Source organism: Bordetella sp. H567, from assembly GCF_001704295.1.
Lineage (GTDB): Bacteria > Pseudomonadota > Gammaproteobacteria > Burkholderiales > Burkholderiaceae_B > Bordetella_C.
In genome coordinates, this window is the sequence record NZ_CP012334.1 from 1 (window position 1) to 55,954 (window position 55,954).

The following is a 55,954-nucleotide window of genomic DNA, read 5'->3' on the forward strand; positions in this document are numbered from 1 at the left end:
ATGAAAGAATTCTGGCAGACCTGCGTCAGTCGTCTTGAGCAGGAACTCCCCCCTCAACAGATCAGCGCGTGGATCCGTCCACTCGTCCCGCTTGCCTTCGACGAGGCGCAGGCGGTGCTGCGCATTTCCGCGCCCAACCGCTTCAAGCTGGATTGGGTACGCAAGAACTTTGCCCACCAGATAGAAACGCTGGCCAGCGAGTGGTGGCAGCGGCCCGTCCAGGTGCAGTTCGAGCTTCCCGCGGGCACCGCCGCGCCGCGCATGCCGGTGGCTCCCCGCGCCCCCGTCACGGCGGGCGCCGGCGCCGGCGTTGCCGAAGCCGGTGCGCCGGTGGCCTCGGCGGCGGTGGCCGCCGCTCCCCAGGCGCCCGCGACCACGGCTGCCGCCTCGGCCGCGGTGGCCGCGGCGGTCAACGCCGACGCCGCCAACGTCATCTACGAACGTTCGCGTTTGAACACCGACCTGACGTTCGAAAACTTCGTCACCGGCAAGGCCAACCAGCTTGCCCGCGCGGCGGCGCTGCAGGTCGCGGAAAACCCCGGCGTCTCCTACAACCCGCTGTTCCTGTATGGCGGCGTGGGCCTGGGCAAGACGCACCTGATCCATGCCATCGGCAACGCCATGGTCGCGGCGGGTACCGGCGTACGCGTGCGCTACGTGCATGCCGACCAGTACGTGTCCGACGTCGTGAAGGCCTACCAGCGCAAGGCCTTCGACGATTTCAAGCGCTACTACCATTCGCTGGACCTGCTGCTGATCGACGATATCCAGTTCTTTTCCGGCAAGAACCGCACGCAGGAAGAATTCTTCTATGCGTTCGAGGCCATGGTGGCCCAGCGCAAGCAGATCATCATCACCAGCGACACCTATCCCAAGGAACTCGCCGGCATCGACAGCCGGCTGATTTCCCGTTTCGACTCCGGCCTGACGGTGGCGATCGAGCCGCCGGAGCTGGAAATGCGCGTGGCCATCCTGCTGCGCAAGGCCGAATCCGAAGGCGTGCCCATGCCGGAGGAAGTGGCGTTCTTCATCGCCAAGCATTTGCGCAGCAATGTGCGCGAACTCGAAGGCGCGCTGCGCAAGGTGCTGGCCTATGCGCGCTTCCATGGCCGCGATGTGCTTACCGTCGACGTCTGCAAGGATGCCCTGAAGGACCTGCTGTCCGTGTCCAACGGCCAGATCACGGTCGAGAACATCCAGAAGACGGTGGCGGACTTCTACAAGATCAAGGTCGCCGACATGTATTCGAAACGGCGGCCCGCCAATATCGCCCTGCCTCGCCAAGTGGCCATGTACCTGGCCAAGGAGCTCACCCAGAAAAGCCTGCCTGAAATCGGCGACTTGTTCGGTGGACGCGACCACACCACCGTCCTTCATGCCGTGCGCAAGATTTCGGACGCGCGGGGCAAGCTTGCCGAGCTCAACCATACCCTGCACGTGTTGGAACAAACTCTAAAAGGATGAACATGCAACTCGTACAAACCACACGCGATGCATTGCTGAAACCGCTATCGACTGTGGCGGGCATCGTCGAAAGACGCCATACCCTGCCCATCCTTGCGAACATCCTGATGCGCAAAGAGGCCAACAAGGTATCGTTCATCGCGACGGATCTGGAAGTGCAGATCACGACGCAGGCCGACTTTGGCGTGGGTTCCGATAACGAGTCCATTACCGTGGCCGCGCGCAAGCTGCTGGACATCCTGCGCGCGCTGCCGGACACGGGTGACGTCAAGCTGGCGCTGGCCAGCAACAAGCTGTCGGTGCAGACTGGCAAGAGCCGTTTCGCGCTGCAGACGCTGGCGGCCAGCGAATTCCCCACCGTGGCCCAGCCCGAGCAATGGGACGTGTCGCTGACGCTGACCCAGAAGAACCTGCGACACCTGTTGAACATGGTGTATTTCGCGATGGCGCAGCAGGACATTCGCTATTACCTGAACGGTATGCTGATGGTGTTCGAGCCCGGTCGCCTGCGTGCCGTGGCCACCGATGGCCACCGCCTGGCGCACTGCGCCACCGACGCCGAGGGCATCACCGAACGGCATGAAGTCATCGTGCCGCGCAAGACGGTGCTGGAAATGCAGCGCCTGCTGGAAGACTCCGACGCCCCCGTCTCGGTCGACGTCGCGCCGGGGCAGATCCGTTTCCGCTTCGGCGACGTCGAGCTCGTTTCCAAGCTGGTCGAAGGCAAGTTCCCGGATTTCACCCGCGTGATTCCCACCAGCTACACGCGGCATTTCGTGGTCAATCGCGAAGCCCTGCAGGGCAGCCTGCAGCGCGCCGCCATCCTGACCACCGACAAGTTCAAGGGCGTGCGCCTGCAGCTGGCGCAGAACGTGATGAAGATTTCGTCTTCCAACGCCGAACAGGAAGAGGCGCAGGAAGAACTCGACATCGATTACGGCCACGAGGCCCTCGATGTGGGCTTCAACGTCAGCTATCTGCTGGACGTCCTGAGCAACGTCAAGGTCGAGGAAATCAAATGGTCCGTGATGCCGGACCAGAATGCCTCTGCCCTGATCACCCTTCCCGATGACGACAACTTCAAGTACGTCGTGATGCCGATGCGCATCTGACGCTTATTGCCCGTCATTCCTGGCCCCGGCGCGATCCGCCGCGGCCAGGCCGCAAGCCGGCCGCTTTATTCGTGCAATCACAGAGATTTATGTCCGACACTCCGAACACCACTCCCGAGAACTCCGGCTACGGTGCCGATTCGATCAAGATGCTCAAGGGGCTGGAGGCCGTGCGCAAGCGCCCCGGCATGTACATCGGCGATACATCCGATGGCACGGGGCTGCACCACATGGTGTTCGAAGTCGTCGACAACGCGATCGACGAGGCGCTGGCAGGTTATTGCGACGACATCGTCGTGACCATCCACACCGATAATTCGATATCGGTGACGGACAATGGGCGCGGTATCCCCACCGACATCCACAGGGACGACGAATTCGGCCGCAGCGCGGCGGAAATCGTCATGACCGAGCTGCACGCCGGCGGCAAGTTCGACCAGAATTCGTACAAGGTCTCGGGCGGCCTGCACGGCGTGGGCGTCTCCTGCGTGAACGCCCTGTCCGAATGGCTGCGCCTGACCATCCGGCGCAACGGCGAAGTCCATGAAATGGAATTCCGCCAGGGCCAGCGCGTGAACCCGCTGGCCGTGACCGGCAAGACGGAAAAGCGCGGCACGGAAGTGCGCTTCCTGGCCGATCCGCTCATCTTCAACCACATCGAATACCACTACGACATCCTTTCCAAGCGGCTGCGCGAACTGTCGTTCCTGAACAATGGCGTGAAGATCCGCCTGGTCGACCAGCGGCAGGGCAAGGAAGAAAACTTCGCCTTCTCCGGCGGGGTCAGGGGCTTCGTCGAATACATCAACCGCAGCAAGACGGTGCTGCATCCCAATGTGTTCTCGGTCAGCGCGGAATCCAGCGCCGGCGGCGTGCCCGTCACGGTGGACGTGGCCATGCAGTGGAACGACGGCTATTCCGAGAGCGTGCTTTGTTTCACCAACAACATCCCGCAGCGCGACGGCGGCACGCACATGACGGGCCTGCGCGCGGCGATGACGCGGGTGATCAACAAGTACATCGCGGATAACGAACTGGCCAAGAAGGCCAAGGTCGAGACCACCGGCGACGACATGCGCGAAGGCCTGACCTGCGTGCTGTCGGTCAAGGTGCCCGAACCGAAGTTCAGCAGCCAGACCAAGGACAAGCTGGTGTCCAGCGAAGTGCGGCCGGCCGTGGAAGACGCCGTCGCGCGCACGCTGGAAAGCTGGCTGCTGGAGCATCCGATCGACGCCAAGGCGCTGTGCGGCAAGATCGTCGAAGCGGCGCGCGCGCGTGAAGCCGCACGCAAGGCGCGCGAGATGACTCGCCGCAAGAGCGTGCTGGAAGGCGCCGGCTTGCCCGGCAAGCTGGCGGACTGCCAGGAAAAGGATCCCGCCCTGTGCGAGCTGTACATCGTGGAGGGCGACTCGGCCGGCGGTTCGGCCAAGCAGGGCCGCGATCGCAAGTTCCAGGCGGTGCTGCCGTTGCGCGGCAAGGTGCTGAACGTGGAGAAGGCGCGTTTCGACCGCTTGATCGCCAGCGAGCAGATCGCCACGCTGATCACCGCGCTGGGCACCAGCATCGGGCCGGATTTCAACGTCGACAAGCTGCGCTATCACCGCCTGATCATCATGACCGACGCGGACGTCGACGGCGCGCACATCCGCACGCTGTTGCTGACGCTGCTGTATCGGCAGATGCCGGAACTGGTGGCGCGCGGCTACGTCTACATCGCCCAGCCGCCGCTGTACAAGGTCAAGGTGGGCCGCGACGAGCGCTACCTGAAGGACGACCAGGAAGAAGCCATCTTCATGCTGCAACTGGCCCTGAAGGATGCCGAGCTGATCCCGGCGCAAGGGGCCGAGCCCATTTCCGGTGAAGCGCTGGCCGCGCTGGCGCGCCAGTACACGCTGGCCGACGCCGTCATCGCGCGTGCATCGCGCATGATCGACGAGGCTTCTTTGTCGGCCATGGCCGAAGGCATCGAAATCAACCTGGATACGCCGGAAGCCGCCACGGCCTCCGCGGAACGCCTGGAAAAAGCCTTGTTCGATCCGCTGGCGCCGCATGCCGTCAAGGTCTACGCGGAAGTGGACCCGGCGACGGAAAAGCAGCGCGTGGTGGTGAAGCGCATGCGCCACGGCAATGCCCGCGTCAGCCTGATTGACGCCACCTTCGTGGAAGGCGCGGATTACGGCGTGCTGTCCACGGCGGCCAAGACTTTCCTGGGCCTGATCGGAGCGGGCGCGGTGATCGCGCGTGGCGAAGGCGAGAAGCGCAAGGAAGCCCCTGTGTCCGATTTCCGCGAGGCCATGCGGTGGCTGCGCGCCGAAGCGGAACGCAGCGTGTCCAAGCAGCGTTACAAGGGCTTGGGCGAAATGAACCCCGAGCAGCTGTGGGAAACCACCATGGATCCCAAGGTGCGCCGCCTGCTGCGCGTGCAGATCGAAGACGCCATCGCGGCCGACGAGGTCTTCACCACGCTGATGGGCGACGAGGTCGAACCGCGCCGTGCATTCATCGAAACGCATGCCTTGTCGGCGAGCAATATCGATATCTGATCCTGTCCGGCGACAAAGACGGCGGCCCTGCACCGGCTTGGTGTAGGGCCGTTTTCTTTGGCCGCCACGCCCTGAGCGGCGAGCGAGCACTTCCACGATATGCAGCTGGCGCCCCGCGCGGGGATACCGACGCCTCGCGCCAGCGCGGTGCTGCGTGGGCGATGTTCGTCACAGGCACCTGTCTCGGGGGGCTGGGAAGACCAGGGCTGCAACTGGTTCAGCGGGCTAGTCGGGGCGCTAATAGTCAGCACATACGAACGCAATAGTCGGCGTCTTGGAATAGTTCTGGATTAGTTCTGAAAATGGAAAGATGATTTTCGAATATCCGGGTTTATCCCTAGGTCTTGGCGGCGCAGAATGCGTTTCATCGGGAACAGCAACGGACATCGCGAACTTCCCAACGTTAACGAAATCGCGATGCACGGCCCGAACCACTCAACCAGGACTAGGAGTACTGCCATGAAAGCCAAGACCATCGTTTCCGCTCTGATTCTTTCTTTCGCCGCCATCGGCGCCGCGCAAGCCGCCAATAGCGAACCGAACAACGTGCCCTTCCAAGGCGTCTACGGCCAAGCGGCCAACAGCGTGAGCCGCACCCAAGTGCTGGCCGAGCTGCAGCAAGCGCGCACCGCCGGCCTGACGGGCAACGCCGATATCGACAACGCGCCCTTTACCGCCCAGGTGGACAGCGGCGTGAGCCGCGCGCAGATCGCGCTGGGCTCGGATTTCGGTGACTCGAACAACCAGCCGTTCCAAGGTGCGTAAGCACCCACGGCGATTCCAGCCACGGGTGGCGTGATCGCGCGATCGGACGCAGAGATCGGGTCCGACAGTATCGCGATCCCGCCACCAGGAAGTCCGGCCGTTCATGCCTGTACGGATGAACGGTTTCCCCGGCGAGAGGCGGGGATGCTGTAAGTGGCAGTCCTCTCGGTGCAGTACGTCGGCCCTCCTTGCGGGGCCGATTTTTTTTTGCCGAGGCGCCATGATGGCGGCCCGGACGATATGGCCGCGGGCTCCGCGACCCGGATCGCCTCGGCCATTGGATCGGGACTAGGAGGCGGTACGCCCCGAGGACACTCCACCCGCTTAAGCGTCCCGAAACACGGGCTTAAGCAAATACGACTTCGCGAAAGCGCTCCGCGGGTGCATAGTTCAGGGATACCCACGCGACGGAGACCCAAGCATGCCGGACGCTGCCGCCCCGCTCGAAGACTGGCTGGACAAGACCGAGACGGTCCAGGACCTGATCACCCCCTTCCCCCTGGCCGCGCTGGCGGCGACGCTGGAACGTTCGGATCCGGGCGGCGTGGTGCCGCCGCTGTGGCATTGGCTGTATTTCCTGCCGGTCACTCCCATGGGCGACGTCGGGCCGGACGGGCATGCCAGGCGCGGCGGCTTCCTGCCGCCGGTGCCGCTGCCGCGGCGGATGTGGGCGGGCGGCCGCTTGACCTTTCATGCGCCGCTGCGCGAGGGCGAGCGCGCGGCGCGCACTTCCACGATCGCGCATATCGAGGACAAGACCGGCCGCAGCGGAAGACTGGTTTTCGTGACCGTGCAGCACCGCTACGCCGTCGACGGCGAAACCCGCATCGAAGAAGAACACGACATCGTCTACCGCGACGCGCCGCCGCCCTCGGCCCACGCGCGGGAAGATGGGCAGGGCGCGGGGCGCCAAGGCCTGGCTTCGACAGCGGGGCGGCAGGATGCGGCGGCCGCGCAGCGGCAGGCGCCCGCGCCGCAGGGTGAGGAGTGGTCGCGTACCCTGCATCCCGATCCCGTGCTGCTGTTCCGCTATTCGGCGCTGACCTTCAACAGCCATCGCATTCATTACGATCATCCCTATGTGACGGGTCAAGAGGGCTATCCCGGACTGATCGTGCATGGGCCGCTGATCGCCACGCTGCTGCTGGATCTGCTGCATCGCGAACGGCCCGACGCCAGGCTGCGCGCCTTCGCGTTTCGCGCGATGCGGCCCTGCTTCGCCGGCAACGCGCTGACGGTATGCGGCAAGCCGCAAGCCCATGGCGAGATCGCGCTGTGGAGCAAGGACCACGAAGGCAATCTGGGTATGCAAGCCACCGCCACGGTCGCATGACGCCATCCCCGTGGTGCGGCGCGACGCGTGATGTCGCGGCGCCTTCGTGCGGTAACTCGACGCGATAGCCGGACACGCCGGCGCAGGCCCCGATAAACCGCCAGCGATGGCGCGAGATGAGTGCACGGACATGAACCCACAGGAATCCTTCCAGGACATCCGCGAAGCCGTACGGGATCTTTGCGGGCAGTTTCCGCCGGAATATTTCCGCGAGATCGACGAGGCGCGCGGCTATCCCGAGGCCTTTGTCGATGCGCTGACGCGCGCGGGCTGGCTGGCCGCGCTGATCCCGCAGGAGTACGGCGGCTCCGGCCTGGGCTTGACCGAGGCGTCGGTCATCATGGAAGAGATCAACCGCTCCGGCGGCAATGCCGGCGTGTGCCACGGCCAGATGTACAACATGGGCACGCTGCTGCGCCATGGGTCGGAAGAACAGAAACGCGCGTACCTGCCCCGGATCGCCAGCGGCGAGCTGCGCCTGCAATCGATGGGCGTGACCGAGCCGACCACCGGTACCGACACCACGCGAATCAAGACCACGGCGGAACGCCGCGGCGACCGCTATGTGGTCAACGGGCAGAAGGTCTGGATATCGCGCATACAGCATTCCGACCTGATGATCCTGCTGGCGCGCACGACGCCGCTGGCGGATGTGCGCCGCAAGTCCGAAGGCATGTCCATCTTTTTGGTGGACCTGCGCGAGGCGATCGGCAAGGGGCTGACGGTGCGGCCGATCCGCAATATGGTCAATCACGAGACCAATGAGCTGTTCTTCGAGAACCTCGAGATCCCCGCGGAAAACCGTATCGGCGAGGAAGGCCAGGGCTTCAGGTACATCCTGGACGGCTTGAACGCCGAGCGCACCCTGATCGCGGCGGAATGCATCGGCGACGGGTACTGGTTCGTCGACAAGGTCAGCGCCTATGCGAAGGAGCGCGTGGTGTTCGGCCGGCCCATCGGGCAGAACCAGGGCGTGCAGTTTCCCATCGCGCGGGCCTATATCAATGTGGAAGCGGCCAGCCTGATGCGCTTTGATGCGGCGCGCCGCTTCGATGCGCACGAGCCGTGCGGCGCCCAGGCCAATATGGCCAAGCTGCTGGCGGCGGATGCATCCTGGGAAGCCGCCAATGCCTGCCTGCAGTTTCACGGTGGCTTTGGCTTCGCCAGCGAATACGATGTGGAACGCAAGTTCCGCGAGACCCGGCTGTACCAGGTGGCGCCGATATCGACCAACCTGATTCTTGCGTATGTGGCGGAACATGTGTTGGGACTGCCCCGGTCTTTCTAGGACGCGAACATGAGACCCTTGGATGGCATTACCGTCATCGCGCTGGAACATGCCATAGCGGCGCCCTTCTGTACGCGCCAGCTGGCCGACCAGGGCGCGCGCGTCATCAAGATCGAACGGCCCGGCGTGGGTGACTTCGCACGCCGCTACGACGAACGCGTGCATGGCCAGGCGTCGCATTTCGTGTGGACGAATCGGTCCAAGGAAAGCCTGACACTGGACCTGAAGCAGCCCCAGGCGCAACGCATCCTGGACGCGCTGGTGGCCGACGCCGATGTGCTCGTGCAGAACCTGGCGCCGGGCGCGGCCGACCGCATGGGGCTGGGCTACGACGTCTTGTCCGAGACGCATCCGCGCTTGATCGTCTGCGATATCTCCGGCTACGGCGCGGATGGTCCCTACCGCGACCGCAAGGCCTACGATCTGCTCATACAGAGCGAGTCGGGCTTTCTGTCGGTGACCGGCACACCCGATGAACCCGCCAAGGCCGGCTGCTCGATCGCGGACATCGCCGCGGGGATGTATGCCTACAGCAATATCCTGAACGCGCTGTTGCTGCGCGGACGCACCGGGCGCGGGTGCCGCATCGATGTGTCCATGCTGGAAAGCATGGTCGAGTGGATGGGCTACCCGCTGTACTACGCGATGGAAGGCCAGCCCGCGCCGCCGCGCGCGGGCGCCTCGCACGCCACCATCTACCCCTATGGTCCGTTTCCCACGGGCGACGGCAAGACGGTCATGCTGGGGTTGCAGAACGAGCGCGAATGGAAGCTGTTCTGCGATAACGTGCTGCGCCGCCCCGCGCTGGCCGACGACCCGCGCTTCGCCACGAATTCGGCGCGCTCGGCCGCGCGCGACGACCTGCGCGCCGTGATCGTCGCGGCCTTCGCCGAACTGACGGCCGCGCAGGTGGTGGAACGGCTGGATGCAGCGGGGATCGCGAATGCGCGCATGAACACCCTGCACGAAGTCTGGGCGCATCCCCAACTGCGCGCGCGCGATCGCTGGCGGCAGGTGGATGCGCCCGGCGGCACCATCGCGGCGCTGTTGCCGCCCGGCATGCCGCAGGGGGTGTCGGCGCGCATGGATGCGGTGCCCGTGCTCGGCCAGCATACGGATGCCATATTGGCCGAGCTGCGCCATGATGCCGCCGCGATAGCGGCGCTGCGCGCAGCCGGCGTGGTGTGACAGGCAACACGCAGCGCGTGGGGTGGATGGTGGGCGCGGGTCCGGGTTAGACCGCCGGTGCGAGGCCGCGCAGCCGTGCAGGGCCAAGTGATACGTCGGCGCGGCAGTACATGGCCACGCTGCTTCTTCCAGGAGAGAGATCATGCATACTGGTCAACGCAGTGCCGCCTATCCGGGGGCGCAGCCCGGCGACGGGCCATCCGTAGATGTCCCGTCCGGCCAGAATCATCCCAGCCAGGCGCTGGCCGCCTTCGCCGCCGGCCTACGCTTCGAGATGATCCCCGCGCCGGTGGTCGAGCGCGCCGTCAATCTGTATGTCGACTGGCTGGGCTCTGCCCTGGCGGGCAAGGGCGCGCGTCCTGTCGAAAGCATCGCCCGCTTTGCGCGCGCATCCGGTGGCCGCGAGGGACCGGCCGACATCATCGTCGATCGCGGCCGCGGATCGGCCTACTTCGCCGCCATGGTGAACGGCGCCGCCTCGCATTTCGTCGAGCAGGACGACGTGCACAACGGCTCTGTCCTGCATCCCGGGACGGTGGTCTTCCCGGTAGTGCTGGCGCTGGCGCAGGAGTCGGGTGCTTCCGGGCGGGACCTGATCACGGCCGCGGTGGCAGGCTACGAGGTCGGCATCCGCATCGGCGAATACATGGGGCGTTCGCACTACAAGGTCTTCCACACCACGGGCACCGTGGGGACCGTGGCCGCGGCGGCGGCAGCAGGGCGGCTGCTGGGCCTGGATGCAGAAGGCATGCTGCACGCCTTCGGGTCGGCAGGCACCCAGGCCAGCGGCCTGTGGGAATTTCTGCGCGACGCGGCCGATTCGAAGCAACTGCATACGGCGATGGCGGCGGCCAACGGGCTGATGGCCGCGCGGCTGGCGGCCGACGGCTTTCGCGGCGCGGCGCGGATCCTGGAAGGCGCCCAAGGCATGGCCGCGGGCATGTCCAGCGATGCCGATCCGGCGCGCCTGCTGGACCGCCTGGGCCAGCGCTGGGCCACGATGGAGACTTCGTTCAAGTACCACGCGGCCTGCCGCCACACGCATCCCGCGGCCGACGCGCTGCTGTCGGTCATCGTGCAACACCGGTTGCAGCCCGCGGACATCGCGCGCGTGACCGCCCGTGTGCACCAAGGCGCCATCGACGTGCTGGGCAATGTGGTCGTGCCGCGCAGCGTGCACCAGGCGAAGTTCAACATGGGGACAGTGCTGGGCATCGTCGCGCACCGGGGCTACGCGGGCGTGGACGAGTTCGAGCAGGGCTACGATGCGCCGGAAGTCGCCGCCTTTCGCGATAAGGTCGCCATGGTCCTGGACGATGAGGTGGATCGCGCCTACCCCGCGCGCTGGGTAGGCAAGGTCAGTGTCGAAACGGCGGACGGCCGAGTGCTGCATGGCCGTGTCGATGAACCCAAGGGCGATCCGGGCAATACCTTGTCGCGCGAGGAAATCTCCACCAAGTTCCTACGCCTGGCCGCGTTTTCCGGTGCGGCCGATCCGGAAGAAGCTCGAGCGATATTGGACCGCGCCTGGAATATCGCGGCCTTGCCTGCGGTCGGCAGCGTGTTCGCGATCGCGCAGCCGGCATAGGTCGTCGTGCGACACCCCGGCCCTGCGGTCGGCCGCCGTCCGCGACGGCGCACCGCATCCCGGCATCGATGAGGCCTGGTCCGCTCGGTTACCATGGGACAGTTCCTGTATCCCCAACGCGCGGACATGCACTTCGATTTCGTCGACCTGCGCCTACTCGTCCATCTGGCCGATACCCGCAACCTGGCGCGGGCGGCCGAGCGCTCGCACCTGTCGGCGCCGGCGGCCAGCAATCGTATCCGCAACCTGGAACGCGACCTGGGCTTTCCCTTGCTCTATCGCAGCAGCCAGGGCATGACGCCCACGCCGGCGGGCGAGGCCTTCGTGCATCATGCGCGGCTGGTGCTCGAACAGGTGCAGCACCTGGCCGGCGATATGCAGGAGTACGGCGAGGGCATCAAGGGCCATGTGCGGATCTGGGCCAACACCACCGCGATCAGCGAATTCCTGCCCGCCGCGCTCAGCACCTTCCTGCGCGACTATCCCGACGTCAACATCGACCTGCGGGAAGTCCTGAGCGGCGAGATCGTGAAGGGGGTGGCCGACGGCGCTACCGATATCGGCATCGTCGCGGGCAACGTGCATGCCGGACAGCTGGAACTGCTGCCTTACCTGGACGATCGCCTGGTCCTGGTGACCGCGCAGCATCATCGGCTGGCGCGACAGCAGTCTGTGGATTTCGCACAGACACTGGACGACAACTATGTCAGCCTGCCGACGTCCAGTGCCATCCATATGTTCATCGACAACGCGGCGCAGGCGCTGGGCGGCCGCATCAAGCTGCGCATCCAGGTGGGCAACTTCGAGTCGGCCTGCCGCATGATCGAGGCCGGCGTGGGCATCGGCGTGGTGCCGCAATCCATCGCGCGGCGCCACGCGCGATCCATGTCCATCGCGATCATTCCGCTGAACGACGCGTGGGCCGAGCGCAAACTGAAGATCTGCGTGCGCGCCCTGGCCGAGCTGCCTCCGTTCGCGCGCACGCTGGTGGAAGGGCTGATGGCGGATGCGGCGGCGGCATCGATCCGTCGTCCATGAGCACATTCAGCTCGGGGTGGGGAGATGATGCCGGCTTCCAGGTATTCCAGTAGCCGCTTGCCGGTGCCGATATAGAGATCTGTCGCGTGCTGCTGCATGCAGTTCAGCGGTGCGAGTCTTGCCGGCAACGCATCGCCGGCTTCGGTTCTGGATTTGCTCAGAAATTGGAAAGATGATTTGCGGCTATGCCGGTTTATCCCTAGGTCTTGGCGGCGCAGAATGCGTTTCATCGGGAACAGCAACGGACATCGCGAACTTCCCAACGTTAACGAAATCGCGATGCACGGCCCGGACCACTCAACCAGGACTAGGAGTACTGCCATGAAAGCCAAGACCATCGTTTCCGCTCTGATTCTTTCGTTCGCCGCCATCGGCGCCGCGCAAGCCGCCAACAGCGAACCGAACACCGTGCCCTTCCAAGGCGTGTACGGCCAAGCGGTTGACAGCGTGAGCCGTGTGCAAGTGCTGGCCGAGCTGCAGCAAGCGCACGTCGCCGGCCTGACCGGCAACGCCGATATCGACAACACGCCCTTTACCGCGCAAGCCGATAGCGGCGTGAGCCACGCGCAGATCGCGCTGGGCTCGGATTTCGGTGACTCGAACAACCAGCCGTTCCAAGGTGCGTAAGCACCCACGGCGATTCCAGCCACGAGTGGCGTGATCAAGCGATCTAGTGATCGGATGATCGGCAAAGAGATTGAGTCCGGCCGCTTCGCTGACCACGCCACCAGGAAGTCCGGCCGTTCATGCCTGTACGGATGAACGGTTTCCCCGGCGAGAGGCGGGGATGCTGTAAGTGGCAGTCCTCTCAGCGCAGTACCTCGGCCCTCCTTGCGAGGGCCGATTTCTTTACGGCCGCCGAAACGGGTTTTCTCCTGGAATAGGCAATGGATTGACTAAAAAAACGGAAAGATGATTTGCGGCTACGCGGGTTTATCCCTCGGTCTTGGCGGCGCAGAATGCGTTTCATCGGGAACAGCAACGGACATCGCGAACTTCCCAACGTTAACGAAATCGCGATGCACGGCCCGAACCACTCAACCAGGACTAGGAGTACTGCCATGAAAGCCAAGACCATCGTTTCCGCGCTGATTCTTTCCTTTGCCGCCATCGGCGCCGCGCAAGCCGCCAACAGCGAACCGAACACCGTACCCTTCCAAGGCGTCTACGGCCAGGCCGCCGACAGCGCCAGCCGCACCCAAGTGCTGGGCGAGCTGCAACAAGCGCGCACCGCCGGCCTGACGGGCAACGCCGATATCGACAACACGCCCTTTACCGCGCAAGCCGACAGCGGCGTGAGCCATGCTCAGATCGCCCGGGGCTCGGATTTTGGCGATTCGAACAACCAGCCGTTCCAAGGTGCGTAAGCACCCACGGCGATTCCAGCCACGGGTGGCGTGATCGCGCGATCGGACGCAGAGATCGGGTCCGACAGTATCGCGATCCCGCCACCAGGAAGTCCGGCCGTTCATGCCTGTAAGGATGAACGGTTTCCCCGGCGAGAGGCGGGGATGCTGTAAGTGGCAGTCCTCTCGGCGCAGTACCTCGGCCCTCCTTGCGAGGGCCGATTTCTTTTGCGCGAATGGAAAAGCGGTTTCTTTCTCCCGTGATGCCGATGAATCTTCCAGCGCCATCACACCGTGTTCACCTTCAATCTAGAAGCCCGGGCCTTCCGAAACATTCAGGCAATGAGCCGGGGGCTTACGAACGCATCCTGCGACTTGCAAACCCATGACGGGTATCCCCGAGTAGATGGCGGGATTGAGTAAAAAAACGGAAAGATGATTTGCGGCTATGCCGGTTTATCCCTAGGTCTTGGCGGCGCAGAATGCGTTTCATCGGGAACAGCAACGGACATCGCGAACTTCCCAACGTTAACGAAATCGCGATGCACGGCCCGGACCACTCAACCAGGACTAGGAGTACTGCCATGAAAGCCAAGACCATCGTTTCCGCTCTGATTCTTTCTTTCGCCGCCATTGGCGCCGCGCAAGCCGCCAACAGCGAACCGAACAATGTGCCTTTTCAAGGCGTCTACGGCCAAGCGGTCGACAGCGTGAGCCGCACCCAAGTGCTAGGCGAGCTGCGGCAAGCGCACACCGCCGGCCTGACGGGCAACGCCGATGTCGACAACGCGCCCTTTACCGCCCAAGCCGATAGCGGCGTGAGCCATGCTCAGATCGCCCGGGGCTCGGATTTTGGCGATTCGAACAACCAGCCGTTCCAAGGTGCGTAAGCACCCACGGCGATTCCAGCCACGGGGGGCGTGATCAGGTGATCGGATGATCGGAAAAGATATCGGATCCGACGGCATCACGATCCCGCCACCAGGAAGTCCGGCCGTTCACGCCTGTACGGGTGAACGGTTTCCCCGGCGAGAGGCGGGGATGCTGTAAGTGGCAGTCCTCTCAGCGCAGTACCTCGGCCCTCCTTGCGAGGGCCGATTTCTTTGCCACGGCCGGAACGGGTTCTCGCTTGAAATAGGTAGGGGATTCACTAAAAAAACGGAAAGATGATTTGCGGCTACGCGGGTTTATCCCCCGGTCTCGGCGGCGCAGAATGTGTTTCATCGGGAACAGCAACGGACATCGCGAACTTCCCAACCGACTAATCGCGATGTACGGCCCGAACCACTCAACCAGGACTAGGAGTACTGCCATGAAAGCCAAGACCATCGTTTCCGCTCTGATTCTTTCCTTCGCCGCCATCGGCGCCGCGCAAGCCGCCAACAGCGAACCGAACACCGTGCCCTTCCAAGGCGTGTACGGCCAGGCCGTCGACAGCGTCAGCCGCACCCAAGTGCTGGGCGAGCTGCAGCAAGCGCGCACCGTCGGCCTGACGGGCAACGCCGATATCGACAATGCGCCCTTTACCGCGCAAGCCGATAGCGGCGTGAGCCATGCTCAGATCGCCCGGGGCTCGGATTTCGGCGATTCGAACAACCAGCCGTTCCAAGGTGCGTAAGCACCCACGGCGATTCCAGCCACGGGTGGCGTGATCGCGCGATCGAGTGATCGGACGCAGAGATCGGGTCCGACAGTATCGCGATCCCGCCACCAGGAAGTCCGGCCGTTCATGCCTGTACGGATGAACGGTTTCCCCGGCGAGAGGCGGGGATGCTGTAAGTGGCAGTCCTCTCGGTGCAGTACCTCGGCCCTCCTTGCGAGGGCCGATTTCTTTACGGCCGCCGAAACGGGTTTTCTCCTGGAATAGGCAGTGGATTGACTAAAAAAACGGAAAGATGATTTTCGGCTACGCCGGTTTATCCCCCCGTCTCGGCGGCGCAGAATGCGTTTCATCGGGAACAGCAACGGACATCGCGAAACTTCCCAACCAACCAATCGCGATGTACGGCCCGAATCACTCAACCAGGACTAGGAGTACTGCCATGAAAGCCAAGACCATTGTTTCCGCTCTGATTCTTTCCTTTGCCGCCATCGGCGCTGCGCAAGCCGCCAATAGCGAACCGAACAACGTGCCCTTCCAAGGCGTCTACGGCCAAGCGGCCAACAGCGTGAGCCGCACCCAAGTGCTGGGCGAACTGCAGCAAGCGCGCACCGTCGGCTTGACTGGCAACGCCGATATCGACAACACGCCCTTTACCGCCCAAGCCGACAGCGGCGTGAGCCATGCTCAGATCGCCCGGGGCTCGGATTTCGGTGACTCGAACAACCAGCCGTTCCAAGGTGCGTAAGCACCCACGGCGATTCCAGCCACGGGTGGCGTGATCGCGCGATCGGATGATCGGCAAAGATATCGGATCCGACCGCATCGCGATCCCACCACCAGGAAGTCCGGCCGTTCATGCCTGCACGGGTGAACGGTTTCCCCGGCGAGAGGCGGGGATGCTGTAAGTGGCAGTCCTCTCTGTGCAGTACCCCGGCCCTCCTTGCGAGGGCCGATTTTTTTACAAGGACGCGCATGCCGCGGCGGCCCCGCTTTCACGCGGCGCGCTGGTCCGGGTAACGACCGAAAAGAACCGTTATTGCGGCCCCGACTTCCCCAAGTAGCACTTATCTTCCAGCACCCGCAGGTCGCGAGCGATCCGGCACGCCCCCAATGCACGATCGTGCGACTCAACCAGAATGAGTTGGTGTCCGGCTCTATTGCGCGGCGCCGCGGCTATTGCTTCCACTCCGCGTCCTTGAACCAGCGCCGCAGGTGTTCCACGAAGAGCCGCACCTTGTACGGCAGGTGTCGCTTGCTTTGCACGATGGCGTAGATGTCCAGCCCTTCCGGGCGATATTCCGGCATCACGACCTGCAAGGCGCCCGCGCGCAGGGCGCTCTCCACCATGTAGCGTGGGTGCATGGAAATCCCGTGTCCCAGCGTGGCCAGATGCATGATGGATTCGCCCAGGTTGGAGCTGAATGTGCCCGACACATGCACCACCTGCGTGTTGTTGCGCGGATCGGTGAAGGTCCACATATTCGTCGGCGCCTTCAGGCTGTGGACCAGGCAATTGTGCTGTTCCAGGTCCTTGGGCGTGGCCGGCGTACCGTGCGCCTGCAGGTAGCCGCGCGTGGCGACGATCACCTGTGGCACGACGGTGATCAGGTAGGCGATCTGGTTGGTGTCCTTCAGGCGAGGCGCGATGCGCACCGACAAGTCCAGGTTCTCCGCGATCAGGTCGCTGCGGCCATCGTCCAGCAAGAGCGATAGCTTGATCGCCGGATAGCGGCGCAGGAAGTCCTCGATGGCGGGGGCCAGGTGCACGGCCCCGAAAGAAGGGGGCGTGCCCAGGCGGATGCGGCCGGTGGGCGTGCGTACCGGCCCTTGCACCAGTTCCTTCAGGTTGCGGGTGGCGAGCGACAGCGTATCGGCGTTTTCCAGTAGAAGCCGGCCGCTTTCCGTCAGGCTGACGTGCTTGGTATTGCGATTGAAGAGCTGGACGCCGAAATAGCCTTCCAGCCAGGCTATCTTTTTGGTCACGGACGAACGGCTGGATGACCTGCTTTCGGCGGCCTTCGAAAAGCTGAGGCTCTTGCCCACTTCCTGAAAGACTTCCATGCATTCGATCAGGTCCATGGCCCATTTCCGCTGTCTGTTTCCGTTTTGGAAAAAATGATTTCGTGGCGTGGGCCTTCTGCACGTCCGGCGCGCTCACTACACTGACCGATCGTTTTGGCGAATGCGCCGCGCGCGGCGCGCATCCCGATGATCCCATCCGACTTCGATTACCACCTGTACGGCACCCACGTCCGCTTCGGCGAAGGCGTGGCGCGCGCCGTGGGCGATGAGCTGCGGGCGCTGGGGCTGGAACGACCGGTGGTCCTGACGCAGGACCGCATCGCCGGCACGCCGCGCTACGACGAGCTGCTGCGCTCGCTGGAAGGCATGGCCGTACTGGAGCGCCGCGGCATCCCGCCGCATTCCAGTGTCAGTTTAATCGAAACAATCGCGCCGGAAGTCGCCGGCTTCGGGGCCGACTGCCTGGTGGCTGTCGGCGGGGGCAGCGTCGCGGATTCGGCCAAGGCGCTGGCGCTGCTGCTGGCCGAAGGCGGGCGGCTGGCGGATCACGTCACCGTGTTCCGGCCCCCGGCGACCATCGAGATTCCGCGCCGCACCCGGCCCAAGCTGCCCATCATCGCGGTGCCGACGACGGCGTCGGGCGCGGAGGCCACGTGCTCCTTCGGTGTGCGCGACGTCGACCGGGACAAGCGCATGTTCTGGAACCGCCAGGTGTCCGCGGCGGCCATCCTGATTGATCCGCTGATGAGCCAGGACGTGCCGCTGCATACCATGCGATATACGGCGATGAACGGCATCGCGCATTGCCTGGAAGGCCTGTATTCCAAGGGCCGCTCCATCGTGTCCGACGGCATGGCGGTGCAGGCCGTGGCCCTGTTCCGGCAGGCGTTGGCACAGCCCGTGCCGGAAGAGGCCGCACAGCGCCGGTTGATCCTGGCGGCCGCGCACCTGTCCGGCATGGTGCTGGCCATGGCGCGCAGTTGCCTGCATCACGCGATCTGCCACGTGATCGGCGCCCGCCTGGACCTGCCGCACGGCCTGGTAAACACGGTCATCCTGCCGCATGCGTTGCGGTTCAACGAGCCGGTCGCGGCACCGCTGCTGGCGCCCGCGCTGGAAGAGGTGAATCGATGGTCCACGCGCCGCCAGGACAGCCTGTCGGCCTGGGTGGCCGGAACGGCCGCCGAATTGGGACTGCCGCAGCGCCTGCGCGATATCGGCGTGCCGGAGGATGTCCTGCCCGATATCGCCGCCCACGTCATGACCGAGCGCGGCTTGGCGCTGAATCCCCGGCCTGTCGCGGCCGCGAGCGAGGTGCTCGCGATACTGCGCCAGGCGTTCTAGACACTGCAGGAGACAACATGAATATCGTAGGCAGCGGCGCCACGCTGGGCGCGCGCATCGAGGGCATGGACCTGGCCCAGCCATTGTCGCCCGAGGACTATCGCGCGATCGAGCAGGCGCTGGGTCGCTATGGCGTGGTGTGCTTCCCGCAGCAGCAACTGGACGCCGCGGCGCTGAAGCGGTTCGCGGAGAACTTCGGCACGCTGGAGGTCAACGTGGCGAACCTGTTCTACGAGCCCGGCATTCCGGAGGTCATGATCCTGTCGAACATCGTGGAGAACGGCAAGCCGATCGGCTTGAGCGACGCGGGCCAGGATTGGCATACGGATATGTCGTACAGCCGCACCATCGCCTTCAGCAATGTGCTGTATGGCATACGCATTCCCATGCGCGACGGCAAGTCGCTGGGCAACACCGAGTTCTGCAATATGCATGCGGCCTACGAGGGCCTGCCCCAGGCGCTGAAGGACGAACTGGACGGCATGACCATCACGCACGACTTCAACAAGTTCTGGGAGATGATGCGCCGCGAAAAAGGCAGCACGCGCCCGCCGTTGACCGAAGAGCAGCGGCGCCGCAAGCCGCCGGTATCGCACCCGGTGTTCCTGACGCATCCCATCACGGGCCGCAAGGTGCTGTACGCGAATCCCGGCTATTCCATGCGCATCAATGAAATGACGGAGGCGCGCAGCGCGGAGGTCCTGGAATTCCTGTTCCAGCACCAGCTGCAGGAAAAGTACCGCTACCGCCACAACTGGGCCGAAGGCGACGTGCTGATGTGGGACAACATGGGCACGATCCACAACGCGGTAGCCGATTACCGGCCCGATGAGCCGCGCCTGATCAAGCGCTGCCAGGTCATGGCGGACAAGTACTTCCCCGAGCTGTACCAGGGCCGTTAAAGGCCCTGGCCTCGACGGCGCAAGCGCGGGAAGCGCGGCCCGGCGGCGGTTTGCCGGGCGCGACGATGCAGGACCGGCAGGCAGCCCGCTCGGGCGCCGGCCAGGATGGCGGCCAAGCCGCCCACAACAAGGAGACAGACATGAAGACTCGATATCTGGCCAGCCGGGCACTGGCGCTGGCCCTGGGGAGCGCGCTGGTCATGGCCGCGCCCGCCCGCGCGGACGATTACCCTTCGAGGCCGATACGCATGGTGGTGGGCTATGCGGCCGGCGGCCCGACCGACGTGGTGGCGCGCGTCATGGCCAAGGAAATGTCGGAAACGCTGGGCGCGTCGGTGGTGGTGGAGAACAAGCCCGGCGCCAGCGCATCCATCGCCGCCACCGATGTGATGCGCGCGCCGCCCGACGGCTACAAGCTGCTGGTCACGTCGTTGACGTTGAACGTCAACCCCCTGCTGTATCCCAAGCGCTACGACTACGATCCGGTCAAGGCCTTCGAGCCCATCACCAACTTCGCCAACAACCCGATGTTGCTGGTGACGAACTACAACTCGCCGTACAAGGACCTGAAGTCGTTGATTGCCGATGCCAAGGCGCATCCCGGCAAGCTGACCTTCGGTTCATCGGGCGTGGGCGGATCGGCCCACCTGGCCGCCGAAATGCTGGCCGCCGAGGCCGGCATCAAGATGGTGCACGTGCCCTTCAAGGGCAACGGCCCCGCGCTGCAGGAGATGGTGGCGGGTCGCATCAGCTTCATGTTCTATCCCAGCGTGGGTATCGCCAACTACGTCGCCGCCAGGCAGCTGCGCGTGCTGGCGGTCGGCACCGAGCAGCCGGTGAAGGAGTTCCCCGGCGTGCCCACCATGGACAGCCTGGGCTTCAAGGGGTTCGAGCAGGGCGCACCCTGGATAGGCATGCTGGCGCCGGCCGGTACGCCCAAGGCCATCGTGGACAAGCTGAACAAGGCAGCGGTGACCGCGCTGGCGAAGCCTGCGGTGCGCGAGCAGCTGGCCCAGCTGGGCGCGGTGGTGGTGGCCGACAGCCCCGAGCATTTCCGCCAGTTCCTGATCGAGGACAAGGCGCGCTGGGCCGACGTCATCAAGAAGGGCAATGTGACCGCCGACGACGCCGGTAATTGAGCGGCGCGCGAAGGATGCCCGCACCGTGAGACACACCGCCCTGGACGACTGCTATTCCATCGACCGCCTGCGCGCGGCCGCGCGCGCCCGCCTGCCGGCGCCTGTCTTCGATTTCTTCGAAGGCGGCGCGGAGGACGAGATCACCTTGCGCGACAACGTCGACGCTTTTCGCCGCGTGCGCCTGCTGCCGCGTGTGCTGCGCGATGTATCGCGCGTGGACGCGAGCGCATCGCTGCTGGACCGCGCCGTCCAACTGCCGCTGGCCATCGGCCCGACCGGCGCGGTCGGTTTCGGCTGGCGCGGCGGCGACGTCGCGCTGGCCCGCGCGGCCGCCAGCCTGGACCTGCCTTATGCCCTGTCGACCTCGGCGACCGCCTCGATCGAGGAGATCGCCGACCAGGCGCCGGGGCGGCTGTGGTTCCAGGCCTATATCCTGCAGGACAAGGCCCGCCTGGACGAGTTGATCGGACGCGCGTTGGCGGCAGGCTACGAAGCGCTGATGATTACCGTGGACCTGCCCGTGGGCGGCAAGCGCGAGCGCGACCTGGCCAACGGCCTGGGTTTTCCCATGAAGATCACCCCGCGCAATTTCTGGCAGTTCGCGCGGCGCCCCGCGTGGTCGCTGGATATGCTGATCCGCCGGCCCCCGGTCATGCCCAGCCTGGCGGGCATGAAGAAGGTCGAAAGCGACCGCAAGGCCATGCAGTCGGTGGCGGGCCGCAACTACGATCCGGCCTTCGACCTGGCGGCGCTTGCGCGGATCCGTGACCGCTGGCCGCGCAAGCTGATCGTCAAGGGCGTCGTGCATCCGGAGGATGTGGCGCCCATCGTCGCGCTGGGCGCCGATGCGCTGGTGGTCTCGAACCATGGCGGCCGGCAGCTGGACACTGGCGTCGCCACGCTGGACGCCCTGCCCGGCATCGTCGCGGCGGCGGGCGGCCGCGTGCCGGTGCTGCTGGACGGCGGCGTGCGGCGCGGCAGCGATGTGTTCAAGGCCCTGGCGCTGGGGGCCGCCGGCGTCATGACGGGCCGCGCAACCCTGTACGGCGTGCTGGCTGGAGGCTACGACGGTGTGCAGCGCGCGCTGCACATCCTGCGCGATGAATTGACGCGGACCATGCAGTTGTGCGGCACGCCGACGGTGGCGGAGATCACCGCGGACGTCTTGAGCCTACGCAGCGACGTGACGTGGGCGACGCCCTACGCGCTGCAACGCGCCTGCGTGGACGAGACGTTCGCCCAGCGCGCGCCTACGCACGAGGCCCCTGCGTTTGACGAACGGAATCCAGGCGCGCCCCACCCGACGCGCCGCCATGAAAAGGAGCTGCTATGAACGACACAATCAGCGTGTGCCGCAATCAGGTCATGGGTTTTTTCCGCGACCTGGACGATAACGCTTATGACAGCCTGGTGAGCCGCATGACGGCGGACGGCGTCTGGCACCGCCAGGGCAAGGTCCTGAACGGCCGCGGCGCGGTGCTGCAGGCCTTGAGCGTGCGGTCGAAAACCATGCGCATCCATCATTTGATCAGCAACCTGTTCGCCGACCAGGTGGACGATGACCGCTGCGCCATGCGCGGCTATATGCTGGTGGTGCGCCACGACGCCGGCCGGCCACTGGACGGCCCCGCACCGCTGTCCGGCATCGAGAACATCCGCACCACGCATGTGGAACTGGCGCGCGTGGACGGCGCCTGGCTGATCGCGCGCATGCGCAATGACGATCCCAGCTTCGCCATGAAGACCTAGGCGACGGTCGCGGCATGGCGAGAGGGGCTATCGGCATGCGCGGACAGCGGAATGCACGGACAGCCGCATGAAACCGGAATGACGCCACGGACGGCGATAAGGACGACGCGATGAAATGGATACGCTATACCCAGGCCGGCCGCACCGGCTATGGCATTCTGGAAGGCGACAGGATCACCGCCGTGCGCGGCGATCCTTTCCAGGGGTATGAGAAGACAGGCGGCATCGTCGGCCTGGACGAGGTGCGCATCGAAGTGCCGGTGGTGCCGCCCACCTTCTACTGCGTGGGCCTGAACTACGTGACGCACATCGGCACCGAAGGCCTGAAAATACCGACGCAGCCTGACGTCGGCTATCGCGCCAACAACGCGCTGCTGGCGCATGGCCAGGACGTGATCATGCCGGCGGACGCGACCAAGGTGCATTACGAAGGCGAGCTGGTGGTCGTGATCGGCAAGAAGGCGCGCAACGTCAGCGAGGCGGACGCGCGCGCCTGCGTGCTGGGCTACACCATCGGCAACGACGTCAGCGAGCGGGTATGGCAGGCTTCGGACCGCACCTTCTGGCGCGCGAAGAACAGCGATACCTTCAAGCCCATGGGGCCGTGGATCGAAACCCAGGCCGACGTGGATGCGATGGAAACCGTGGTGCGGCTGAACGGCAAGGAAAGCACGCGCTTCCAGACCAACGACATGCTGTTCGGCATCGACCGCTTCATCAGCACCATGAGCCGGTATCTGACGCTATATCCCGGCGACATACTCTGGATGGGCACGGACGGCCATTCGCCGGACCTGCGGGATGGCGACGTGGTGGACGTTTCCATTACGGGATTGGGGTCGCTGACCAACCGCTTCATGCGCGAACGCTAGGGCCCGCTAACGCTAGAATCGGCGCATTCCCCTTCGGCGCCGTGTCCATCAGGAGGCCATCATGCGCGCAGCCCTGTATTCCCGCAACGGACCCGCACGGGACGTCCTCCAAGTCACCGATCTTCCCACCCCGGAGCCCGGGCCGGGCGAGGTGCGCGTGAAGCTGGCCATGTCAGGCGTGAATCCTTCCGACGTGAAGTCGCGCGCTGGCAGCCGGCCGGTCACGCAGGGATACGTGGTGCCGCACAGCGACGGCGCGGGCGTGATCGACCGCGTGGGCAGCGGGGTGCCCGGCAGCCGCGTCGGCGAGCGCGTATGGATCTGGAACGGCCAGTGGCAGCGCCCCATGGGTACCGCCGCGCAATACATCGCGCTGCCCGCCGAGCAGGCTGTGGCGCTGTCGGACGACACCAGTTTCGAGGCCGGGGCCTGCATGGGAATCCCGGGGCTGACAGCCATGCAGGGTGTCGTCCTGTTGGGCGATGTCGCCGGCAAGACGGTACTGGTGACGGGCGGCGCATCGGGCGTGGGCTACTACGCGGCGCAAATGGCGCGGCTGCGCGGGGCACGGGTGATCACGACCGTGGGGTCCGCCGAGAAGTCGGGGTTCCTGGAACAGGTTGGGGTCACCGACAACATCCTGTACAAGCAGGAGCCTGTCGCGGAACGCCTGCTGGCCATGACGGACGGACGCGGAGTCGATGCGGTCATCGACATGGATTTCTCCACCACGGCGGGCCTGGTGCCGGCGGGCGCGGTGGCGCCGCATGGCGTGATCGCGGTATATGGATCGAACCAGCGCGGCGATATTCCCTTGAACTTCGGCGCGTGGCTGCCCCGGTCCCTTAGCTTGCGCTTCTTCCTGGTCTATGACCTGCTCCCGGCCGAACGCCGGTTGGCGGTGGAGACCCTGAGCACGCTGTTGCGCGACGGCGCCCTGTCCCATCTGATCGCACCGGCGTACGGGCTCGACGACATCGCGGCCGCGCACGAGGCCGTCGAATCGGGCCGCGTGGTGGGGAATGTGGTGGTGGCCTTGCCGGCGTAGCGCCATTCCGTGTTGGGCACAAAGCCGGTGTGCGGCTCTGGTACGCACGCGCGGCGTCGCCCGTTCAATGCTCGCCCGGTCGCATGAGCCGGCCCGCCAGGCCCGACGAGGTGTTCGAGGAGAACTTCGCCATCAGGCGCGACCGGTACATTTCCACAGTCCGTGGACTCAGGTTCAGATGCCGCGCGACCATTTTGCTGGTCTTGCCTTCCGCGATCAGCAGCGCGATCTCGCGCTCGCGGTCGCTGAGGGCGGGGGACACCGGATGCGGCGCGCTCAGGTCTTCGAACGTCCAGATGCAGGATGCCAAGGGCTCGGCGGGTGTGAGGGAGCGCCCGATCAGCCGGCACCAGAACAGTTCTCCGTCCAGCCGCTTCATGATCCGTTCGCAGGCGTAGATGCCGCGGGCGTTCAAGGCCGTGGCCGCCCCCTCGGCACCGCGGGCCACGTCGCGCCCCGTCGGATAGAGGGCGTCGAAGTCGGTGTCGTTCAGCTGGCCGGGGGGATAGCGGAAGATGGACTCCAGCCGCGCATTGGCCTGGGCGATCACCCGCCACTGCGATATGCATAGCCCGGCGGGAGCCAGGGTGAAGACCTGCCTGTAGTCGAGCTGCGGCTGCACGTCCATGCGGCCTCCCGGTATGGCGTCTGGTAACGGCACGTAAGCCGAAATCTACGCCACTAGTCGCCCGTCGTGATATGCGCCTTCCGTATGATCTCCCGGGCAGTATCGATCTCGTGGTCAAGGAATTTGGCGTAGTCGTCCGCACTGCCCCCGGCCACCTCGAACCCCAGGTCGGCGATATGGCGGGCGGCGTCGGGCGCCTTCAGCCGGGCGTCGAAGCCCGCGGCCAGCGTCCGTACCACGTCGTCCGGCACGCCCTTGGGGGCGATCACGCCGTAGGAAATGACGCCCGCGACGGTCGGCAATCCCGCTTCCGCAAAGGTAGGGACGTCCGGCACCGAGGCCAGCCGGTGCGGCCCGGTAACCGCCAGGGCGCGCAGGCGCCCCGATTGGATATGCGGCAGCACGGTGGATGGGGCGGAGAAATTGACCTGGGTCTCGCCGGCCACCACCGCCATTACCGACGGGGCGCCGCCCCGGTAAGGGACGTGGACGAGGCCCGCCCCGGTCACCATGTTGAACTGCTCCCCGGCCAGGTGCAGCGCCGTGCCGTTGCCGGCGGAACTGAAATTCAAGCGGCCGGGATGGGCCTTGGCCAGCGCGACGAGATCGGCCACGCTGTGCGCCGGGACGTCCTTGTTGACGGACAGCACGATGGGCGAGGTGGCCGCCAGGATCACCGCGCGGAAATCCTGGCGCGTGTCGTAGGGCAGTTTGCTGCCCAGCAGTGTCGCGTTGATGGGGAAGGCGCTGTCCACCACGCCCAGCGTGTAGCCGTTGGGCTGGGCGGTCGCGACGATGCTGGTGCCCGCGACCGACGCGCCCCCGGCGCGGTTTTCGACGATGATGCGGTCGCCCAGCCCGCCGCCCGGGGTACTGGCCAGCAGGCGCGCCACCACGTCCGAGGCACCGCCCGGGGCATAGGGCACGATGAGGCGTATCGGCTGCGATGGGAAGCGGTCGGCCGCGTGGCCGGCCGGGGCGAGCGCGCAGCACAGCGCCAGGGCGGCGGCGCGCGTCACGGTGAGCGGGTTCATCGGGTTCTCCTCGGGTTCTCTTGGTGTGGGCGCCGGCGCTTGGCGGCCGGTCGGGATGGGTATCGCGGGGCGGCCATGTGCAGGCCGCGGTCAGCGTGTTCGCCCGGCGTCACCCCTTGGCGGCGTATCTGCGCAGGACCTCGGGATCCGGTTCGAAGCCCAGGCCCGGCACGTCCGGTACGCGCACGATGCCGTTGCAGGGCAAGGTAGCGCCGCCGGAGAGTTCGACGGGCATCTCGCAATAGAAGCGTTCGAGTATCGGCGCTGTTTCGATGGTGGACAGGACATGCAGGGTGGCCAGGAGCCCCGGCCCGAAATAGGCGCTGTGCGGCATCAGCTGGATGTGCCGCTGCGCCGCGTCGCGCGCGACCTCCAGCAGCGCCGTGATGCCGCCGGTCTTGATGACGCTGGGCTGCGCGTAGGCGATGCCGGTGCTGTCCAGGACGCGGCGGAATTCGACGGGATTGCCGACGTTCTCGCCCATCGCCAGGGGCGTGTCGATGCGGCGGGCCAGTTCGGCCATTGCGTCGAAGTCGTCGACCGGGAACAGCGGTTCCTCCAGCCACATGGGGTCGTAGGGCGCCACGTCGTGCGCGAACTGCTCCGCCGCGCGCAGGTCGAAAGGGCAGTTCAAGTCCACCATCAGCCCTACGTCCGGCCCGACCGCGGCACGGGATTCGCGTACCGAGGGCACGTCGCGTTCATGCAGCTTCACGTAGCGGTAGCCCTGCTCCACGGCGCGGGCGGCGAATCGTGCGGCCAGGGCCGGATCGCGATACGGCAGCAGGCTGGCATAGACCGGAACCTCGCGCGTGCGCAGCGGGCCGATCAGGGCGTGGACCGGCAGGCGGGCCGCCTTGGCGGCGATGTCCCACAAGGCGATGTCGATGGCCGAGACGGCATACTGCAGCGGGCCGGCGCGGCCGAAGTGATAAAGCGTGCGGTTCAGCTTGTCGATGATTGCATCGCGCAGCAACGCGTCTTCCCCGATGCACAGTGGCGCGACCAGGCGGTCGATCAGCAAGCGCGTCACCGGCCAGACGCGGACGCCGAAGGCATCGCCCCAGCCGACGATCCCGCTGTCGGTGGTGACCTTGACCAGCAGGCTTTCCATCTCGGTGCGAGGCTTGCCGCCCAGCGGCAGCGGCGCCGCGCCGCTGTCGTATGGCACGGCGATGGGCAGGGTTTCAATGGAGACGATTTTCATGATGCGGGCTCAGGATCGATCACCGTTATTGCCGGCGCGCACGGCTGGCGTCGCGTCGTTGTCGAAGGGCTCGCCGTTCAGCCAGTGCATGAAATTGCGCAAGAAAATGTCGGTGAAGCGCCGGTCATTGCCGGGCGAAGCGCCGGCATTGTGCGGCGATATCCAGGTATGCGGCGCGTCCCACAGCGGCGAATCGGCAGGCAGCGGCTCGGTCGCGAAGACGTCCAGATAGGCCGAGCGCAGGCGGCCTTCGCGCAAGGCGGCCGCCAGCGCGGTCTCGTCCATGAGTTCGCCGCGGCCGATGTTGACGACGCCGGCGCGCGGCGGCAGCAGACCGATGCGTCGCGCATCCAGAAGGCCGCGCGTTTCCGCCGTCAACGGACAGGCCAGGACCAGCCAATCGCAGGCCGGCAGCAGTTCGTCCAGCGCATCCGGACGGCAGGTGCGGTCCAGGCCCGGTATCGCGCCGGCCCCGCGCCGCACGCCGATCGTCGTCAAGCCCACGGCCTTCAGCAGCCGGCCGATCTCGCGGCCGATGGGGCCCAGGCCGACGATGACCGCCGCTTGTTCATGCAGGTCGCGCGCCATCCGCGCGGGCGCCAGCGGCTGCCAGCGCCTGTCGGCCTGCGCGGCCAGCCAATCGGTGAAGCCGCGCGACTGGCACAGGATGGCGCCCACCACGGTCTGCGCGATGGGGACGGCGTTGCCCCCGGACGATGTCGTCAGGCGCACCGCGCGCGCCAGCGTGGGTCGATACAAGGGATTGTCGATGCCGGCCGAACAGACATGCAGCCATTGGGCACGCGGCGCGGCATCGAAGATGTCGAAGAAGGCGCGGCTGGCGCCGCCGGGCGTGTGCTTGCTGCTGCCCTGCATGATGTCGCGAGAAAAAAAGCCCAGCCGTATCGACGCCTGCTCGTCCGCGGGCAAGGGCTGCCCGCGCTGGCTGGGGGCGACGATGAGGCGCAAGGCATGTCCGGCGGCGCGCGCCAGCGCCTGCAACTGATCGCCGAGCCGATCGTGCACGGCTTTGGAGACGAGCAGCCCTGTCTGTTCCGTGTTCATGATGTTCCTTTTTGCCATCGTTGATCGGTGGTGCGCTGCGGAGATTGGATCCTGGAAAGCCACCCCGCGGTGCCGGCGCCGCGGTGGTACGCGCGGGAGGACATGTCCGGTTCATGATGTCACGGCGACATGGCGCCGCAGATACGCACGCAATGCGTGCGGATCCGCATCGATGCCGATGCCCGGCGCACCCGACAGCACGATGCTGCCGTCCGTCGGCGTGGGGAATGCCGGCGCGCCCAGCGTGCGGAGGGGGTTGGGATTGGCGTCCAGTTCCAGTACGCCATCGCCGCCCGCCGCGCACAGCACGTGCGCGGCCAGGGCGGCGCCGATGTGCGAGCCGAACGCGTGGGGGCAATAACGCTTGCCGCGCGCCAGGGCCTCTCGCGCCAGCGGCAGGACCTTGCTGACGCCACCCCATTTGCCCAGGTCCGGCTGCACTACGTCCAGCCACTCGAAGGCGGCGCGGAAAGCGTCCAGCGCCAGCAGGTTCTCGCCGGCCGCCAAGCGGTGTCCGGAGGCGCGCAGCGCCTGCCATTCCGCGGCCGGCCGCTCGGGCCCGATCGGCTCTTCCACCCACTGCAGCGGCAGCGCGCGGATGTGGTCCAGCGCCTGTCGGGCGCTGTCCACGTCCCAGCCGCAGTTGGCGTCTATCATCGCGCTTTCGCCATCCGCCAGCCCGGCCACGGTGCGCGCCAGTTGGTCCAGCGCGCGGGCGTCCTGGAAGCCGGCCTTGAACTTGAAGGCGCGGAAACCCTGGTCGCGCAGCGCGTCCAGCTCGCGTGGCGCGATCGACGGCGATACGCCGCTGGCATAGACCGGCAGGCGGCGCGCCTGGCCGCCCAGCAGGCGGAACAGCGGCAGGCCTTGCGTACGGGCGGCCATGTCCCACAGCGCGCAGTCCAGGCCGGCCAGCACGTGGGCGATGGGGCCGGGCTCGCCGGCCAGCCGCAGCATGGGAAGCATGGCCGATTCGAGTTCGTCCAGGAACGCCGGAATCGCCGCTATCGTCCTGCCCACCGCGCGCGGCGCCACCAGCTGTTCCAGGATGCAGGCCCGGTGGTAGGCACCGAAAGGCGGATGGCCGCTCCAGATCTCCCCCCAACCGTGGTGCCCGGCGCCGTCCTCCACGTTGACCAGGGCCGAGGTGCGCTGGGTCGATGTGCCGAAGGAGGATTTCACCGCGGGCGGTGCGTCGTCCTGGAAGACGTAGACGTGGATGCGCGCGATGTGTACGGCGGTCGGCGGCATGGCGGCGGATGTTGCGGGAGGCATCTGGGATCCTGCGGTTCTATCGCGGCAAGCGGCGGTTCTATGCAAAGGTTCAGGCTTCAAGGCCGGGACTCGTAGCAAAGGTGCCCAGCTTCAAGGGCCTTCAATCCGGCGGCTCAGTGGTTGGTCAGGCCCGGCGAGCGGGCGACCACGTCGGCCCAGAGCTTCGATTGGGCCTGCCATTCCTGCTGGAAGTCGGCGCTGGAACCGCCGCCGGGTTCCAGTCCGCCGCCGCGCAGCACGGCCTGGATGTCTGGCGCGGCCAGGGCGCGGTTCAGGGCGGCGTTCAGCCGGTCCACGCGATCGGCCGGCACGCCGGTCCGCGCGAACATGCCCGCCCACGACGAAATCTCCATGCCCGGCACGCCCGCTTCGGCCATCGTCGGCACGTCGGGGAAAGCCGCCGACCGCGCGTGGCCCGTGGTGGCAAGGCGCCTGACGCGCCCAGAGGCCACGAAGGGCTGCGTTACGGCCTGGGTTTCGATCAGCATGTCGGCGTTGCCGGACGCCACGCCCAAGGCGGCCGCGGGACTGCCGTTGAAGGGCACCTGGTAGATATCGGCGCCGGTGCGTTGTTTCAGGACCTCCGTGGCCAACTGGGCCGCACTGCCAGGCCCGCTGTTGGCGGCGACCAGGGCGCCGGGCTTCTGCCGCGCGCGGGCGATGAGCGCCGCCATCGAATCGATGCCGCTGTCGCCGCGCACGACCAGGAAGAAGTCGGTCGAATAGAGCTTGCCGACCGCTTTCAAATCCTTCAGCACGTCGACGGCCTGGCGCGGATAGACATGCGGATTGATGGCCATGGTGCTGCCGGCGGCCACCAGCACCGTGTAGCCATCGGCGGGGTTTTTCAAAACCTCTTGCGCGGCGATCTGGCCGTTGGCCCCGGGACGGTTTTCCACGACGACGGGCTGCCCTAGCGCCTGCGCCATGGCGGGCGCGATCGCGCGCATGCCGGTATCCGGGGTGGAGCCGGCCGGCGAGGCGATGATGAGCGTGACGGGGTGCGCCGGGAAGCCGGTACCGGCCGCGTGGGCGGTGGCGCATGCCGACAGGCATGCCAGGATCGAGAGCAAGCGGCGCATGGTTGTCTCCTTGCCGGGACGTCGCGTGCTCAGGGAAATGGGCGCGTCGCGTTCCGGTCGACGATGACCGGATGGTAGGCAGATCGCCGGCGATGGTCTAATACCAAAATGGTCCTGCGCGATACGCGGTGCGTTTCACCGCGCGCGGCACGGCATCACAACCGGATCACGGACGGCCCGAACTCGCCATGTCGATACGCGCATCCAACCTGGACCTGCGCATGGTCCAACAATTCTTGGCGGTGGCCGAAACGCTAAGCTTTCGCAAGGCGGCCGAACAGATGCACATGGCGCAACCACCGCTTAGCCAGGCCATCATGCGCCTGGAAGCCCTGGTGCAAGCCAGGCTTTTCGAGCGATCGCCGCGCGGCGTGCGGCTGACGCCGGCTGGCGAGGTTTTTAAGCTGGAGGCCGTGCGGCTGTTGAACCAGGCGAGCCGGGCGCTGGAACGCACGCAGCGCGCCGGGCGCGGGGAATTGGGTACGGTCCACGTTGGCTTCATCGGTCCCGCCATGATCGGGTTGCTACCCAAGGTGATCCTGGCCTTTCGCGAGCGCTTCGCGGGGGTGGAGCTGGCGCTGCATGAAGGCAGCTCCATGCAGGTCGCGGGCATGATCCATTCCGATACCGTGGATATCGGCTTCCTGGTGACGCCGGCGGAGCTGCAGCCGGACGTGTCGACCGAGGTCATCGTGGTCGATACGCTGGTGGCCGCGTTGCCCGCGGGACATCGGCTGAGCGGCGAGCCGCGCATACGCCTGGAAGAGCTGGCCGACGATGCGTTCGTGCTGTTCTCCGCCCAGGGCGTGCCGACGCTCTCCTCGCGTATCGCGGTCTTGTGCCGGCAGGCTGGATTCGAGGCGCGCATCGCGCAGGAAGCGGTGCAGATATCGACGGTGCTAGGGCTGGTGGCGGGAGGCTTGGGGGTTTCTGTCCTGCCGGGATCCATCGTTGCGTTGGCGACTGGCGCGGTGGTGTGCAAACCCATCGTCGCGGATGCCGAGCTGTTGCGGGTGAAGATCTGTGCGGCGTATCGGCGTGATCGGCTCAGCGACGCGGCCCAGGCGTTTTTGATGACGGCCAGGTTGCATGCGAATGGGGGGTAGGTTCCCCCAGCCCTACATGCGCGATATGCCCCGCAGGCCTCAATACCGGCCGAAGAGCGCCCGCAGTACCTCGAGATCCGAGGTTTGCGACAACGCCAGCGCCAACAGAATGCGCGCCTTCTGAGGACTGAGCGAATTCCCCGCGATCCAGCCGTTTTCCCGCAAGGCACGGCGGTTGGCGACGCGGCCGCTGGCGGCGCGGGTGCATTGGACCAGTGCCACCCCATCGCGGCGCGCGCGCTCGTACGCATCGCGTTCGGCCTTGGCCGGCATCCCCGGCGCCAGACCCGCGCAGACGATGCCGCGCGCGCCCGCGGCCACGCAGGCTTGCACCAGCGTGCCATCCGCACCGATGTAGGAATAGAGGATGTCCACGCGCGGCAATACGGCATCATCCGGCACCGCGGTGAACGCGGGCAGCGTGGGATCCACCTCGCGCGCTTCATTGCGGCGGTAGTAGAAGACGCCATCCGGGTCCACCACGCCCAGCGGCCCGAAGTCGGCGGAGCGGAACGTCTGTACGCGCAGCGTGTGCGTCTTCACGACATCGCGCGCCGACGAAATTTCGTCGTTCAGCACCACCAGCACGCCGCGCCCGCGCGATTGCGGCGCCGCCGCCGTGCGCAGGGCCGCGATCACGTTCATGGGGGCGTCCGACCCGACGGCGCTGAGGGGGCGTTGCGCACCCACCAGCACGACCGGCTGTTCCAGCGACAAGGTCAGGTCCAGGAAGAAAGCGGTTTCCTCCAGCGTGGCGGTGCCGTGCAGGATCACAAAGCCGGCCAGGTCTGGCTGTTCCGCCGCCATGCGGCGTATCGTCGTACGCAGCGCGAACCAGTCCTGCATGGTGATCGCCGAACTGCTGACCTCGCGGAAAGGAACCAATACCGCGCGGGCTACGCTGGCGGTCTCGGGGATCGCCCGAAGCACATCCTCCACGCTCAGCTTGGCGCCGAACTCCGGATAGTCCATGGTATCCAGGGGCCCCGTGCCACGCGATGTGATGGTGCCGCCGCAACCGATGATGGCCACGCGAGGAAGGGAAGTGCTGTCGGTCATGAGAACGCTCCTATGGGTCGACGGGCGACACACTAGCCCTGTTGGAGAATTCGCGCAAACGCCTGCGCCGTGGGATTCAGGTTGTCGGGCCTGCGGGCGCAGTACAGGTCCACGTCGAAGGCGTTGGGCAAGCCGGACAGCGGCCGGTACACCACCGAATTGCGCAAGCCGGCGGCGGATTCCGGGACCAGCGCCATGCCCATGCCGCCCTCGACCAGCGCCAGCAGCGTGGGCAGCACGCTTTCGTAGACGATGCGCGGCCGCACGTTATGGTCGCGGAACAGCCGGGTCTGCACGGCATTGAAGTACGAGGAGCCCTCGCGCTGGAAGCCCACCATGGCCTGGCCGTCCAGCCGGGCCATGGGCACCTGGTCCAGGTCGCGGTAGGGATGGTCGGCCGGCATCGCCAGCACCATTTTTTCTCGATGCACGCGCTCGAAGATCAGGTCGTGCTCGATCGCGCGGGGCAGGCGGCGGAAGATGGCGATGTCTATGGTGCCGGACATCAGCCGGTCGGTGATTACGCCGGTCAGCTCTTCGAACAGCACCAGTTCGACGTCGGGATAGGCGGCGCGGTAGCGGGCGATCGCCCCGGGCAGTACGCGATAGGCCGCGGTGCTGACGAAGCCCACGGCCAGGCGGCCCGCATCGCCGCTGCCGGCGCGGCGCACCGCGCGCAGGGTCGAATCGTTGTCGTCGATCAGGCGCCGCGCCCGGTGCAGCAGCACTACGCCCGCTTGCGTCAGCCGCACCGAGCGTGTCGAACGCACGAACAGCTCTGTGCCCACTTCCGCTTCGAACTGGCGGATGAGCTGGCTGAGCGGCGGCTGGCTGATGTTCAGCCGGATCGCTGCCCGGCCAAAATGCAGCTCCTCCGCCACGACGACGAAGGCGCGCAGGGCGCGCGACAGGAGAGGCATCGTTTTCCCGGATGATTGAGTCAGAATCCATCTTAATTTTTCGGTTAGATTGTATTAGACATATCAATCCACGCTCCATAAAGTAGTCAGGCTGGAGGGCGGCCCGGCTCGCCATGAATACATCCATGGGACGTTGAAGTGAAACCTTTGAACCAGTTGACCGCATGGGAAGCCGCCGCCGCCATCGAGCGCGGCGAGACCACGCCTACCGCCGTCGTCCAGGCCTGCCTGGATCGCATCGCCGAACGCAACGACCAGATCCGGGCCTTCGTGGCCTGTGACCCGCAGCGTGCCCTGGCCGGGGCCAAGCAGGCCGAAGCCATGGCCGCCGGGCCGCTGCGCGGGGTGCCTTTCGCCGCCAAGGACATTTTCGATACCGCGGACTATCCCACCGAGTACGGTTCGCCCATCTACCGGGGACACCGCCCGGTCACCGACGCGGGCTGCGTGGCGATGGCCAAGCATCGCGGCGCGGTGCTGATCGGCAAGGTCGCGACGGGCGAATTCGCGACGCAGACGCCGAGCAAGGCGGTGAACCCGCTGCGCGTCACCCATACGCCGGGGGGATCGTCCAGCGGATCGGGGGCGGCGGTCGGCGACTGCATGGTGCAGGTGGCCTTCGGCACGCAGACCACCGGTTCCATCGTGCGGCCGGCGATCTACTGCGGCGCGGTGGGATACAAGCCCAGCTTCGGTCTCATCGCCACGGCCGGCATGAAGGCCCTGAGCCCATCGCAGGACACCATCGGTGTGATCACGCGCGACGTCGCCGACGCCGCGTTCTTCACGATGGGTCTGCATGGCGCGCGCGACGTCATGTCGGGCAGCATCCTGCGGCCGCGCATCGGCCTGTGCCTGTCGCGGCAATGGGACTATGCCCATCCGTCCACCATCGCCGCCATCGAGCGGGCCGCGGACCGCCTGCAAAAAGCCGGCGCCCAGGTGACGCGCTTCTGGCTGCCGGCCGAGCTCGAAGCGCTGGAGGCCACCCAGCTGCGGGTATTCGCTTTCGAAGCGCGCCAGACGCTGGCGCAGGAAAGACTGAACAGCGAAAGCCTGCTCAGCCCGCGGTTGCAGGCGCGCCTGCAGAGCGGCGCCGAGATCGGCCTGGACGAATACACGGGGATGCTGCAGCACGTCGCGCAGATGCGCGCCCGCGCCCGCGCGCTGTTCGACGACTACGATGTATTGCTCTATCCGGCCGCGGACGGCGAAGCGGAAGCCGGCCACGACTATGCGGGATCCCCGCGCTACGGCGCGATCTGGACATTGCTGCACATGCCCTGCGTGTCCTTCCCGCTGGAAATCGGTCCCGGCGGCCTGCCGCTGGGGGCCCAACTGATCGGCGCCTACGGCCAGGACACCCGCTTGCTGGCCGCGGCGCGCTTCGCCACCTCGGTACTGGGCCCCGTGCCCCGGCCGACTGCCTGACCACCTTCAACCGCACCGTAGCCAAAACAAGGGGAATACCTTATGCACGCGAAGAAACTGCTGGGAAGCTTGATACTGACCGCGCTGGGCGCGGGCGTGGCCCTGTCCGCGCAAGCCCAGGAAACGCTGAAGATCGGCGGCATCGGGCCGCTGTCGGGCGGCGGCACTGCCTGGGGCCTGGCCGTGCAGCGCGGCGTGCAGATGGCCATCGACGAGGCCAACGCCCAGGGCGGCCTGAAGATCGGCGGCAAGACCTACAAGCCCGAACTGGTGATGTACGACGACAAGTACACCGCTACGGGCGGCCGGACCGCCGCCGAGCGCCTGGTCAACTACGACAAGGTCAACTTCATCATCGGTCCGATCGGCACGCCGTCGGCCATGGCTGTCGTGCCCATCACGAACCAGGCCAAGGCCATCGTGCTGTCGGACGGCTACGCGCCCGACATCCTGAAACAGGGCGGCCAGAACGGGTACAACTTCCGCTCGATGAACAGCAACGTCGAGTTCGGCCCTGCCATGGTGAAGTGGCTGAAGGACACGCATCCCAAGGTGAAGAAGGTCGCGCTGATCGTCCCCAACGACGCGACCGGCCAGGTGGTGATGCCCACTCTGGGCCAGACCTACAAGGACAACGGCTACACCGTGTGGTCGGAAAGCTATGAGCGCGGCTCGAAGGAATTCACGCCGCTGCTGACGCGCATGATGGCGCAGGGCGTGGACCTCCTGGACCTGAACCTGAACGCGCCGGGCGAAGCGGGACTGCTGGTCAAGCAGGCGCGCCAGATCGGCTACAAGGGCTTGATCTGGCAGGTCGGCGGGCCCGGCATCGACGAGATCAACGATATCGCCGGCCCCAATGCCGAAGGCTTCATGTCCTATGACGTGTTCGACTTCCGCGAACCGGGCGCGCAGAAATTCGTCGATGCGTACAAGAAGCGCTGGAGCGGCGTGATCAACGCGCAAACGCCGGGCTGGTACAACTCGGCCAGGATCCTTTTCAAGGCGCTGGAGAACGCCGGCACCGTCACCGATACGGACAAGGTGCGCACCGCCCTGGAGAACCTGGGCGGCTACGACGCCGGCATTTACGGCCCGGTGGTGTGGGGCGGCCAGAAGGCCTATGGCGTGAACCGCCAGCTGCTGAACAAGTTCTGGATCACCCAGATCAAGGACGGCAAGCCGCAGACGATCACGACCCTGACGCCCGTCAAGGAATAAGCCTTATCCGTCCGGCGCGGGCTCACCGCGCCGGACGTTCCGCCATCAAGGGGATTGCATGTTTTCCGCACCGGTCCTGACCCAGGTGCTGATCAACGGCCTGAGCCTCAGCGCGATCTACGTCCTGATCGCGCTGGGGTTCACGTTGTTGTTCGGCATCATGAAGGTGGTCAACTTCGCCCACGGCAGTTTCGCCATGCTGGGCGGCTATGCGCTGCACTATTATTTCGGCGAATTCAAGCTGCCCTATGTGGTGGCGATCCTGCTGGCGGGACTGACGGTCGCCGCCGCCAGCATGGTGCTGGAATGGCTGGTGTTCCGCCGCTTTTACCAGAAGATGTTCCAGAGCATGATCGGCCTGCTGGGACTGGACATCGCCATCGTCTACAGCAGCGTGCTGGTGTGGGACGTCTATGAGCGTTCCATCCCGGCGGCGGTGGACGCCATGGTGCCGATCGGCGCGGTCTCGATACCGGCCGACAAGCTGATGATCATCGGCATCGCCATCGTGGTGCTGCTGGCGTTCTGGGCCTTCATGAGCCTGAGCCGCTACGGCCTGGCGGTGCGCGCCGCATCCGAAGATATCGAGATCGCCGAGGCGCAGGGCGTGAATACCCGGCGCATTTACCAACTGGCGTTTTTCCTGGCGGTGTTCATGACCGCCATCGCCGGCGCGATCTATGCGCAGACCTACGCGTTGTCGCCGTTCATGGGCGACCGGCCGCTGATGGTGGCCTTCATCGTGGTGATCCTGGGCGGCATGGGCAGCATCCCCGGCGCGGCGCTGGGCGGCGTGCTGTTCGGCTTCGGCGAAAGCTTCCTGTCGACCTTCTACGGATCGGCCACGTCCACCTTCGTTTCCTTCGGCGTGGTCATCGCGCTGCTGGTGGTGCGCCCCTGGGGCCTGCTTGGAAAACCGGAACGCTGAGGCCGCCATGTCGAACATTTCCTCGAACACACTGGCCGCGCGGCGGCCTCGCACCGGCGTCACGCGCGGGATGACAGTGCTCTGCGTGGGCATCCTGGCCACCGTGATATTGGCCGTGCTGCCGCATGTGGCGGACAACCCCTTCATCCTGGCCATCGGCGCCTTGATCCTGCTGAACGTCATCGGCGCGCTCAGCCTGCACCTGATCATACGCACCGGCCATATCTCGCTGTCGCATGCCGGATTCATGGGCGTCGGCGCCTACGCCTGCGCGCTGTCCGTGCTGAAGCTGGGCGTCTCCCCCTTCGTGGGCCTGGCGATCGGCGCCGCGGCCTCCGGCCTGCTGGCGCTGCTGGTCGGGCCTATCCTGCTGCGGCTGACGGGCAAGTATTTCGTGCTGGTCACCTTCCTGCTGGGCGAGATCATCCGCCTGGTGCTGGTGGAGTGGGAAAGCCTGACGGGCGGCTCCAACGGCCTGTCCAACCTGCCGGACCTGCACGCGGGGTGGAATTCGCCGCTGGCGCAGTACTACATCGCCCTGGTCGCCGCCGTGCTGGTCGCCGCCCTGTGCATCCGCCTGCTGATGTCGGAAACGGGCCGCGCCATCGATGCGGTGCGCGAGGCGCAACGGCTGACCGAATGCGCGGGCGTGCCGGTGCTGCGGTTGAAGGTCGGCGTCTTCGTGCTGGGCTGCGCGCTGGTTGGCCTGCAGGGCGGGCTGCTGGCTTTCTTCATGCACTACATCGACCCCACCACCTTCGGCATGACGGATTCGCTGAACCTGGTCGTAATGAACGTGCTGGGCGGCATGTATCACGTCGTGGGGCCCATCATCGGCGCCGTATTCCTGGTGGCACTGCCGGAGCTGCTGCGCGGCTACGTGGAGGTCCAGCGGATCCTCTTCGGTGTCGCGCTGATCGTGGTCATGGCTTCTTTCCCCACCGGCATGGCGGGATTGGCGGCCATGCTGCGCGGCATGCGCCGCGAACGCAAGGAGGCGCGCGCATGAAAAAACTGCTCAATGTGGAAGCCATCGGTCGCAGCTTCGGCGGCCTGAAGGCCGTCGACGGCGTCAGCTTCGAAGTCTACGAAGGCGAGATCCTGGGCGTGATCGGTCCCAACGGCGCCGGCAAGACCACGCTGGTGAACCTGATCAGCGGTGTGATCAAGCCATCGCGCGGCGCCGTGGCGTTCCGCGACGAGACCGTCACGGGCATGGCGCCGTCGCGCCTGACCGAACGCGGCCTGGTCCGTACCTTCCAGTCCACGGCGGTCTACGGCGCGCGCAGCGTGCGCGAGAACATCGTACGGGGCGCCTACCTGACCCGCTATCCCGGTTTTCTATCCACGCTGCTGGATACGCCCCGTGCGCGCCGGCGCCGGGCCGAATCCGACGCGCAGGTGGACGAACTGCTGGATCGCATGGGCTTGCGCGCCGTGGCCGATGCCGCCGCCGGCAGCCTGCCGTATGGCCTGCAGAAGATCCTGGGCATCGCCATCGCGCTGGCGGCGCGGCCCACCCTGCTGATGCTGGACGAGCCCGTGGCGGGACTCAGCGCCGAGGAAACCGACCAGGTGCGCGACGCCATCCTGTGCGTGCGGGATTCGGGCGTGACGGTGATGGTCGTCGACCACAACATGCGTTTTATCGCCGGGCTGTGCGATCGCCTGCTGGTGGTGGCCGCGGGACAGGAACTCACGCGCGGCAAGCCGGATGAAGTGCTGCGCGACCCGCGCGTTGTGGAGGCTTATTTGGGGACGAGGAATGTCACTGCTGGAATTGCGTAACCTGGACGTGCGCTACGGCCGCGTCGCGGGCACGCGGTCGCTGAGTTTGAGCATCGGCGAAGCCGAGACCGTGGCGCTGATCGGCTCGAACGGCGCGGGAAAGAGCAGCACGCTCAAGGCCATCACGGGATTGGTGAACGGCTACGGCGGCGACGTCCTGTGGCAAGGCAAAAGCATCAAGGGCATGGCGGCATCGGAAGTCGTCAAGCTGGGCATCGGTTTTTCGCCGGAAGGCCGGCGCGTCTTTCCGTCGCTGACCGTGCAGGAGAACCTGAAGATGGGTGCCTTCGGCCGCGGCGGCGACCGCCTGGCCGAACGCATGGAACAGATGTTCGGCTATTTCCCGCGCCTGAAGGAAAGGGCGCGCCAGGCCGCCGGCAGCTTGTCCGGCGGCGAACAGCAGATGCTGGCCATCGGCAGGGCCTTGATGAGCGGCCCCAAGCTGTTCCTGCTGGACGAACCTTCGCTCGGGCTGGCGCCCATTATCGTGGAGCGCATCGGCGACATCCTGCTGGAGATCCAGCAACGCGAAGGCCTGGCCTTCGTGCTGGCGGAACAGAACGCCAATTGGGCGATGCGCGTGGCCCGGCGCACGGCCATCCTGCAATTGGGCGAAAAGGTGTTCGACGATGCTTCCGCGGCGCTGCTCGAAGACCCGAAGGTGCAGACCGCTTTCCTGGGCGTGTAACCGTGGACACTGGCTTTTCTACCCTGACGTTGCGACCCTCGCATTCCGGCTATCCGGGTTACTGACGTCGATTTCCATCATCGGATTGATCCCATGCTACTTCCCTATCACGATCGGTATCCGTACAGCGCCATCACGCGGCGTCCCGACTACAGCTGGCCCGAAGGCAAACGCCTGGCGGTCTACCTGGGCCTGAACATCGAGCACTTCGCCTTCGGCACCGGCAAAGGGCACCACCTGGGCACCGAACTGCCCCAGCCCGATGCGCGCGGCTTCGCGTGGCGCGACTACGGCAACCGGGTCGGCGTGTGGCGCCTGCTGGAGTTGTTCGACGAACTGGGCCTGCCGGCCTCGCATCTGATGAACACGGTGCTGTTCGAATACTGCCCGGAGGTCCTGGAGCCCATCCTGAAGCGCGGCGACGAGATCATCGGCCACGGCCGCACCAATGCCGAGGCGCAGGGCCACCTGTGGGCCGCCGACGAGGCGCGCCTGCTGACCGAAGTACGCGAGGCCATCAAGAAGCACACCGGCCAGGACGTGCGCGGCTGGATGGGCCCGTGGATGTCGCAAAGCGCGCAGACCCCGGAACTGCTGGTCGACACCGGCTACAAGTTCGTGATGGATTGGCCGGCCGATGACCAGCCGGTGTGGATGAAGACGGGGTCGGGCCCGCTGATGTCCGTACCTTATCCGCTGGAGATCAACGACTCGCCGCAGATGCTGGTGCGCCGCCATACCGCGCAGGACTTCGAACAGATGATCATCGAACAGTTCGAGGAAATGCTGCAGCAGTCGGAAAAGCAGCCGCTGGTGTGCGGCATTGCCTTGCATACGATGATCGTCGGCCAGCCTTATCGCCTGCGCGCGCTGCGCCGGGCGCTGAAGTACATCGTGGAACATCCGCAGCGGGACAAGGTCTGGTTCACGCGCCCGGGCGCGATCTACGACCACTGCGCAGGCCTGAAGGACGGAGTGATGGTGCGCCCTTGACCGCCGACTGATGCAGCGGGAGGGATGCCGTGCCTGCGGTGCGTGGGCACGGTTTTTTTTTGCCGCCGGGCCGCCCCAAGGCAAAAAGCCCCCTTGGGGGGCAGCAAGCCGATTTATCGGCGCGGCGTGGGGGTTCTTCTTTCCGCCGGGCCGCCCCAAGGCAAAAAGCCCCCTTGCGGGGCAGCAAGCAGGCGTGCCCGCGCGGAGCTAGGAGCCTTCGCGCGATGCCGTGGAGGGGTTCGGCGTACACGCCGCCGCGCCGCCCAGGGTATTGCGCACCCACACCAGCTCGGCGGCGATCGCCACCGCAATCTCCGCCGGCGTGCGGCTGGCGATGCGCAATCCCACCGGGCCGTGCAGGCGGCCGATCTCCTCATCGGATAGATCGAACATCCGCAGGCGTTCGCGCCGCTTGGCCTGGTTGGGCGCGGAGCCCAGCGCCCCGACGTAGAACGCCGGGGACTTCAGCGCTTCCAGCAGCGCCATGTCGTCCAGCTTGGGATCGTGGGTGACCGCGACAATGGCCGTCCGCTCGTCGGTGCCGATGTCCGTTACCGTATCGTCCGGCATGGACGTCAGCAAGGTGACGTTCGGCATGTTCCAGTCGGCAAAGAATTCTTCGCGCGGATCGCACACCATCACATGGAAATCCAGTGCCGTGGCGATTTCGCTGAGCACCCGCGCGGTCTGGTTGGCTCCGATGATCAGCAGCCGCCAGTGCGGGCCGTAGACGGAACGGAAGGTGCGCCCGTCGAAGTCGGGGCCATCGATGGGGCTCGCCGGAGCCAGCGTCCAGGTTCCGGTCTGCAGATCGACAGTCCGCATGATGAGGCGATGCGCACGCACGTCCTGCAACACCGGATCCAGCCACAAGGTGTCGTGCAGCGGCTCTACCACCAGCCGCAGCGTACCGCCGCAGGGCAGGCCAAAGCGTGCCGCTTCCTCGCTGGTGATCCCGTAGGTGACCCGGTCGGCCATGTCCGGCAACGTACCGGCCACGGCGCGCGCGATCAGGTCGTCTTCCACGCACCCGCCGGACACGGATCCCACCAGCCTGCCGTCGCCGCGTAATGCCGCCAGCGCTCCCGCCTGCCGGGGCGCCGAACCCCAGGTTTGCACGACGGTGATCAAGTGCACGCGATGGCCCTCGGCGACCCAGTCGCGCGCGTGCTGCAGTACATCGATATCCAGAGAATTCATCAGCCGCCCTTCCTGTAAGGCCCCGGCACGGGCCTTCAAACCGTCCGCACCGTGTACCGGCCGGAGCAGGACATATGGTGGACGCCGCCCGCCGGAAGGCGAGACGTGCGCTACAAACGGCGGGCACGGGAGCGATGCGGCTTGTCATGCCCACCGCCTCCTGTCCGGCGCCATGGGCGCAGTGTGCAATAGTTTTTGGACTTTTCCAACTTCCCGTTTGGCAGGCGAAGCTGTTTGACTGGCGTCCGGCCGACGACGGACGCAGCGGCCGGGATCCGGTCCCGGCGAAAAAAATCGGCCCTCGCAAGGAGGGCCGAGGTACTGCACCGAGAGGACTGCCACTTACAGCATCCCCGCCTCTCGCCGGGGAAACCGTTCATCCGTACAGGCATGAACGGCCGGACTTCCTGGTGGCGGGATCGCGGTCGGATCCGATATCTTTGCGATCATCCGATCGCGCAATCACGCCACCCGTGGCTGGAATCGCCGTGGGTGCTTACGCACCTTGGAACGGCTGGTTGTTCGAATCGCCAAAATCCGAGCCCCGGGCGATCTGAGCATGGCTCACGCCGCTGTCGGCTTGCGCGGTAAAGGGCGTGTTGTCGATATCGGCATTGCCCGTCAGGCCGGCGCTGCGCGCCTGCAGCAGTTGGTCCAGCACGTAGGTGCGGTTCACGTTGCTGGCCGCTTGGCCGTACACACCTTGGAAGGGCACGTTGTTCGGTTCGCTATTGGCGGCTTGCGCAGCGCCGATGGCGGCAAAGGAAAGAATCAGAGCGGAAACAATGGTCTTGGCTTTCATGGCAGTACTCCTAGTCCTGGTTGAGTGATTCGGGCCGTACATCGCGATTGGTTGGTTGGGAAGTTTCGCGATGTCCGTTGCTGTTCCCGATGAAACGCATTCTGCGCCGCCGAGACGGGGGGATAAACCGGCGTAGCCGAAAATCATCTTTCCGTTTTTTTAGTCAATCCACTGCCTATTCCAGGAGAAAACCCGTTTCGGCGGCCGTAAAGAAATCGGCCCTCGCAAGGAGGGCCGACGTACTGCACCGAGAGGACTGCCACTTACAGCATCCCCGCCTCTCGCCGGGGAAACCGTTCATCCGTACAGGCATGAACGGCCGGACTTCCTGGTGGCGGGATCGCGATACTGTCGGACCCGATCTCTGCGTCCGATCACTCGATTGCGCGATCACGCCACCCGTGGCTGGAATCGCCGTGGGTGCTTACGCACCTTGGAACGGCTGGTTGTTCGAATCGCCGAAATCCGAGCCCCGGGCGATCTGAGCATGGCTCACGCCGCTATCGGCTTGCGCGGTAAAGGGCGTGTTGTCGATATCGGCGTTGCCCGTCAGGCCGGCGGTGCGCGCTTGGTGCAGCTCGCCCAGCACTTGGGTGCGGCTGACGCTATCGACGGCCTGGCCGTAGACGCCTTGGAAGGGCACGGTGTTCGGTTCGCTGTTGGCGGCTTGCGCGGCGCCAATCGCGGCGAAAGAAAGAATCAGAGCGGAAACGATGGTCTTGGCTTTCATGGCAGTACTCCTAGTCCTGGTTGAGTGATTCGGGCCGTGCATCGCGATCTGGTTGGGAAGTTTCGCGATGTCCGTTGCTGTTCCCGATGAAACACATTCTGCGCCGCCGAGACCGGGGGATAAACCCGCGTAGCCGCAAATCATCTTTCCGTTTTTTTAGTGAATCCCCTACCTATTTCAAGCGAGAACCCGTTCCGGCCGTGGCAAAGAAATCGGCCCTCGCAAGGAGGGCCGAGGTACTGCGCTGAGAGGACTGCCACTTACAGCATCCCCGCCTCTCGCCGGGGAAACCGTTCATCCTTACAGGCATGAACGGCCGGACTTCCTGGTGGCGGGATCGCGATACTGTCGGACCCGATCTCTGCGTCCCATCGCGCGATCACGCCACCCGTGGCTGGAATCGCCGTGGGTGCTTACGCACCTTGGAACGGCTGGTTGTTCGAATCGCCGAAATCCGAGCCCCGGGCGATCTGCGCGTGGCTGATGCCGCTGTCGGCTTGCGCGGTATAGGGCGCGTTGTCGATGTCGGCGTTGCCCGTCAGGCCGGCGGTGCGCGCTTGCTGCAGCTCGCCCAGCACTTGGGTGCGGCTGACGCTGTCGACGGCCTGGCCGTACACGCCTTGGAAGGGCACGGTGTTCGGTTCGCTGTTGGCGGCTTGCGCGGCGCCGATGGCGGCGAAGGAAAGAATCAGAGCGGAAACGATGGTCTTGGCTTTCATGGCAGTACTCCTAGTCCTGGTTGAGTGGTTCGGGCCGTACATCGCGATTGGTCGGTTGGGAAGTTCGCGATGTCCGTTGCTGTTCCCGATGAGATGCATTCTGCGCCGCCAAGGCCGGGGGATAAACCCGCGTAGCCGCAAATCATCTTTCCGTTTTTTTAGTCAATCCATTGCCTATTCCAGGAGAAAACCCGTTTCGGCGGCCGTAAAGAAATCGGCCCTCGCAAGGAGGGCCGAGGTACTGCGCTGAGAGGACTGCCACTTACAGCATCCCCGCCTCTCGCCGGGGAAACCGTTCATCCGTGCAGGCATGAACGGCCGGACTTCCTAATGGCGGGATCGCGATGCTGTCGGACCCGATATCTTTGCCGGTCATCCGATCGGGCGATCACGCCACCCGTGGCTGAAATTGCCGTGGGTGCTTACGCACCTTGGAACGGTTGGTTGTTCGAGTCGCCGAAATCCGAGCCCCGGGCGATCTGAGCATGGCTCACGCCGCTGTCGGCCTGGGCGGTAAAGGGCGTGTTGTCGATATCGGCGTTGCCCGTCAGGCCGACGGTGCGCGCTTGCTGCAGTTCGCCCAGCACTTGGGTGCGGCTCACGCTGTTGGCCGCTTGGCCGTAGACGCCTTGGAAGGGCACGTTGTTCGGTTCGCTGTTGGCGGCTTGCGCGGCGCCGATGGCGGCAAAGGAAAGAATCAGAGCGGAAACGATGGTCTTGGCTTTCATGGCAGTACTCCTAGTCCTGGTTGAGTGGTTCGGGCCGTGCATCGCGATTGGTCGGTTGGGAAGTTTCGCGATGTCCGTTGCTGTTCCCGATGAGATGAATTCTGCGCCGCCAGGACCGAGGGATAAACCGCCGTAGCCGCAAATCATCTTTCCGTTTTTTTGGTCAATCGACTGCCTATCCCAATTCGACCGTGGCAAAAAAACCGGCCCCCGCAAGGAGGGCCGAGGTACTGCGCCGAGAGGACTGCCACTTACAGCATCCCCGCCTCTCGCCGGGGAAACCGTTCATCCGTACAGGCATGAACGGCAGGACTTCCTGGTGGCGTGGTCCGCGATGCGGTCGAACTCAATCTCTTTGCCGATCATCCGATCAGTCGATCGCTTGATCGCGCCACCCGTGGCTGGAATCGCCGTCGGTGCTTACGCACCTTGGAACGGCTGGTTGTTCGAATCGCCGAAATCCGAGCCGCGGGCGATCTGCGCGTGGCGCACGCCGCTGTCGGCTTGGGCGGTAAAGGGCGTGTTGTCGATATCGGCGTTGCCCGTCAGGCCGGCGGTGCGCGCTTGTTGCAGCTCGCCCAGCACTTGGGTGCGGCTCACGCTGTTGCTGGCTTGACCGTAGACGCCTTGGAAGGGCACGTTGTTCGGTTCGCTGTTGGCGGCTTGCGCGGCGCCGATGGCGGCAAAGGAAAGAATCAGCGCGGAAACGATGGTCTTGGCTTTCATGGCAGTACTCCTAGTCCTGGTTGAGTGATTCGGGCCGTGCATCGCGATTTCGTTAACGTTGGGAAGTTCGCGATGTCCGTTGCTGTTCCCGATGAAACGCATTCTGCGCCGCCGAGACCGGGCGATAAACCGCCGTAGCCGCAAATCATCTTTCCGTTTTTTTGGTCAATCGACTGCCTATCCCAAATCGACGGTGGCAAAAAAATCGGCCCCCGCAAGGAGGGCCGATGTACTGCGCCGAGAGGACTGCCACTTACAGCATCCCCGCCTCTCGCCGGGGAAACCGTTCATCCGTACAGGCATGAACGGCAGGACTTCCTGGTGGCGGGATCGCGATACTGTCGGACCCGATACCTTTCTCGATCACCCGATCGCTTGATAACGCCACCCGTGGTTGTAATCGCCGCAGGTGCTTAGGCACCTTGGAACGGCTGGTTGTTCGAATCGCCGAAATCCGAGCCCCGGGCGATCTGAGCATGGTTCACGCCGCTATCGGCTTGGGCGGTAAAGGGCGTGTTGTCGATATCGGCGTTGCCCGTCAGGCCGGCGGTGCGCGCTTGTTGCAGCTCGCCCAGCACTTGGGTGCGGCTCACGCTGTTGCTGGCTTGACCGTAGACGCCTTGGAAGGGCACGTTGTTCGGTTCGCTGTTGGCGGCTTGCGCGGCGCCGATGGCGGCAAAGGAAAGAATCAGAGCGGAAACAATGGTCTTGGCTTTCATGGCAGTACTCCTAGTCCTGGTTGAGTGGTTCGGGCCGTGCATCGCGATTTCGTTAACGTTGGGAAGTTCGCGATGTCCGTTGCTGTTCCCGATGAAACGCATTCTGCGCCGCCAAGACCTAGGGATAAACCGCCGTAGCCGCAAATCATCTTTCCGTTTTTTTACTCAATCCACCACCTATTCCGGGATAGCCCATCATGGGTTCGTAAGTCGGGGATGCGTTCCTAAGCCCCTGGCTTATGGCCTGGACGTTCGGAAGGCCCGGGAGCGCTCTATCTCGTCTCAGGTCGCCCCTTGATAGATGCTTGCGGTGCGCCGATAGTGCTCGGCAAGCAAACGCTGCGCATCGCCCAGCCGGTCTTCCATCACCGCATCGAACACCGCGCGGTGTTCGTCCATTTCCTTGCGCTGCTTGTATGACTTGCGCGCGGCCAGTTGGCGATAGCGATAGGCCTGGTCGTAGAGCTGTTCGCAAAAGCCTAGCAGCAGGGGCGACCCGCAGCCCGCCAGCAGGGCCAGGTGGAACGCGCGGTGCAGGCGCTCCCATTCCGGGTTCTCTTCATAGCTGTCCTGGCCGACGGAGCGCGGCGTGCGCGTCATGCGGTGAAACGCCAGAACCAGCTTTTCTTCCCATTCCGGCGTCCGGCGCGCGAAGGCCTGCGCCAATGCGAGCGATTCGATGGATATCCGCGTGGCCACCAGGTCGTCCAGCTGCGCCTGGCTGGCCTGCGCGACGCTGAAGCCGCGCTGGTCGTTGTGCACCACCCATTGTTCGCTGGCCAGCCGGTTCAGCGCTTCCCGCAAGGGGCTGGCCCCTACCTGATAGCGCTCGCGCAGCTCGTGCATCAGCAGCTTGCGGCCCGGTTGCCACAGGCCGCCCAGCACATCCGCGCGCAGCCGATCGTAGGTCATGCGCGCCAGGGTAGGGGTACCGGCGTCCAGCGGCTCGATGTCTTCCATAGGGCTAACCCGCATTGTCGATAAAGTCGGCCAACGGTATTTTTTATCGACAAAATCGTTCTGAAAAGGATTTGTCGATATTATGGCAAAACTGGCGCGTATCGCGACCCAGCCCGGCGGCCCGGCGCAATGGGCGGTTCAACAGGGGCAGGATCTTCTGGGCCTGGGCGACAGCGTCCCGGCCGGCGAGCACGACACCGCCTGGCTGCGGCTCGCGGCCGAAGGCGTCCCCGCGGCCATGCTGCAACGGGCAGCGCGCCTGGACATGGACAAGGTCGAATGGCGCATGCCCGTGGCGCGTCCAGGCAAGATCATCTGCCTGGGACTCAACTACGCCGCCCATGCCGCCGAAGGCGGCAACGCCAAACCGGAATACCCCAGCTTCTTCATGCGCGGCGCCACCTCGCTGATTGCGCATGAGGCGCCCCTGGTGCGGCCCAAGGTCTCGGACAAACTCGACTTCGAGGCGGAACTGGCCGTGATCATCGGCCAGCGCGCCCGCCACCTGGACGAATCCAATGCGCTGCGCGCGGTGGCCGGCTATGCCTGCTTCAACGACGGCACGCTGCGCGACTACCAGCGCCGCACGTCCCAATGGACCATAGGCAAGAATTTCGACGGTACCGGCGCCTTCGGCCCGTGGCTGGTGCCCGCGGCCGACCTGCCGCCCGGCGCCCAGGGCCTGAAGATCCAGTCGCGCCTGAACGGCCAGGTCATGCAAAGCGACGACACCGGCCACATGATCGTGACGGTGGCCCATGCCCTGACCCTGTTGACGGAAGTGCTGACGCTGGAACCCGGCGACGTCATCGCCATGGGCACGCCGGCGGGCGTCGGCTATGCCCGCACGCCGCCGGCATGGATGCAGCCCGGCGACCGCATTGAAATCGACATCGAGAACGTCGGGCTACTGTCCAACCCCATCGTCCAGGAGGACGTCTGATATGGAGCCGGTCATCACCAGACTGCCCGACGATTTCCGCTGGCCCGGCGGCCACAGGGTGGCCGTCATCTTCAACATCGCCTACGAAGCCTGGTCGGACGGCCAGGCGCCCGGCATCGGGCCCATGGGCAATGTCCTGAAGCCTGGGTACTTCGACACCAATGCGCATTCCTGGGCCAGCTTCGGCCTGGTCCGCGGCATACATCGCTTGCTGGCGATCGCCGAGCGGCAAGGCGTGAAGACCAGCGTGATGGTCAACGGCGTGATCTGCGAGCGCGATCCCGCGACGGTGAAGCGGCTGGCTGGACTCGGCCACGAGATCGTCAATCATTCCTGGGGCATGGACGTCATCCCCGTTTACCTGGACGAGGCCGGCGAGCGCGCGAACCTGGCGCGCAATCATGCGCTGCTTGCCGGCACCGCCGGGGTCGCGCCCGTGGGCTGGATCAGTCCGCGGGGCACCGGCAGCGCCATCACTTCACGCCTGCTTGCCGAGGCCGGCTACCTGCATCACGGCGATGTCAACGACGACGACCGGCCCTATGTGATGGACTTCGGCGGCAAGCGCATCGTCGGCATTCCCCTGACCATGGACGTCAACGATTTGCCGACCTGCGTGCGCTACGGACAGGGGCCGCGCCATATGCTGGACACCTTCAACGACGCCTTCGCCGCCCTGCGCGCGGAGCCGGTCCCACTGATGATGGACGTAACGGCGCATACGCATGTGATGGGCCGGGCGTCCGGTGCCTGGGTTTACGAGGAAATCATCCGCCGCGTGAAAGCCTCCGGAGATGTGTGGATCTGCACGCGCGAGCAGATGGCGCGCCATGTGTTGAACGCGCTGTAACGGCCGCGCCTGGCGCACGGCCACGCATCGCAAGGACCGGCACGCAGAGGCCGGCGGATGCGACCACCAGGAGACAGGACATGACCCGCCGTTCCATGCGGTCCGCGCTCGCGTGCGCGGCGCTGACGCTGCTTCCCATGCTGGGCTACGCGCAGGACAGCTGGCCCACGGGCCCCATCCGCTTTGTCGTGGCCTTCGCCCCCGGCGGCCCTGCCGATATCATCGGGCGCCTGCTCGCCCAGCAGCTGACGCCGGCGCTGGGGCAGAATGTGGTGGTGGAAAACCGCCCTGGCGCCGCGGGTAGCGTCGCGGCGGCCATGGTGGCGCGGGCCAGGCCCGACGGCTATACCTTCCTGATCGACACCAGCGCGTACGCGGTGAACCCGGCCATGCAGCGCGACCTGCAATTCGATTCCGAAAAGGACCTGACGCCCGCCGCGCTGGTGGCCTCGACGCCCAACCTCCTCGTCATCGCGCCGACGCTCAAACCCCGCACGCTGAAGGAAGTCATGGCCGCGGCGCGCGATGGCAGCTACAACTATGGGACGGCCGGCGCCGGCACCACGCCGCACCTGACGGCCGAATACCTGTTCAAGGTCCTGGGCAAGGTGCCCATTACCCACGTGCCCTTCCAGGGCGCCGGCCCGGCGCTGAACGCCGCCATGAGTTCGCAGGTGCAATTGGCCAGCGTGGCCCTGCCGCCAGCCGTGGAGCTGGTGAAGTCGGGCCGCGTGCGCGCGCTGGTGGTGACGAGCAATCGCCGGTCCGCGGCCTTGCCCGACGTGCCCACCGTGGCGGAATCGGGCTTTCCCGGCTTCGAGGACGTGACCTGGGTGGCCGTATTCGCGCCGGCGGGCACGCCGCAACCCATCCTGGAAAAATTCAACCAGGCGGTGACGCGATTGCAGAAGGATCCGGCGTTCCTGGCCCGGCTGACCGCCATCGGCTTCGAGCCGCAGGGCGGCAGTCTGCCCCAGGTCCGCGATTACGTGCACGGCGAATTCGCCAAATGGGTGCGCGTGGTGAATACGACGGGCGCCAAGGTGAACTGACCCGGTGGCGACAGCCCGGCAAATCCGCGCCATGGGCATGCTTGCCGTTGCGCAACGGCCCAAGGGCCACTCCGCATGCCCCGGTGGCGCGGTTCACCGTTTAGCCCCCCTTCCGCTCATCGCGTTTGCGAACAGGCGGGCGCCGTTCGTACGGAACAGGTTCAGGACGCGCTCCGCGGCGGGCGATAGATAGCCCGCTTTCCGGTAGGTCGCGCCGAGCGAGCGGGTCAAGGTGGTCTGGGCCAGCGGGATCTCGCGCAGCATCCTGCCGTGATGCAGCGCCAGGGTATGGTGCGAAACGAAGCTCAATAGCTCGGTCTGCGCGATCATGCGCGGCAGCAGCGGCAGCGAACTGGTCTCGATCTGCGCCGTTGGCCGGGACAGTCCGCTGGCCACGAATACCGAATCCAGCCATTGTCGGCTGGGCACCGTGGGTCCCGGTAGCGCCCAGGGGAACTCCAGCAAATCTTCCAGCGCAACGTTCTTGCGGCGGAAGATGACGTGGCCGCGCCTTGCGGCGACCACCACGACATCCTGCACGATAGGCACCGTCACCATGTCGGGATCGCCTTCGGCGGTCAGCCCTATCAGAATGTCGATGCTCCCCTCTTTCAGCTGGCTGCGTAGCGCCGAGGTCGGCCCGATCGCGATTTCTATGGTGATATCCGGACACTCCGCCAAGGCCAGCCGGCATAGTTCCGGCAATAGATGGTCCGCGGCGATGGGGCCGCTCGCCAGGCGCACGTGCCCGGAACGGCCGCTGGCGAAATCGCTGACTTCGCGCATTACCTCGTCGGCGTTGTCGCGCAGCATGCGCGCGCGGGATCGCAGGACCTGGCCGACGCGGGTCAGGCGGATACCCCGTCCGGTGCGCTCGAACAGCGGGCTGCCGATGACGTCCTCCAGGCGATGTATGCACTTGGTCAGGGCCGGCTGGCTGCGGGCCAGCCGTTCGGCCGCGCGGCCAAGGTGCTCCAGGTCCGCCAGCACCTCGAAATAGCGCAGGTCCCGTAGATTGATCTCCATGGCGTCGCGTCCCTTCCATAACTCAAAGTAAAGAGTAGATCATCATTATCGAATAGACCGTTGCCGATCGCCTGACCATAATGCCGGCTTCCCCGATGGAGCCCTCTCCCATGTCCCCTACCGTACTCGTGACGGCGTCGAAGCTGCATCCGGCCGGCGTCGAGCTGCTGCAGCAACACGGCGCCCGCATCCGGTATCTGACACGCGCCGACGCGGCGACGGAGGTGGAAGAAATCCTGGCTTCCGAGCCGGTCGATGCCGTCATATCGCGCACCGTCGCGCTTTCCGGCGACGCCATCCGGGCCTGCCCCACGCTGAAGGCGATATCCAAGCACGGCGTCGGCGTAAGCAATATCGATGTGACGGCCGCCAGCGAACGCGGGATTCCGGTCTATGTCACCCCGGGCGCCAATGCGGCCTCGGTGGCGGAACTGACCATCGGGCTGATGATTGCCGCCGCGCGCCGCGTTCCCGCGATGGACCGGGCGCTACGAGCGGGACGTTGGGAACGGATGCAGGACGGCCGGCAACTGGACGGCCTCACCCTCGGATTGGTCGGCTATGGCCAGGTGGGCCAACGCGTCGCCCGCGTCGCATTGGCGCTGGGTATGCGGGTCATTGCGTTCGATCCCGCTTACACCGGCGACAGCCCCGTGCCCGGCGTCGAGCGCGCGGCAAGCCTGGATATGCTGCTTCCGCAGGCCGAGGTGCTGAGCCTGCACGTGCCGCTGAATGCGCACACGCGCGGCCTGTTGGGCGAGGCCCAGCTGGCCCGTCTGCCCGCGGGCGCGATTCTGGTCAATACCGCGCGCGGCGAGGTGGTGGACGAAAACGCGCTGGTCGCGGCCTTGCGTCGCGGCCATCTGCATTCCGCAGGATTGGACACCATGGCGGTGGAGCCTCTTCCCGCGGATAGCGCGCTGCTGGCCTTGGATAGCGTGGTGTTGACGCCGCATGTCGGCGGATCCACCCCTTCCGCGCTGGCCCTCATGGCCACGGGCGCGGCCGCCAATGTGCTGGCCGTGCTGGCGGGCCAGCCGCCCGACCCGTCGCGTTGCGTCAACCCGCAGGTCCTGGCGCGGCGCTGACGATGGCGCGGGGCCGACCAGCCCGGCAAAACAGCGGATAACCGCCACACAGGAATTTTGATCAAGGAGATCCCATGAGCAGCACCGCATCCGCGTCCCCGCTTGCCGCCGGCTGGCCTGCCGGCTATCGCATCAATCCCAGTGCGCCGCGCTTGCCCGCCGCGCTGGTGGACGCCTTTCGAACGCTGCCGGTCGCGGCCATCGGCGACGCCATGAGCCGCAACATCGGCACCATCGGCCTGCGTCAGTACCATGCGCGCCTGGAGACGACCATGGTGGGTCAGGCGCTGACCGTGCGCGTGCGGCCGGGCGACAATCTGATGATTCACAAGGCCTTGCTGATGGCGCAGCCCGGCGACGTGCTGGTCGTCGATGGCGGGGGCGATATCACCCAGGCGCTGGTCGGAGGCCTGATGCGCACCACCTGCGTGGCGCGGCAGCTCGCCGGCTTGGTGATCGACGGCGCCGTCCGCGATCTGTGCGAGTGGGCCGAGGACGGCATGCCGGTCTTCGCCAGGGGGCATACCCACCGCGGGCCGAGCAAGGACGGACCGGGCGAGATCAACGTCCCCATCGCGGTGGCCAGCCTGGCCGTCATGCCGGGGGATCTGGTCGTGGGCGATGCCGACGGGGTGATCGCCATCCCGGCCGAAGAAGCCGAAACGGTACTCGAGAAGACACAGGCTCATCTGCGCAAGGAAGCGCAGATCCGCGAATCCAACCGCAGCGGCACGGCGGACCCGGAACGTTTCAACGCCATACTGCGCGCGAAGGGCCTGCCGGTCTGACCCTGCGCCGGCGGCCGCGCCGCCGGACGCACAGAACATCATAGAGGAGACAACCCATGCGCCCGCTTTCCCGCCGTGCGTTCCTGCAGTCATCGGCGTGCGCGCTCGCCGCCGGCCCCGCGCGCGTGTTCGCCGCCGACGGCCAGCCCTGGCCGACGCGGCCTATCAACATGATCGTCGCCTTCGCACCGGGCGGATTCACGGACGTCGCCGCCCGCCTGATCGCCAACCAGCTGACGAATGAGCTGGGCCAGCCCATCATCGTGGAGAACCGCTCGGGCGCCGCGGGCTTGATCGGCACCCAGGCCGCCGCGCGCGCCGCGCCGGACGGCTATACCTTGCTGCTGGGGACGATCAGCACCCATGCCATCAACGTCGGACTCTACAAGTCCCTGCCCTACGACCCCGCCAAGGATTTCGTGGCCGTGTCCGGAGTGGCCAGCGGGCCGCTCGTCCTGGTCGTCAATCCGTCGATGGGTGTAAAGACGGTCGCGGAGCTGATAGACAAGGCGCGCGCCGCGCCCGGCAAGTACACGTACGGATCGGGGGGCCCAGGGACCACCAGCCATCTGGCGGCCGAAATGTTCAAGTCGATGGCGAAGGTCGACCTGCTCCATGTGCCCTATCGCAGCCCCGCCCTGGCCACATCGGGCCTGTTGGGCGGCCAGATCGACCTGATGTTCGACACCGTACCCGCCACGATCAATAACGTAAAAGCCGGCAAGATTCTCGCATTGGGCATCAGCGGCGCGCCCGGGGCCGGCAAGATCGTCGACCTCAACATACCGGATATCGGCGCCACGCTGCCCGGCTTCGACGCCAACACCTGGGTCGGCATGTTCGCGCCGGCCGGCACGCCCACCGCCATCGTGGCGCGCCTGGACGCGTCGATACGCAAATCGCTGGCGGACCCGGTGCTGGTCAAGCGACTGGCCGAAATCGGCATGCTACCGTTCGTCGCCTCGTCCGCGGATTTCTCCGCGTACATCAAGGCCGATACGCAGCGCTGGACAGAACTGATCCGCAAGAACGGCATTTCGATGGATTGACCGCCATGAGCCGACTCAAGGTATTCCTGACCTACACCGACGACGAGTTCGCCGGCTATTACAGCGCGAGCGGCCTGGCTGCGTTGCAGACCCATGCCGATGTCGTGCGCAACACCACCGGCCGAGTGCTGGCCGGGCGCGAGCTGGCGGAGGCCAGCGCCGGCTGCCAGGCCATCATCGCGCACCGCTCGGTCGCGGGTAGCCGCGAAACCTTCGCCCATGCACCGGACCTGCTGGCTTTTTTGCGGGCGGCGGTGGACATCAGCACCGTCGATGTGGCGGCGGCCTCCGAACTGGGCATCCTCGTGACCCGGGCCAGCGCCGGTTTCGCCACGGCGGTCGCCGAACTTGCGCTTGCCATGATCCTGGACCTGGCGCGCGGCATCTCCAGGGCCCGGCACGATTACGCCCATGGCCGTGCACCGGTCGTGGCGAAAGCCAGGCAGCTTGCCGGAACGCGCGTGGGCATCGTCGGCTACGGCCGCATCGGCCGCCAATTGGCCTCCCACGCGGCAGCGCTGGGCATGCGGGTGCGCGCATACGATCCGGCGATTCCCGCGGACGAGCTGGGCGCGATCGGCGCGCCCTTCGAAACGGTGCTCGGTGATTCCGACTATGTCGTCTGCCTGGCCGCGTCGACGCCAGAAACGGAAAACCTGATGGATGCCGCTGCCTTCGCGCGCATGCCGCGGGACGCCTGCTTCCTGAATCTGGCGCGCGGCGAACTGGTGGACGAAGACGCCTTGCTGGCGGCCCTGGACGCCGGGCGACTGCGTGGTGCCGCGCTGGATGTCGGCCGCGCGCCCGACCAGAAGCCGTCCGCCCGCTTCGAAAACCGGCCCGACGTGGTCCTGATGCCGCATGTCGGCGGCATGACGGCGGAGGCCCGCGAACACCAAACCATGGATACGGTGCGCCAGATCGCGGCCCTGGCCGCGGGCCGGATGCCCGACGGCGCCGTGAACGCCACGCAGGCGTTTCGCGTGAGGCCGCTGCTGGCCCGCGAAGACACGCCCGGCGCCGCGCCGCAACGCCCCTAGCCGCACGGATCATCATGACGACAGCCCCGTGGTCCGCCGGTACCGAACCGGCCCGCGCTACGCTGCCCGAGGGCAGCGTGGATTGCCATCACCATATCTATGACACGCGTTTCGCCTACCATCCCGAGGCGGATTACCGCCCGCCGGATGCGACGGTCGCGCACTATCGCCAATTGCGGGCGCGGCTGGGCACGGCGCGCAGCGTCATCGTCCAGCCATCCAGCTACGGCGTCGACAATGCCTGCCTGTGCGATGCCTTGGCGTCGATGGGCGACAGCGCGCGCGGCGTGGCGGTCATCGACGCCGGCACGTCGCGCGAAACGCTGCGCGCGCTGGACGCGTCCGGCGTGCGTGGCATCCGCTTCAACCTGGCGCGGCCTGCCGGCGCGGGCGTGGAGCAATTGGAGCTGCTGGCGGGGCGCGTGGCCGACCTTGGGTGGCATGTGCAAGTGCATGCGCTGGGGCGCGACTATCCCGCCCTGGAGACCCGGCTGGCCGGCCTGCCCACGCCGTTGGTCATCGACCACCTTGGACGGATTCCGCAGCCGGACGCCCGCGCGCATCCGGCGTGGGCCGCGCTGCGCCGGCTCGTGGACAAGGGGCGGACATGGATCAAGCTATCCGGCGTCGACCACGATAGCGTGGACGGCGCGCCGACCTATGTCGATGGCGGCGACCTGGTGCGCGGCTGGATAGGCGCGGCGCCGCAGCGCGTCGTGTGGGGTACCGACTGGCCTCACGTGTCGGCCATCATGAATCCCGATA

Annotated in this window: 55 protein-coding genes (1 of these 55 cut by a window edge); 37 read left to right on the plus strand and 18 right to left on the minus strand. The window is 66.0% G+C overall.

Translation table 11 applies throughout. The features are described 5' to 3' along the window. From dnaA to AKI39_RS00070, 14 genes are all read left to right on the plus strand, one after another. A complete protein-coding gene (gene dnaA / locus AKI39_RS00005) occupies positions 1-1,464 on the plus strand; it encodes a chromosomal replication initiator protein DnaA (RefSeq protein WP_066631232.1) in 1,464 nt (487 codons plus the stop codon). A 2-nt stretch (positions 1,465-1,466) separates the two neighbouring features. After that, positions 1,467-2,576, plus strand: coding sequence for a DNA polymerase III subunit beta (gene dnaN, locus AKI39_RS00010; protein ID WP_066643737.1), 1,110 nt, complete (start codon positions 1,467-1,469; stop codon positions 2,574-2,576). Between the two features lie 89 nt (positions 2,577-2,665). Continuing rightward, entirely contained in the window at positions 2,666-5,119 is a 2,454-nt protein-coding gene (gyrB, locus tag AKI39_RS00015; RefSeq protein WP_066631234.1) for a DNA topoisomerase (ATP-hydrolyzing) subunit B, read from the plus strand. 459 nt (positions 5,120-5,578) lie between these two features. Next, the gene (locus tag AKI39_RS00020) at positions 5,579-5,884 is read left to right on the plus strand and encodes a DUF4148 domain-containing protein (protein ID WP_066631244.1); all 306 of its coding nucleotides are present in this window, start codon (positions 5,579-5,581) and stop codon (positions 5,882-5,884) included. A 421-nt stretch (positions 5,885-6,305) separates the two neighbouring features. Then, entirely contained in the window at positions 6,306-7,217 is a 912-nt protein-coding gene (locus AKI39_RS00025) for an FAS1-like dehydratase domain-containing protein (protein ID WP_066631250.1), read from the plus strand. 130 nt (positions 7,218-7,347) lie between these two features. Continuing rightward, positions 7,348-8,505 (plus strand): acyl-CoA dehydrogenase family protein, encoded by a 1,158-nt coding sequence (locus AKI39_RS00030; protein WP_066631253.1) that lies wholly within the window; start codon positions 7,348-7,350, stop codon positions 8,503-8,505. Between the two features lie 9 nt (positions 8,506-8,514). After that, positions 8,515-9,693 (plus strand): CaiB/BaiF CoA transferase family protein, encoded by a 1,179-nt coding sequence (locus tag AKI39_RS00035; RefSeq protein WP_066631256.1) that lies wholly within the window; start codon positions 8,515-8,517, stop codon positions 9,691-9,693. 274 nt (positions 9,694-9,967) lie between these two features. Next, positions 9,968-11,281, plus strand: a complete 1,314-nt coding sequence (locus AKI39_RS00040) for an MmgE/PrpD family protein (protein WP_066641883.1) — start codon at positions 9,968-9,970, stop codon at positions 11,279-11,281. A gap of 126 nt (positions 11,282-11,407) precedes the next feature. After that, positions 11,408-12,319, plus strand: a complete 912-nt coding sequence (locus AKI39_RS00045) for a LysR family transcriptional regulator (RefSeq protein ID WP_066641885.1) — start codon at positions 11,408-11,410, stop codon at positions 12,317-12,319. A 321-nt stretch (positions 12,320-12,640) separates the two neighbouring features. After that, a complete protein-coding gene (locus AKI39_RS25680) occupies positions 12,641-12,946 on the plus strand; it encodes a DUF4148 domain-containing protein (protein WP_066631258.1) in 306 nt (101 codons plus the stop codon). A 434-nt stretch (positions 12,947-13,380) separates the two neighbouring features. Further along, entirely contained in the window at positions 13,381-13,686 is a 306-nt protein-coding gene (locus AKI39_RS00055) for a DUF4148 domain-containing protein (RefSeq protein ID WP_066631261.1), read from the plus strand. A 563-nt stretch (positions 13,687-14,249) separates the two neighbouring features. Next, entirely contained in the window at positions 14,250-14,555 is a 306-nt protein-coding gene (locus AKI39_RS00060; protein ID WP_066631264.1) for a DUF4148 domain-containing protein, read from the plus strand. Positions 14,556-14,977: 422 nt separating this feature from the next. Continuing rightward, complete coding sequence (locus tag AKI39_RS00065) at positions 14,978-15,283, plus strand: DUF4148 domain-containing protein (RefSeq protein ID WP_066631270.1); 306 nt, start codon at positions 14,978-14,980, stop codon at positions 15,281-15,283. A 424-nt stretch (positions 15,284-15,707) separates the two neighbouring features. Then, positions 15,708-16,013 carry a DUF4148 domain-containing protein gene (locus AKI39_RS00070; protein ID WP_066631273.1) on the plus strand — a complete coding sequence of 102 codons (306 nt, stop codon included), beginning with the start codon at positions 15,708-15,710 and terminating at the stop codon, positions 16,011-16,013. A gap of 428 nt (positions 16,014-16,441) precedes the next feature. On the opposite strand, the gene AKI39_RS00075 is transcribed toward AKI39_RS00070, so the two are convergent. Next, positions 16,442-17,347 (minus strand): LysR family transcriptional regulator, encoded by a 906-nt coding sequence (locus tag AKI39_RS00075; protein ID WP_066631276.1) that lies wholly within the window; start codon positions 17,345-17,347, stop codon positions 16,442-16,444. A gap of 129 nt (positions 17,348-17,476) precedes the next feature. On the opposite strand from AKI39_RS00075, the gene AKI39_RS00080 reads away from it, so the two are divergent. The 7 genes from AKI39_RS00080 (at position 17,477) to AKI39_RS00110 (ending at position 24,344) form a co-directional block, all read left to right on the plus strand. Next, entirely contained in the window at positions 17,477-18,634 is a 1,158-nt protein-coding gene (locus AKI39_RS00080) for an iron-containing alcohol dehydrogenase family protein (RefSeq protein WP_066641887.1), read from the plus strand. Positions 18,635-18,651: 17 nt separating this feature from the next. Beyond that, a complete protein-coding gene (locus AKI39_RS00085) occupies positions 18,652-19,536 on the plus strand; it encodes a TauD/TfdA dioxygenase family protein (RefSeq protein ID WP_066631279.1) in 885 nt (294 codons plus the stop codon). A 140-nt stretch (positions 19,537-19,676) separates the two neighbouring features. Continuing rightward, positions 19,677-20,675 (plus strand): Bug family tripartite tricarboxylate transporter substrate binding protein, encoded by a 999-nt coding sequence (locus tag AKI39_RS00090; protein WP_066631286.1) that lies wholly within the window; start codon positions 19,677-19,679, stop codon positions 20,673-20,675. 25 nt (positions 20,676-20,700) lie between these two features. After that, positions 20,701-22,008, plus strand: coding sequence for an alpha-hydroxy acid oxidase (locus AKI39_RS00095; protein ID WP_235610715.1), 1,308 nt, complete (start codon positions 20,701-20,703; stop codon positions 22,006-22,008). Beyond that, the gene (locus AKI39_RS00100; protein ID WP_066631288.1) at positions 22,005-22,424 is read left to right on the plus strand and encodes a nuclear transport factor 2 family protein; all 420 of its coding nucleotides are present in this window, start codon (positions 22,005-22,007) and stop codon (positions 22,422-22,424) included. Before AKI39_RS00095 ends, AKI39_RS00100 begins: the two co-directional genes overlap by 4 nt. A gap of 110 nt (positions 22,425-22,534) precedes the next feature. Further along, positions 22,535-23,296 (plus strand): fumarylacetoacetate hydrolase family protein, encoded by a 762-nt coding sequence (locus AKI39_RS00105; protein ID WP_066631290.1) that lies wholly within the window; start codon positions 22,535-22,537, stop codon positions 23,294-23,296. Between the two features lie 61 nt (positions 23,297-23,357). Further along, the gene (locus AKI39_RS00110) at positions 23,358-24,344 is read left to right on the plus strand and encodes an NADPH:quinone reductase (RefSeq protein ID WP_066631292.1); all 987 of its coding nucleotides are present in this window, start codon (positions 23,358-23,360) and stop codon (positions 24,342-24,344) included. 64 nt (positions 24,345-24,408) lie between these two features. Here the strand turns inward: AKI39_RS00110 and AKI39_RS00115 are convergent, their stop codons facing one another. The 6 genes from AKI39_RS00115 to AKI39_RS00140 all read right to left on the minus strand — a co-directional run bounded on the left by AKI39_RS00115 (position 24,409) and on the right by AKI39_RS00140 (position 30,635). Beyond that, on the minus strand, positions 24,409-24,972 hold the full coding sequence (locus tag AKI39_RS00115) for a helix-turn-helix transcriptional regulator (protein ID WP_066631294.1): 564 nt from the start codon (positions 24,970-24,972) through the stop codon (positions 24,409-24,411). 53 nt (positions 24,973-25,025) lie between these two features. Then, entirely contained in the window at positions 25,026-26,006 is a 981-nt protein-coding gene (locus AKI39_RS00120) for a Bug family tripartite tricarboxylate transporter substrate binding protein (RefSeq protein WP_066631296.1), read from the minus strand. Positions 26,007-26,115: 109 nt separating this feature from the next. Then, positions 26,116-27,213 carry a mandelate racemase/muconate lactonizing enzyme family protein gene (locus tag AKI39_RS00125; protein WP_066631297.1) on the minus strand — a complete coding sequence of 366 codons (1,098 nt, stop codon included), beginning with the start codon at positions 27,211-27,213 and terminating at the stop codon, positions 26,116-26,118. A gap of 9 nt (positions 27,214-27,222) precedes the next feature. Further along, positions 27,223-28,278: a D-2-hydroxyacid dehydrogenase gene (locus tag AKI39_RS00130; RefSeq protein ID WP_066631299.1), complete on the minus strand. Its 1,056-nt coding sequence runs from the start codon at positions 28,276-28,278 to the stop codon at positions 27,223-27,225. 111 nt (positions 28,279-28,389) lie between these two features. Then, a complete protein-coding gene (locus AKI39_RS00135; protein ID WP_083228540.1) occupies positions 28,390-29,553 on the minus strand; it encodes a mandelate racemase/muconate lactonizing enzyme family protein in 1,164 nt (387 codons plus the stop codon). A gap of 113 nt (positions 29,554-29,666) precedes the next feature. Next, entirely contained in the window at positions 29,667-30,635 is a 969-nt protein-coding gene (locus AKI39_RS00140) for a Bug family tripartite tricarboxylate transporter substrate binding protein (protein WP_066631302.1), read from the minus strand. Positions 30,636-30,823: 188 nt separating this feature from the next. Between AKI39_RS00140 and AKI39_RS00145 the strand changes: the two genes are divergently transcribed. Then, positions 30,824-31,741 carry a LysR family transcriptional regulator gene (locus tag AKI39_RS00145; protein WP_083228541.1) on the plus strand — a complete coding sequence of 306 codons (918 nt, stop codon included), beginning with the start codon at positions 30,824-30,826 and terminating at the stop codon, positions 31,739-31,741. A 39-nt stretch (positions 31,742-31,780) separates the two neighbouring features. Here the strand turns inward: AKI39_RS00145 and AKI39_RS00150 are convergent, their stop codons facing one another. Continuing rightward, positions 31,781-32,800: an asparaginase gene (locus AKI39_RS00150; protein ID WP_066631303.1), complete on the minus strand. Its 1,020-nt coding sequence runs from the start codon at positions 32,798-32,800 to the stop codon at positions 31,781-31,783. Between the two features lie 32 nt (positions 32,801-32,832). After that, complete coding sequence (locus AKI39_RS00155; protein WP_066631304.1) at positions 32,833-33,720, minus strand: LysR substrate-binding domain-containing protein; 888 nt, start codon at positions 33,718-33,720, stop codon at positions 32,833-32,835. A 138-nt stretch (positions 33,721-33,858) separates the two neighbouring features. On the opposite strand from AKI39_RS00155, the gene AKI39_RS00160 reads away from it, so the two are divergent. The 7 genes from AKI39_RS00160 (at position 33,859) to AKI39_RS00190 (ending at position 40,769) form a co-directional block, all read left to right on the plus strand. After that, positions 33,859-35,151 (plus strand): amidase, encoded by a 1,293-nt coding sequence (locus AKI39_RS00160; RefSeq protein WP_066631306.1) that lies wholly within the window; start codon positions 33,859-33,861, stop codon positions 35,149-35,151. Between the two features lie 42 nt (positions 35,152-35,193). Next, positions 35,194-36,372: an ABC transporter substrate-binding protein gene (locus tag AKI39_RS00165; protein WP_066631308.1), complete on the plus strand. Its 1,179-nt coding sequence runs from the start codon at positions 35,194-35,196 to the stop codon at positions 36,370-36,372. 58 nt (positions 36,373-36,430) lie between these two features. Beyond that, positions 36,431-37,300: a branched-chain amino acid ABC transporter permease gene (locus tag AKI39_RS00170; protein WP_066631310.1), complete on the plus strand. Its 870-nt coding sequence runs from the start codon at positions 36,431-36,433 to the stop codon at positions 37,298-37,300. 7 nt (positions 37,301-37,307) lie between these two features. After that, positions 37,308-38,309 carry a branched-chain amino acid ABC transporter permease gene (locus tag AKI39_RS00175; protein ID WP_066631311.1) on the plus strand — a complete coding sequence of 334 codons (1,002 nt, stop codon included), beginning with the start codon at positions 37,308-37,310 and terminating at the stop codon, positions 38,307-38,309. Continuing rightward, positions 38,306-39,088, plus strand: coding sequence for an ABC transporter ATP-binding protein (locus tag AKI39_RS00180; protein ID WP_066631312.1), 783 nt, complete (start codon positions 38,306-38,308; stop codon positions 39,086-39,088). The genes AKI39_RS00175 and AKI39_RS00180 overlap by 4 nt, the downstream gene beginning before the upstream one ends. Continuing rightward, complete coding sequence (locus tag AKI39_RS00185) at positions 39,066-39,776, plus strand: ABC transporter ATP-binding protein (protein ID WP_066631313.1); 711 nt, start codon at positions 39,066-39,068, stop codon at positions 39,774-39,776. The genes AKI39_RS00180 and AKI39_RS00185 overlap by 23 nt, the downstream gene beginning before the upstream one ends. A 93-nt stretch (positions 39,777-39,869) precedes the next feature. Continuing rightward, positions 39,870-40,769, plus strand: coding sequence for a polysaccharide deacetylase family protein (locus AKI39_RS00190; RefSeq protein ID WP_066631314.1), 900 nt, complete (start codon positions 39,870-39,872; stop codon positions 40,767-40,769). Between the two features lie 207 nt (positions 40,770-40,976). Here AKI39_RS00190 and AKI39_RS00195 read toward each other — a convergent pair whose 3' ends face one another. From AKI39_RS00195 to AKI39_RS00230, 8 genes are all read right to left on the minus strand, one after another. Then, positions 40,977-41,969 carry an XdhC family protein gene (locus AKI39_RS00195; RefSeq protein ID WP_066631315.1) on the minus strand — a complete coding sequence of 331 codons (993 nt, stop codon included), beginning with the start codon at positions 41,967-41,969 and terminating at the stop codon, positions 40,977-40,979. Between the two features lie 496 nt (positions 41,970-42,465). Beyond that, positions 42,466-42,771, minus strand: coding sequence for a DUF4148 domain-containing protein (locus AKI39_RS00200; RefSeq protein WP_066631319.1), 306 nt, complete (start codon positions 42,769-42,771; stop codon positions 42,466-42,468). 424 nt (positions 42,772-43,195) lie between these two features. Next, positions 43,196-43,501 (minus strand): DUF4148 domain-containing protein, encoded by a 306-nt coding sequence (locus tag AKI39_RS00205; RefSeq protein WP_066631320.1) that lies wholly within the window; start codon positions 43,499-43,501, stop codon positions 43,196-43,198. A 413-nt stretch (positions 43,502-43,914) separates the two neighbouring features. Further along, complete coding sequence (locus AKI39_RS00210; RefSeq protein ID WP_066631321.1) at positions 43,915-44,220, minus strand: DUF4148 domain-containing protein; 306 nt, start codon at positions 44,218-44,220, stop codon at positions 43,915-43,917. Positions 44,221-44,642: 422 nt separating this feature from the next. After that, entirely contained in the window at positions 44,643-44,948 is a 306-nt protein-coding gene (locus AKI39_RS00215) for a DUF4148 domain-containing protein (protein ID WP_066631273.1), read from the minus strand. A gap of 420 nt (positions 44,949-45,368) precedes the next feature. After that, positions 45,369-45,674 carry a DUF4148 domain-containing protein gene (locus AKI39_RS00220; protein ID WP_066631322.1) on the minus strand — a complete coding sequence of 102 codons (306 nt, stop codon included), beginning with the start codon at positions 45,672-45,674 and terminating at the stop codon, positions 45,369-45,371. A 413-nt stretch (positions 45,675-46,087) separates the two neighbouring features. Beyond that, positions 46,088-46,393, minus strand: coding sequence for a DUF4148 domain-containing protein (locus tag AKI39_RS00225; protein ID WP_066631325.1), 306 nt, complete (start codon positions 46,391-46,393; stop codon positions 46,088-46,090). Between the two features lie 282 nt (positions 46,394-46,675). After that, positions 46,676-47,353, minus strand: a complete 678-nt coding sequence (locus AKI39_RS00230; RefSeq protein ID WP_083228547.1) for a GntR family transcriptional regulator — start codon at positions 47,351-47,353, stop codon at positions 46,676-46,678. 82 nt (positions 47,354-47,435) lie between these two features. Here AKI39_RS00230 and AKI39_RS00235 point away from each other — a divergent pair, with 82 nt between their 5' ends. From AKI39_RS00235 to AKI39_RS00245, 3 genes are all read left to right on the plus strand, one after another. Further along, positions 47,436-48,296, plus strand: a complete 861-nt coding sequence (locus AKI39_RS00235; RefSeq protein ID WP_066631328.1) for a fumarylacetoacetate hydrolase family protein — start codon at positions 47,436-47,438, stop codon at positions 48,294-48,296. A 1-nt stretch (position 48,297) separates the two neighbouring features. Continuing rightward, the gene (locus tag AKI39_RS00240; RefSeq protein ID WP_066631331.1) at positions 48,298-49,146 is read left to right on the plus strand and encodes a polysaccharide deacetylase family protein; all 849 of its coding nucleotides are present in this window, start codon (positions 48,298-48,300) and stop codon (positions 49,144-49,146) included. Positions 49,147-49,226: 80 nt separating this feature from the next. After that, on the plus strand, positions 49,227-50,198 hold the full coding sequence (locus tag AKI39_RS00245) for a tripartite tricarboxylate transporter substrate binding protein (RefSeq protein ID WP_066631333.1): 972 nt from the start codon (positions 49,227-49,229) through the stop codon (positions 50,196-50,198). A 93-nt stretch (positions 50,199-50,291) separates the two neighbouring features. Here AKI39_RS00245 and AKI39_RS00250 read toward each other — a convergent pair whose 3' ends face one another. Continuing rightward, a complete protein-coding gene (locus tag AKI39_RS00250; RefSeq protein ID WP_066631334.1) occupies positions 50,292-51,224 on the minus strand; it encodes a LysR family transcriptional regulator in 933 nt (310 codons plus the stop codon). Positions 51,225-51,334: 110 nt separating this feature from the next. On the opposite strand from AKI39_RS00250, the gene AKI39_RS00255 reads away from it, so the two are divergent. The 5 genes from AKI39_RS00255 to AKI39_RS00275 all read left to right on the plus strand — a co-directional run. Beyond that, positions 51,335-52,312 carry a hydroxyacid dehydrogenase gene (locus AKI39_RS00255; protein WP_066631335.1) on the plus strand — a complete coding sequence of 326 codons (978 nt, stop codon included), beginning with the start codon at positions 51,335-51,337 and terminating at the stop codon, positions 52,310-52,312. 74 nt (positions 52,313-52,386) lie between these two features. Continuing rightward, complete coding sequence (locus AKI39_RS00260) at positions 52,387-53,100, plus strand: RraA family protein (protein ID WP_066631339.1); 714 nt, start codon at positions 52,387-52,389, stop codon at positions 53,098-53,100. A 56-nt stretch (positions 53,101-53,156) separates the two neighbouring features. Continuing rightward, positions 53,157-54,149, plus strand: a complete 993-nt coding sequence (locus tag AKI39_RS00265) for a Bug family tripartite tricarboxylate transporter substrate binding protein (RefSeq protein WP_066631340.1) — start codon at positions 53,157-53,159, stop codon at positions 54,147-54,149. 5 nt (positions 54,150-54,154) lie between these two features. Then, positions 54,155-55,189: an NAD(P)-dependent oxidoreductase gene (locus AKI39_RS00270; protein ID WP_066631341.1), complete on the plus strand. Its 1,035-nt coding sequence runs from the start codon at positions 54,155-54,157 to the stop codon at positions 55,187-55,189. A gap of 14 nt (positions 55,190-55,203) precedes the next feature. Then, positions 55,204-55,954, plus strand: the 5' portion of a protein-coding gene (locus tag AKI39_RS00275; protein ID WP_083228548.1) for an amidohydrolase family protein. 146 nt of this gene lie beyond the right edge of the window; the window shows 751 of its 897 coding nt (coding positions 1-751); its start codon is at positions 55,204-55,206; the stop codon falls past the right edge of the window.

Excerpts from the sequence above, each read along its gene's own strand:
- dnaA (WP_066631232.1), top strand. The coding sequence starts at position 1 with ATGAAAGAATTCTGGCAGACCTGCGTCAGTCGTCTTGAGCAGGAACTC.
- dnaN (WP_066643737.1), top strand. The coding sequence starts at position 1,467 with ATGCAACTCGTACAAACCACACGCGATGCATTGCTGAAACCGCTATCG.
- gyrB (WP_066631234.1), top strand. The coding sequence starts at position 2,666 with ATGTCCGACACTCCGAACACCACTCCCGAGAACTCCGGCTACGGTGCC.
- AKI39_RS00020 (WP_066631244.1), top strand. The coding sequence starts at position 5,579 with ATGAAAGCCAAGACCATCGTTTCCGCTCTGATTCTTTCTTTCGCCGCC.
- AKI39_RS00025 (WP_066631250.1), top strand. The coding sequence starts at position 6,306 with ATGCCGGACGCTGCCGCCCCGCTCGAAGACTGGCTGGACAAGACCGAG.
- AKI39_RS00030 (WP_066631253.1), top strand. The coding sequence starts at position 7,348 with ATGAACCCACAGGAATCCTTCCAGGACATCCGCGAAGCCGTACGGGAT.
- AKI39_RS00035 (WP_066631256.1), top strand. The coding sequence starts at position 8,515 with ATGAGACCCTTGGATGGCATTACCGTCATCGCGCTGGAACATGCCATA.
- AKI39_RS00040 (WP_066641883.1), top strand. The coding sequence starts at position 9,968 with ATGATCCCCGCGCCGGTGGTCGAGCGCGCCGTCAATCTGTATGTCGAC.
- AKI39_RS00045 (WP_066641885.1), top strand. The coding sequence starts at position 11,408 with ATGCACTTCGATTTCGTCGACCTGCGCCTACTCGTCCATCTGGCCGAT.
- AKI39_RS25680 (WP_066631258.1), top strand. The coding sequence starts at position 12,641 with ATGAAAGCCAAGACCATCGTTTCCGCTCTGATTCTTTCGTTCGCCGCC.
- AKI39_RS00055 (WP_066631261.1), top strand. The coding sequence starts at position 13,381 with ATGAAAGCCAAGACCATCGTTTCCGCGCTGATTCTTTCCTTTGCCGCC.
- AKI39_RS00060 (WP_066631264.1), top strand. The coding sequence starts at position 14,250 with ATGAAAGCCAAGACCATCGTTTCCGCTCTGATTCTTTCTTTCGCCGCC.
- AKI39_RS00065 (WP_066631270.1), top strand. The coding sequence starts at position 14,978 with ATGAAAGCCAAGACCATCGTTTCCGCTCTGATTCTTTCCTTCGCCGCC.
- AKI39_RS00070 (WP_066631273.1), top strand. The coding sequence starts at position 15,708 with ATGAAAGCCAAGACCATTGTTTCCGCTCTGATTCTTTCCTTTGCCGCC.
- AKI39_RS00075 (WP_066631276.1), bottom strand. The coding sequence starts at position 17,347 with ATGGACCTGATCGAATGCATGGAAGTCTTTCAGGAAGTGGGCAAGAGC.
- AKI39_RS00080 (WP_066641887.1), top strand. The coding sequence starts at position 17,477 with ATGATCCCATCCGACTTCGATTACCACCTGTACGGCACCCACGTCCGC.
- AKI39_RS00085 (WP_066631279.1), top strand. The coding sequence starts at position 18,652 with ATGAATATCGTAGGCAGCGGCGCCACGCTGGGCGCGCGCATCGAGGGC.
- AKI39_RS00090 (WP_066631286.1), top strand. The coding sequence starts at position 19,677 with ATGAAGACTCGATATCTGGCCAGCCGGGCACTGGCGCTGGCCCTGGGG.
- AKI39_RS00100 (WP_066631288.1), top strand. The coding sequence starts at position 22,005 with ATGAACGACACAATCAGCGTGTGCCGCAATCAGGTCATGGGTTTTTTC.
- AKI39_RS00105 (WP_066631290.1), top strand. The coding sequence starts at position 22,535 with ATGAAATGGATACGCTATACCCAGGCCGGCCGCACCGGCTATGGCATT.
- AKI39_RS00110 (WP_066631292.1), top strand. The coding sequence starts at position 23,358 with ATGCGCGCAGCCCTGTATTCCCGCAACGGACCCGCACGGGACGTCCTC.
- AKI39_RS00115 (WP_066631294.1), bottom strand. The coding sequence starts at position 24,972 with ATGGACGTGCAGCCGCAGCTCGACTACAGGCAGGTCTTCACCCTGGCT.
- AKI39_RS00120 (WP_066631296.1), bottom strand. The coding sequence starts at position 26,006 with ATGAACCCGCTCACCGTGACGCGCGCCGCCGCCCTGGCGCTGTGCTGC.
- AKI39_RS00125 (WP_066631297.1), bottom strand. The coding sequence starts at position 27,213 with ATGAAAATCGTCTCCATTGAAACCCTGCCCATCGCCGTGCCATACGAC.
- AKI39_RS00130 (WP_066631299.1), bottom strand. The coding sequence starts at position 28,278 with ATGAACACGGAACAGACAGGGCTGCTCGTCTCCAAAGCCGTGCACGAT.
- AKI39_RS00135 (WP_083228540.1), bottom strand. The coding sequence starts at position 29,553 with ATGCCTCCCGCAACATCCGCCGCCATGCCGCCGACCGCCGTACACATC.
- AKI39_RS00140 (WP_066631302.1), bottom strand. The coding sequence starts at position 30,635 with ATGCGCCGCTTGCTCTCGATCCTGGCATGCCTGTCGGCATGCGCCACC.
- AKI39_RS00145 (WP_083228541.1), top strand. The coding sequence starts at position 30,824 with ATGTCGATACGCGCATCCAACCTGGACCTGCGCATGGTCCAACAATTC.
- AKI39_RS00150 (WP_066631303.1), bottom strand. The coding sequence starts at position 32,800 with ATGACCGACAGCACTTCCCTTCCTCGCGTGGCCATCATCGGTTGCGGC.
- AKI39_RS00155 (WP_066631304.1), bottom strand. The coding sequence starts at position 33,720 with ATGCCTCTCCTGTCGCGCGCCCTGCGCGCCTTCGTCGTCGTGGCGGAG.
- AKI39_RS00165 (WP_066631308.1), top strand. The coding sequence starts at position 35,194 with ATGCACGCGAAGAAACTGCTGGGAAGCTTGATACTGACCGCGCTGGGC.
- AKI39_RS00170 (WP_066631310.1), top strand. The coding sequence starts at position 36,431 with ATGTTTTCCGCACCGGTCCTGACCCAGGTGCTGATCAACGGCCTGAGC.
- AKI39_RS00175 (WP_066631311.1), top strand. The coding sequence starts at position 37,308 with ATGTCGAACATTTCCTCGAACACACTGGCCGCGCGGCGGCCTCGCACC.
- AKI39_RS00180 (WP_066631312.1), top strand. The coding sequence starts at position 38,306 with ATGAAAAAACTGCTCAATGTGGAAGCCATCGGTCGCAGCTTCGGCGGC.
- AKI39_RS00185 (WP_066631313.1), top strand. The coding sequence starts at position 39,066 with ATGTCACTGCTGGAATTGCGTAACCTGGACGTGCGCTACGGCCGCGTC.
- AKI39_RS00190 (WP_066631314.1), top strand. The coding sequence starts at position 39,870 with ATGCTACTTCCCTATCACGATCGGTATCCGTACAGCGCCATCACGCGG.
- AKI39_RS00195 (WP_066631315.1), bottom strand. The coding sequence starts at position 41,969 with ATGAATTCTCTGGATATCGATGTACTGCAGCACGCGCGCGACTGGGTC.
- AKI39_RS00200 (WP_066631319.1), bottom strand. The coding sequence starts at position 42,771 with ATGAAAGCCAAGACCATTGTTTCCGCTCTGATTCTTTCCTTTGCCGCC.
- AKI39_RS00205 (WP_066631320.1), bottom strand. The coding sequence starts at position 43,501 with ATGAAAGCCAAGACCATCGTTTCCGCTCTGATTCTTTCTTTCGCCGCG.
- AKI39_RS00210 (WP_066631321.1), bottom strand. The coding sequence starts at position 44,220 with ATGAAAGCCAAGACCATCGTTTCCGCTCTGATTCTTTCCTTCGCCGCC.
- AKI39_RS00215 (WP_066631273.1), bottom strand. The coding sequence starts at position 44,948 with ATGAAAGCCAAGACCATCGTTTCCGCTCTGATTCTTTCCTTTGCCGCC.
- AKI39_RS00220 (WP_066631322.1), bottom strand. The coding sequence starts at position 45,674 with ATGAAAGCCAAGACCATCGTTTCCGCGCTGATTCTTTCCTTTGCCGCC.
- AKI39_RS00225 (WP_066631325.1), bottom strand. The coding sequence starts at position 46,393 with ATGAAAGCCAAGACCATTGTTTCCGCTCTGATTCTTTCCTTTGCCGCC.
- AKI39_RS00230 (WP_083228547.1), bottom strand. The coding sequence starts at position 47,353 with ATGGAAGACATCGAGCCGCTGGACGCCGGTACCCCTACCCTGGCGCGC.
- AKI39_RS00235 (WP_066631328.1), top strand. The coding sequence starts at position 47,436 with ATGGCAAAACTGGCGCGTATCGCGACCCAGCCCGGCGGCCCGGCGCAA.
- AKI39_RS00240 (WP_066631331.1), top strand. The coding sequence starts at position 48,298 with ATGGAGCCGGTCATCACCAGACTGCCCGACGATTTCCGCTGGCCCGGC.
- AKI39_RS00245 (WP_066631333.1), top strand. The coding sequence starts at position 49,227 with ATGACCCGCCGTTCCATGCGGTCCGCGCTCGCGTGCGCGGCGCTGACG.
- AKI39_RS00250 (WP_066631334.1), bottom strand. The coding sequence starts at position 51,224 with ATGGAGATCAATCTACGGGACCTGCGCTATTTCGAGGTGCTGGCGGAC.
- AKI39_RS00255 (WP_066631335.1), top strand. The coding sequence starts at position 51,335 with ATGTCCCCTACCGTACTCGTGACGGCGTCGAAGCTGCATCCGGCCGGC.
- AKI39_RS00260 (WP_066631339.1), top strand. The coding sequence starts at position 52,387 with ATGAGCAGCACCGCATCCGCGTCCCCGCTTGCCGCCGGCTGGCCTGCC.
- AKI39_RS00265 (WP_066631340.1), top strand. The coding sequence starts at position 53,157 with ATGCGCCCGCTTTCCCGCCGTGCGTTCCTGCAGTCATCGGCGTGCGCG.
- AKI39_RS00270 (WP_066631341.1), top strand. The coding sequence starts at position 54,155 with ATGAGCCGACTCAAGGTATTCCTGACCTACACCGACGACGAGTTCGCC.